Here is a 57,671-nt window from a genome sequence, read left to right as displayed (position 1 = left end):
ATCGGAGCGGCGGCCCTCGTCATCACGATCATCCTGCTTCCCTTCGCGTACCGAGGCTTCCGCAAGCATGAGGTTGCCTGATCCCGCAAGCGAAATCACAGCAGCCAGCAACCTCAAAAAGGGTCGGCCCCTGCAGAGTCCATGCTCTGCTGGAGGCCAACCCTTTTTTCATTTGAATTCATTCGAATTCAACGTCTCTTCGCATTCCTGCAGGCCGCTCTACAGCTCGACGGTTCCGTTCAAGCCGGAATCCTCGTCGCCGTGGCCGGTCACTTTCTGGAAGAAGCGCCGGATCATCTTGGTCATGCTGCCCGTCTCCCAGTATTCCGCCGCCTCCGCCTTCACCTTGATCAGGATCAGGTTGGGATCGTCGCTCGACGTCTGCAGAAATTTCTCATAAGCCGCACTCCAATATTCCCTTACCTTCGCCGGGCTTTGAATAAGCTCTGCCGTACCGCGAACGGACAGGTACGATTTGCCGACGAACGCCACGTTCACATGAGGATTGCGGACGAGGTCCTCGTATTTGCCGGTATCCTTCTTGGTGAGAAACCACAGGTCCCCGTCAAACTCCACTTCCTGGGTCTTCATGGGGCGAGACACCAATCCTTCGTCCGTCACCGTCGTGAGCATGGCGATATCGATGCCCTTCATGAGGTCGCGAACCGTCTCAACGGCTTCCTGGTGAGAATTTGCTGTTTGTGTTGCCATGATGCATCACCTCTTTCGCTTGAATGGGTCACCTTTCGGCTAGCGCGTGTGTGCAAACACGCTCTTATCGGTAGAGTACCCAATTGCTGCTTAAGGCAAACACCATTCTGCGAGTGAGGAGGCCGTCGCTCATCCTTCCTCTACAGGAGGGAAAGGCGATTTCAACTCGTCCTTCGGGTCCCAGATCGACCAGGCCGCCTCCAGGAAATGTCCTTGATCATCGCGGAAGAAGAACGATTTCGCTTCGCCATTTCCCAACTGCTGAAGCTCTCCGACATCCACGCCGTTGGCCTGAAGCTGCGCATGCGTATGCTCGATGTCCGGGCAGTTCAAAGCCAGGATCGGGAAGGGCTTCCCATTCCGCGCGATCTCCAGGCTCTGCTTGTCCGTTGTCTCGATCAGAAGCAGGGCGATGGCGTGCACATGCGGATGATGCAGCACGGCCAAGTTCGACCCCCGATCCTCAAATTTGCTCATCAGAGCAAAGCTGAGGTTCCGGGTGTACCAATCAATGGATGAATCGAGGTTCGTAGTGGGCACATAAGCATACCCAATACGGGTGAACGAGTAGGGCTGCGTCAAGGGAATGGCCTCCTTCAAGTGCGGTCTTCCAAGAAACCGACGGGGATTGAAAAAGCATGTTCTCCACCAACCTACTACAGGCCAGCGGGAACATGCTTTCAGCTTACCGAGAATCCCCAGTGGAAGGCAATCCTATCCGGAGAAAGTTAAGATTTGAAAGATTTCAACATCAGTGGCATCCTCGACCTCGAGCCTTCTCAATCTGCGCCAAATGATGGCGGTCGTGCCAGCGAAGCCGCTGGAGGGCGACTGCCAAGGTCATGGTCCCGAAGGAACTGCTGGTCAACGTCCGCTGGAATTGGTCAGGCGTCATGGTCTTCACCAGCGCCGCGAGTCTCGCGATGACGGCCTCCATCAGCCGAAGCGACACCTCCACCGGTTCCCGGTAGTCGGCCAGCTCCGCCCACTTCTCCTGTTCATAGGAGGGCATGACGGGCGTTTCTTCTGTCATAGCCCGCTTGAACCGAACATAGGCGTGCAGGTCATTGTCCGCCAAGTGGTGAACCAGCTGGCGGACGCTCCAGCCGCCTTCCCGGTAGGACATATCAAGCTGTGCATCAGTCATTCCCTCCACACAGCGACGGATCAGCTCCGGCGTCCGCTCCATGTCGGCGATCCACCGCCGAATATCGTGAGCATCGGGATCGGGGGTTTCCACGAAGGAGTCCTTCTCCGCATCTGCATTCCATCGGGTATGTCCTGACAACTCCAATTCGAAGCGTTCATAGCGGATCCCGTTTCCATCGACGCCCTGGTCAACCGCACGAAACCCGAGGCTCACAAAAAGCTTCCGGGAACGCTCATTGTACGAGTAGATTTGCCGGACGTTCAGCTTCGGCAAGCCAAGTTCCTTTGCTCGCTCGATGAAGGCCCGAACGACCTGTGCGCCGATCCCTTTGGAGCGATAATCGGGTACGCCAATGACAATGGGGAGATCCTCCTCCGACAAAGTGGCATCCCCAATCGCGCGCCAGTTCTCCCCTTCCCGCACTTCGATGAGGCAAACCTCCCCGATCGTGAGCAGGTAAGCGTACATGCGCTCCAATACTTCCAGATCGTAGGTACCGTCGGTCTTTCCCTCCGAGTAATAGAGCACTTCTTTGTCCTGATACCAGGGCAGCGCCGTGCTGCAATCCTCCGGGTAACGAAAGGGACGCAACCGCAAGCCGGAATGGATGTTGATCATGTAAGTGTCCTCCTTTTTGCAAGTTCCAACTCATGGATTCGAAGCAGCTCCCGGGAAACAGATGGCCTCGCAAAACGCCATCATCTCCGCCAGCCTCCTCTGCTCATCCGCATCCGCCCCGTCTTCCACGCACCAGGAAAAGCCCATCGCTGTCTCCACATACAGGCACTTCCGTAAAACGGGTTCCGGTACGCCAAGCCTATTTTCCAAGAGGGAGATGGCTCGGTTCATCCTCACATACACCTCATCAGACGGTTCATCCTCTAACTCGTTCAAGAGAAAGCGCGGAAGGTCCCAGATCGGGTCCCCAACGACCCCTTTGGGATCAATAATGCGATACTCACCTGCTCGATCCAGCAGCAGATTGTCGTGATGCAGGTCTCCGTGCAGCAGCAATGGACGAGAATAGCGAAGAGAGAGCTCTCGGCAGAGCTCCTCCGCACGACAAATGGCTTGCTGAAGCGGAGAACCGGCTGCTTCACGGGTCATATAGGCAGCGATACGAGTCACCCAATCCAAATAAGTGGGATAGACTTCATCCGACACGGGAGGGCGATGCAGCCCCTCATAGACCGAGCAAAATGCCTGAATACGCTCCTCCAACCGTCCCACTTCGCGCAGGGGAGTACCCGGCTGAATAGCCTCGATCAACAAGGCTCCATTTTCCAGATCGGCTTCATACAACCGACAAAACCGAGTGCCCTCGTAAGAGCGAAGCGCTTGAAGCTCTGTCCGAAGCTCGGCTGAGCGGCTCGGGGCCAGCTTCAACACCGACGGCCCGTATCGCTCCGCCTGACAACGAAGGACGAGATTTGCCGAATAAGACGGAATAAGCTCGACCTCGCTCAAGCCCCAGTCCTTCGACAACGTCTTTCCCCTCTGCTCGACCGTCGCCAAGAAGTCTTGTCCAAAGCGTTTGGCAATCTGCTCCGCTTCCTCTGGTCGAAACTGCAACTGCAGCTCACCTGCTCCCACAACTCATTCCCCCTCCGCGCCTTCGACCAAGACCCGATCCCCTCGGGTCGCCGGATGAGAAATGACCAGGAACTCCACAGACTCTTCGAAGTCGTTGCAGATATAATGGGCCGTGTCAGGAGCCACTTCCACCCCTTCGTGAGGGCCGAGCTCATGCGAGGTCCCATCAATCCAAAGCACAGCCTTACCCGCAAGCACGAAGAAGAATTGCCGCGCGGCACGATGATAATGCTTAACTTCCCGCGTTCCCGCCGGCATCCGCTCGTGGATGACACTCAGTTCTTCTCGCTGGACAAGCCTCCAGCCGTCGCAGCCTTCTCCCCATCCGTAGTGAACGGCCGTCTCCTTGCTAGTCTTCATGCCAACCACTCCTCTAACCGTTGTCGTCTATCTTTCAGTTGGTCCAATGAAAGCGGTATGACCCCTATTTTCCTCGTTCGACACGCTGTTATTCAGTGTACCACACCTGGATAAAATCGGTAGATCTACGAGATGGAAGACTCGACAATAGACGCTGTTGGATAGAAGCAGATCCCGTTGAGAAACCAAGCAAGAGGAATACAGAAGTCATTTTGACTAATATCCTGTTTGCGACCGAAGGTCGGGTTTGCAAACACGCTCTAGGTCGAAAGATGCATGCCTCTCAACAAAATTCGAATTCTTTTGTCCAGTTAGTAGGCGGAAAATTCTCACAATTCAAGATTGAGAGGGTTTTCACTGTCGTCATTAGGCGAGATAGGAGAGAAACCTGTAACCGAAAATCCCTTTAACTGATTGTAAATCCAGTAATTGGGTTCTATACCCAATCTTGCTTGTTCGTGCTATAAACGAACATAGAGCGGTATTCAGCCAGAATGCGAGCAACAGCAGGAAGACAATGACGAAAGGAGGATCGAAGGTGCGGGAGCTTGACGAAAGGCGCCCTCGCCCATCGAAACGATTTGCTCTCTGGCGAGACTTGCCGCATTCGCGCGGCTGACGGGATGAACCGCATTCCGGTTACTCGTCGAACACGGATCAGACAGCTCGGTGGTCGCCCCTTCCGGTGACAACGGGCCTAGCTTCGTTGAATGGCATTATTAATCCAAGTATAGGGAGTGGTTTAGTTTGAGTATTGGCAATAGAGGAAAACGATCTCTCCTGATCGGAGCCAAACTGCTGCTTTCGCTCACCCTCGCGGTTCCAGCCTTTGCTTCACCTTCCGGTTCTGCCGGGGACAAGCTGGAGCTTGGCTCACAGAAGCTTCAATCGGCCCAGACTGCGCCGGATGCCAAAATATCCGCGAAGCTGTCCAAGGAATTTGAAAGCTCGGACTATGTCTCCTACCTCGTTAAAATGACGGATCAAGTAAACCCAACCGAAGTTTCTCGCCAGGCCTTGCAAAAGGCTTCCTTGACCAAAGCCACTCCATCCGCTGCCAAGCTGTCCGTGCGCAACGCCGTGGTCAGCGCCCTTCGGCAGGTAACCGCCGAAACCCAAGGATCGGTGGAAAAGCTGCTGGAGAAGGAAAAGCAGAACGGCAACGTCAAAACCTTCCAAAGCTTCTTTATCGTCAACGCTCTGTCGGTGACGAGTACGAGAGCCGTCATGGAGGAAATCGCCAAGCTGCCGGAAGTGGCCAAGATTCTTCCGGATGAAGAGCGCTATTTGGATAAGGGAGTCGTGACGTCTTCCCCGCCCGCAGCTTCGGCTGCCGTTCCGGTGGAGAAGAAGGAAGCGGCGGTGGAAGCCAAAAGCGGCGCGGCTCTGACCGCCGACCCCAATGTGGAATGGAACATCGCAGCCATCGGAGTTCCCGCTGTCTGGGAGAAGGGAATCGACGGAACCGGCATCGTGGTTGCCAACCTCGACAGCGGCGTCGATTATACACATCCTGCCCTGTACAGCAAATGGCGGGCCGTCAATGCGAACGGCGAGATCGTGAACCCCGAGCTGAGCTGGTTCGATGCTCATAGCGGTGCGCGGCTTCCGGCCGACGGAGACGGCCATGGTACCCATACGATGGGCACAATGGTCGGCTCAGAAGCAAACGGCACCAATAAGATCGGGGTAGCCCCCGGCGCCAAGTGGATCGCCGTGCGGATCTTCAATCCCGAAACCACCGACAGCGTCATTCTCGCTGGAGCCCAATGGATTCTCGCTCCGGTGGATGCTCAGGGCAACCTTCATCCCGAGCTTGCACCGGACGTCGTCAACAACTCCTGGGGCGGCGGTGCCGGTCTGGATGAATGGTTCCGTCCGTCCGTACAAGCCTGGCGAGCAGCGGGGATCTTCCCCGAGTTCTCGGCCGGTAACGTGAAGCTGACGAATCCCGGCGGACCCGGGTCGGTTGCCAACCCGGCCAACTATCCGGAATCCTTCGCCACCGGCGCCACCAACATCAACGGCCAGATCGCAGACTTTTCCTTGCGCGGTCCATCTCCTTACGGAGAGATCAAGCCGGAGGTTTCGGCACCTGGCGTAAACATCCGCTCTTCCGTACCCGGCGGGTATGAAGGCGGCTGGAACGGCACCTCGATGGCCGGTCCGCATGTGACGGCTCTCGCCGCCCTGCTGCTCCAGGCCAATCATTCCCTCACGGTCGACCAATTGGAGGAAATCATCATCCAAACCGCCGACCCTAGGACCGATTCCGAATATCCGACCACGCCGAACAACGGTTACGGGCACGGGATCATCAACGCCTTGGCCGCCGTCAACGAAGTGCTTGTCGGAAGCGGCAGCGTGTCCGGGAAGGTTGTAACCGGCGGAGACGACCTGGAAGAACCGGTCATCGACCATACTCCAATCACCGCAGCCTTTAGCGGCCTCGATATCACGATCAGCGCACGCGTTCGCGATGATGTCAGCATCACAGCTGTTGAAGTTCAGGCCCGCAAGAAAGGCACCTCGCTGTTCACGAGCATTCCGGCGGCCCGCGTATCGGGCGATTATCGCGACGGTGTGTACCAGGCGGTCATTCCCGGACAGCTCGCTGCGAAACCGGGACTTGAATATCGCATTCGTGTGAACGACTACGGCAACAACGGCTACGATTCCCCGCTCTATACGGTGCAGATTTCAGACGGCGTCGTTCCGGGGTATTTTGAGGACTTCGAGACGAGCACCTACGGCTTCTCTACGGGAGGAACCGGTCCGGCTTGGCAATGGGGCAAGCCTGTCAGCGGTCCGGGAGCTGCTTATTCGGGACAGAACGTAGTGGCCACCAACTTGACCGGCACCTACGCTTCGGGCTCTAACGTCTTCCTGCTCTCCCCTCCCATTGACCTCAGCAGCAGCCCGCGAGGCGCATTCGTCACGTTCAAGCACTGGTATGACATCGAAACCAACTATGACGAAGGCACCATTTACCTGGTGAAAGCAGATGAGGAGGACGCTTTGCCTCTCGCCTCGTTCACTGGAGCAAGCGGCGGCTGGAAGACCCAAAACATCGACCTCACCGCCTATGCCGGAGAACGGGTATGGCTCGCCTTTAATTTGACGAGCGATAACACCGTCAATAAGGCTGGCTGGTACATTGATGATTTCAAGGTAGAAGCGCCGGATGAAGTACCGCCCGGAGCCCCGATCGGCCTTACCGCGGTCGCCGATACGGTTGGTCATGTTCAATTGAACTGGGCTCCGCCTGCCGATGAAGACGTGAAGCAATTCATCGTCTACCGTGCTCAGGAAGCAGGAGACTTTGCTCCGATTACCACGACGGCTGCTACATCTTATACCGACACGGTAACGGCTGGCGTCTACGGCTCTCCGAATGATGTGCTCTACACGTATAAGGTAGCGGCACAAGACTACTCCGGCAATACCGGACCGGCCTCCGATCCGGCCAGTGTTACCGTTCATTTTGCTACCGTGCTCTATTCGGACAATTTCGATGGTCCGACGGACAACGGATGGACGCACAGCGGCGTGAAGGATGAATGGGAACGCGGAATACCGAGTGGAACCGGCGGCCCTGCTTCCGCTGCATCGCTCCCGAACGTCTGGGCAACCGATCTGGATTCCACTTATGAGAACAGTGCGGACTACTCCTTGTACAGTCCCGTCATCGACTTGACCGGGCAGCCGCATGCCGCCTTGAACTTCTCGCATTGGTATGAGATCGAAACCCGCTATGACGCCGGAACCGTGGAAGCCTCCAAGGATGGCGGCGCCACATGGACCGAGCTGCTTCGCTTCAGCAGCAGCACCGACGGCAAGAAGTGGTCTTCGGTCGTCTACGACTTGAGTGCTTATGTAGGCGGACCTGTTCAATTCCGCTTCCACCTGAAGACCGATACCAGCGTCAACAAAGCCGGTTGGTACATCGATGACTTCCGCATTACGGAAGACACGGCTCCAACCTCCGTCCCCACCGCTTCCCGTGTAGAGCTTGCGGATGGAAAGGTGAAGAACGACTCTTATCTGCCTGAGCTCCAATCGAAGACCAGCCTCTTGTCGAGCGCTGCTGCCCATGGAGACATTGAGCTGGAGAGTCTGCCGGTTGGCGCCACCGTGACCGTTCTGGAGACCGGACGCTCGGTCAAGGCCGACCCGGCTACCGGACGCTACTCGCTGCGCCATGCCGCCGGTACGTACACGCTGAAGGCGGAAACCTACGGATACCGAGCCCAAACCAAGACGGTTACGATCGCTCAAGGGGCGGAAGCCAAAGTCAACTTCAGCCTGGAGCCGATCCCGCATGGAATCCTGCAAGGAGCCGTCACCGATCAGCGGACGGGAGCCCCCATTGCAGGAGCGAAAGTGAGCGTGCTGGAGGACGCTGCCATCTCACCGGCAACGACCGATGCAGACGGCCGATACTCGCTCAACGTGCTGGAAGGCACGTACACGCTGTCGGTGATCGCCGACGAGTATCACAGCGTCACCCAGTCGATTACCGTCACGGCAGCCGGGTTGGAGCAGAACATCGCACTGAAGCCGTTCGTCGGCTACTCGGCGAACATTGCTTATGATGACGGAACCGCGGAGAATGCCCGGGCCTTCAATGCAGCAAACAACGGCTGGGCCGTCCGGTTTACCCCGGCATCGGCTTCGGCTCAAGTAACCGGCGCCTCCTTCCGTTTCTGGAACACGCAATTCCCTTCACCGGGAGGAACAGCCTTCCAATATGCCGTTTATGATGCGAGCGGAACGGGCGGAGCTCCGGGACGCAAGCTCGCCGGTCCTTTTGCCGGAACGGCTCTGCGGAACGATCAATGGACGAATGTGGTGTTCCCCTCCGCCGTATCGGTGACGGGAGACTTCTACATCGTTTACATCCAACCGCAGGTGGGAACCCTGTCGCCAGGCCTTGCAACCGATGAAAACGGCCCGAATGCGGGCCGCAGCTGGCAGGTCGTCAGCGGGGTTTGGACGAAGTCGCCTGCTGACGAAGGAAACTACATGATTCGAGCAGCGGTACGGTATGATGCCGGTGTTCCCGTGCTTCTCGCACCGGAAGGCGGCACCATCACCAGCCAACCGGCAGTGACCGTAAACGGCACCTCCCCTGCCAATGGAGGCGAGATTCGGATCTACAACGGTACCGCCTTGGCCGCAACGACCACGGTTCAGAACGGCCGCTTCCAAGCCCAAGTGCAGCTTGGCGAAGGCGACAATTCGCTCACCGCTGAAGTCGTGGTGAACGGCGCCGTCTCGGACCGCAGCCTCCCGCTTGTCTACACGCTTGATTCTACGGCGCCGGTATTGGATGTCACCTCGCCGACGGATCGTCTCGTGACCAACACCGAAGTCATTCGCGTAGATGGCACTGCCCAGGATCTTCACCTGAAAGAAGTGAAGATCAACGGCAAAGCTGCTACTCTGACAAACGGAGCCTTTGCGGAACGTCTCCTCGGCAGCGAGGGAGAAAACCGCATCACGGTGGAAGCGATCGACCTGGCTGGCAATGTGACCACCATTATTCGCACGGTGACCGTTCATACGGTGCCGCCGGTTATCACCGGCGTCCTGCCGGCTGCTGATGTGCACCTTGCACCTGGCGGCAGCGTGAAGATCGCGTATGACAGCAACCCGGGACTCACGGCTTCCTTCACGATCAGCCTGCCCGCTTCTCCGACTACCTTCGTTGCTACGGAAACGGCTTTGAAGGAGACGGCTCCCGGCCATTATGAAGGAACGTTCACAGCCCCCGCTGCCCTGCGCCTTGCCGGAGGGATCATCACCGTAACCGCCCGAGATGCCGCAGGCAATACGGCGACCGCCCAAGCCGCAGGCAAGCTGTACGTGGAAGAACCGGCTGCGAAGCCTCCGGTAGCCGTCATCGTGGCTCCGACCAAGGCCAGCCTGGACTTGGCAATCCCGTACAGTGCGGCGAACTCCACCGCTCCTGCAGGGAAAATCGTCAAATACGAATGGAACTTTGGTGACGGCAGCACCGCCAGCACCGCCGAGGTGAAGCATAAGTTCCCGAAACCGGGAACCTATACGGTCACCTTGACGGTAACGGACAACACGGGAGCCACCGCAAAAGTTAGCAAGAACATTACCATCGTCTAACGGTTCAACCTCCAAACCAAAGAACCTTCCGCCCGACCGCAACCGGGTGGAAGGTTCTTTTTCGATCCGCTATTAGGACTGCGGAGGCTCCGTGTCAATTAAATGGAGCTTCCTTCATGCACAGACTCAATCATCATGAAAATCCGGGAATAGACGTCCCTGATATTCGCCTCATTTACAATATCGTTGTATAACCCGAACCCCCAGCGTTGGTATTTCTCACCCGATTGATAGTAACCTGCAGCGTACTCCATGGAAAGATCGGGAACATCCTCGTATGAAAGGTCCTCATTTATAAAAGGTGTGCATGTTTTATGCGTATCGATAAAGAAAAAAGGGATCCCCGCCTCCTGATAGACTTTGGCATATTCCTGATCCGCCGCTTCATGAAAATGACCCTTCCTGATAAAGACTGCATCAAGGTCAGAAGAAGGCGTGAGCTCCCTCATTTGATCCAAGCTCAGTTTCTTAAAGTGAATGTTGGGTTCTCTTACGCTTGGAGCATCTCCTACAACACCAATGGATAAGCTTTTCCCCGTATACAGAGCGGTTTCAACCGACTCTGGCTTGGATTCGATTTTATATACGATCAGGATTAGGCAAAGAACAAGCAGAAGCATGGAGAGCTTTTTCATCGCTCCAGTTCCCCCTTTTACAAGCAGGTTTTTTCCATAAAAAAGACACCCAGCCTCGCTGTTCTACGATGACTGAATGCCTTGTTGTACTTCTCTAGGGTATACCTCCGCATATATGCAAGCTCCACTCGATTCATCAGGACGGAGCTTGCGGGTTAGGGCATGCGGGTGTACGTCTTGTTCTCTTAATCTTCTACAAGCATTCCGATGGTCTTCTCGCCGAGTGAAGCTTGCTCCATGCCAGGCTCCGAAGCAAAGCGCACTTGTTCGAGCAGAACATTCTCGCGCAGAACGGAATCGAAGCGGGTAAGGGCCTCTTGCAGCTCGCTGTCGGCGTCGAGTACGAGGCGGATGCGCTTCTCGATCGGCAGCTCCAGCTTTTTGCGGTAATCCTGCACAGCGCGGACCACTTCCCGGACGAGGCCCTCCTGCAGGAGCGCTTCGGTCAGCTCGGTGTTCAGCGCAACCGTCATTCGGTATCCGCTGGCCGATGCAAAGCCCGGCTTCGCCTGCTTCTCGACGAGCAGCTCCTCCAGCGAGATGTGCAGCTCTTCACCGTCCAGCGTCAGATCGAGGCTTCCGCTGTCGACCACTTGCTTGGCTTCCTCCGCCGTCAGCCCCTTCAGGTGCTGTTGGATCGGGCCGACGAACTTGCCGTATTTCTTACCCGCCACCTTCAGGTTGAGCTTCATGGAGAAGTTTACGAAGCCGCTGTCGCTCGTGGCGACGCGGATTTCCTTGACGTTCACCTCGTCGCGGATGATGTCCGCGAAACGGTCCACATGGAACTCGCGATCCAGGTCGAGGGACAGGATCAGCTCGGACAGCGGCTGACGGGTCTTGAGTCCCGTTTCGTTGCGGATGTTCCGGGCCAACTCAACGATTTGACGAGCCGCCTCCATATCATTTTCCAGCTCGGTGTCGATCAACGCGGAGTTCACATTCGGGTAGTCGGCCAGGTGTACGCTGCCTTCTCCGCCCAGGTTTGCATACAGGTCTTCCGCGAGGAGCGGCATGTACGGCGCGAGCATCAGGGCGAGGGTGCGGAGCACCTCGGTCAGCGTCTGATAGGCTGTCACTTTGTCCTCGGTCCATTCTCCGCCCCAGAAACGGTCGCGGGAACGGCGGATGTACCAGTTGCTCAGCTCATCCACGAAGGTCTCAATTGCCCGAGCCGGGTTCAGGAAGTCGTAGCCGACAAGGCCCTTCTTCACGAGCTCCAGCGTGGTGTTCAGGCGAGACAGAATCCAGCGATCCAGCGGGTTCTTCGGATCAAGCACTGCATGGTCCGCCGGGTTGTAGCCGTCGATGTTGGCATAGAGCGCGAGGAATGCGTGGGTGTTGTGGATCGTATCCACCACCTTCGACTTCGCCTCCGCTACGATCTGCTTCGAGAACCGCTTGCTGTTCCACGGAGCGCTGTCCGAGAGAAGCGCCCAACGGAAGGCGTCGGTTCCGAACTCCTCGATGATCTCCCAAGGATCGATGACGTTGCCCTTGCTCTTGGACATCTTCTGCCCGTTCTCGTCCAGCACGTGACCAGTCGAGATGACAGCCTTGTATGGAGCCTTGCCCGTGGTGAGCGTCGAGACGGCGAGGAGGCTGAAGAACCAGCCGCGCGTCTGGTCGATGCCTTCGCAGATGAGATCGGCCGGGAATTGTTCCTCGAACGTCTTCTTGTCTCCGAACGGGTAATGGTATTGAGCAAACGGCATCGAGCCGCTGTCGAACCAGACGTCGATCACCTCGGAGGTGCGCTCCATGATACCGCCGCAGGAGCAGTGCACATGGACAGCATCCACATAAGGCTTATGCAGCTCCAACTCCCCTTCGATCGGCTCGATCGCCTTGTCCTGCAGCTCCTGACGGCTGCCCGGCGAGTATTCCGCTCCACAGTCTCGGCACACCCAGACATTGAGCGGCGTTCCCCAATAGCGGTTGCGGCTGATGTTCCAGTCCACGAGCTCCTCCAGAAACTTGCCGAAGCGGCCGTCGCGGAGGTGAGGCGGGTACCAGGCGATCTCACGGTTGTTCGCAAGCAGCTCTTCCTGAACCGCGGTCGTCTTGATGAACCAGCTCTCCATCGCGTAATACAGGAGCGGCGATTTGCAGCGCCAGCAGAACGGATAGCTGTGCTCGTAGCGCTCCTTGCTAAACAGAAGCCCTTGCTCCGCCAGGTATTTGACGATGTCGACGTCGCAATCCTTGACGAAGCGGCCGGCAAAGGCCGTCACCTTGTCGGTATAGCGGCCGGCAAGATCGACCACGTTCACGAAGTCGATGCCATGCTGGCGGGTCGTCTTGTAGTCGTCTTCCCCGTGTGCCGGAGCGGTGTGCACGATACCGGTTCCGCTCGTGTCGCTGACATACTCGGCGTCGACGACGATATGTCCCTTCGATACCTCAACATAACCGAAAGGCGGCGTGTACGGCGTACCGACAAGCTCCGAGCCTTTGACGACGGCCAGCACCTCGTAGCCTTCCTTCAGGACTTTGTCAGCGAGGTTCTTGGCGAGGATGTACACCTCACCGTCCTGGCGTGCCTTGATGTATTCCAGGTCCCGGTTGACGGCCAGCGCCACGTTCGCCGGAAGCGTCCACGGCGTGGTCGTCCAGGCGAGGAAGTAGGCATCCTCGTTCTTGCTCTTGAACTTGACCGTCGCACTCAGGTCCTTGACGTCCTCATATCCTTGCGCCACCTCATGCGAGCTGAGCGTCGTCTGGCAATCGGGACAATAAGGGCTTACGCGATGCCCCTTGTAGAGCAGTCCCTTGCCGTGAATGTCCGACAGCAGGTGCCAGACGGATTCGATGTAGTTGTTGTCGAGCGTGATATAGGGGTGGTCCATGTCGGTCCAGTAGCCGATCGCTTCGGTGAGGTCGCGCCACTGCTTTTCGTATTCGAAGACACTGCCCTTGCACTTCTGGATAAAGGCTTCGACGCCGTATTTCTCGATCTCGGCTTTGCCGGAGATGCCAAGCTCCTTTTGCACGCCCAGTTCGACTGGAAGTCCGTGCGTATCCCAGCCTGCCTTCCGGACGACACGATAGCCCTCCATCGTCTTGTAGCGCCCGACGAAGTCCTTGATGACGCGCCCAAGCACGTGTCCGATATGCGGCTTGCCGTTCGCGGTCGGCGGTCCTTCATAAAAGACGAAGTTCGGCTTGCCCTCGCGATTCCGGATCGAAGCGGCGAACGTGTCCTCCTGCCGCCATTTGTCGAGCACCCGAAGCTCGCGTGCGCGAGCCTTTTCTTTGACATCCACCTTTTGCAACTTGCTCATCCCTTTCTGTGAAAAATGCAAAAAATCCCGCCCCCTAAGGGACGGGATCTGTTTAACCCGCGTGACCACCCTGCTTCCGTCTTCCCTGTGCGCACAGCGACAGAAAAGAACGGCTCCTCAGCCGCACGCCCGTAACAGCGTGCGTCCCGAATAACGGCGGGGAACCGGGTTCGCTTACTTTCGCTTCGGCGAACCTTCTCGGAGAGGATCATCAACCGGGCTTGAACGTTGGCTTTCAGCGCTAAGGCCAACTCTCTGGGGATACAAGGAACCGGGGACGGCAGTCTCGTCAAGGAAGTTGCTGTCGATTCATCTTCTCCCGTTGTACAATATTGGAGGCCAAAAGTCAACCACAGGGGGCGGTTGACAGCCTGCCTATTGGAAGGATAAGTTGGGAGAAGCGAACTCGAACGACTGTTCTGCCGTCGCACTCGTGGAGGGTTACAGGGCCACGACCAGGAGAGCTAGAAACGCCAAGCAAGCTGGAAGTCCCTGCTTCACCAAAATGGAGCGGCTGGAGGTCAGTCCGCCGTAGATCGCAGCCACCAAGACGCAGCCGACGAAGAAAAGCTGCAACTGCTGACCGAAATCCGCATTGCCATGGAAGAGCCCCCACAGCAGGCCGGCGGCCAGAAAGCCGTTGTACAAGCCTTGATTGGCGGCAAGAGCCTTTGTCTGTTCGGCAAAAGCAGGTGTGGTACCGAAGGTCTTCCGTACCCTCGGGGTGTTCCACAGGAACATTTCCATCACGAGAATATACACGTGCTCCAATGCGACAAGCGCGACGAGCACCTTAGCTGCGATTTCCATTAGGGGACCTCTTTTCTGATTCGTAATTTAATTGTATACAATCAATATAGCGAACCCCCTTTGCTTTGTCAAATTCACCCGTTTCCTCTTCCTCCTCTCCATGGGCGGCAAGCGAATGAAACGAGAGAGGTTGTTGTATGGCCATCAATCGCAAACTGATCACCGATGCGGATTTTGAGGAAGCGGAAGCCAAGGAATGGCGCGTTCGGGTGTTTCAAGACGATCATCTGGTGGATGCGGGCGGCCTGATCGTCCGCTTCTCCCCCGATCTGGTCGTTATCCAGTCCGGAGTAGGCGATGTCGCTTATTATCAGCGACAGGACTGTGAGTTCTACGAAATGAGAAAGCGTTAGAGCGTGTTTAGAAAGGAAGATCGACATGACCCTCTACTACGAACAAGAAGAATATGCCGACCGTGACTTCTCCAGTCAAGATCTTCGCGATGCAGAATTTCGGCAGTGCACCTTCGTTCGCTGCCGCTTTCGGGGCGCCCGCATGGAGGACCTCCGTACGGAGCACTGTCAATTTGTAGATTGCGATATGACAGGAGTGCTAATGAACGGAGCGATTCATCGAAACAGTGCCTTCACCAACTGCCTGTTGACCGGCGCCAATCTGTTCGCCGCAGTCTTTGAGGAATGCAAGCTCGTCGGCTCCGATCTAACCGAATGTCAGATGAACGGCTTCACCATCAAAGGCGGGGATTGGTCCTACACCAACCTCCGGCACGCCAACCTCAGCCGGCAGGATCTGCGCGGCGTTCGCTTCGTGGAATCCGACCTGATGGAGTGCAACCTGGAGAAGGCGGATCTGCGCGAAGCCGATCTCACCCGCGCCATCCTCGCCAAGGCGAAGCTGGTGGGAGCAGACCTGCGTGAAGCCAGGCTGGACGGCGTCGACTTCCCATCGCTGCAAGTGAAGGGAGCGCGCATGGACTTGACCCAGGCAGTGCTGTTCCTCCGTTCCTACGGGGCGAAGGTGGAGTGAGGGCAGCAAGAACAGGTTCGGAACCTCGCCTTGAAGGAGATGTCTCTCCCTTATGCGTTCAGAAACCAAAAAAAGCTGCCGATGAGTCATCGGCAGCTTTTTGCATGGAGGGAAAGGAAACTCGCGGTTGTTCATCAACCGCGCCGATTCCGTTCCTCTCTCACCGTATGAGGAAAGCAATGAGTCCAGAGCTGTCACTTAGCGGCTTTGTCTCCTACTGTTCAAGCTTCTCCAGAAGCAGAACGAGCACCTTCGCGAGCTGCTCCCGGGTAGCAGTCGCCTTCGGCTGGAAGCGTCCATGCCCATCCCCCTCCATCAAGCCAAGCGCTTGAACGGCGCGAATGGATTCCGCAGCGTAAGGAGAGGCTTCCGAGAGATCCGTGAAGGCTGTCGGGCTGGATGCCTGACTGATGGAGACGTCCTGTTCCGAGTTCGCCGCCGCGTAGCGATAGGCCCGGTCCAGAAGTACGGCAAGCTGCTCGCGGGTGATGGCTTCATTCGGACGGAAGCTACCGTCGTCATAGCCGGTCAGAATCCCCGCTTGCCCCAATGCCGCCGCATAATCGGCGTAATAGGAAGCGGCAGGAATATCGGGGAAGAAGCCCCCCTCTCCAGGCTCCGTCGTGTCAAAGTCGGCCGCTGTCGAGAACCCTAGCGTTCGACCGAGGAAGGCAGCCAGCTCCGCCCGCGTGACGATCCCTTGCGGTCGGAAGACATCCTCTCCTATTCCACGTGCGATGTGTTTGGCCGCCAGCACCTCAATATAGGCCTTGGACCAGCCTCCCGGCACGTCACGGAAGGATTTATTGTATTGGAGAATCAGGAAATCCCCCAATTCAAGCGACTTGAACAGGAACCGACCCTCAGATAGGCGTCCACCCAGATAGGACGGTTGCCCTTCTGTTCCAATCCCATATGCCCCGGCCTTGCTCGGTTCGCTCAACATCGCAAGCTCCCTTTCGCTAAGCGCTCGACTCCATTCCAGCTTTTCCCGGAATGCTACCGGTTTGCCGTCACTCGTTGTAACGGACAAATGGAAGAGCGATCCCGCAGAGCGGTATCCCGCATCTACTCCTTGAATGCGGTTCGACACGGCGGTCGTTTCGGAATCCACAGCTGTCCCGATCTCCAGAACGAAGCGTCCCCCTCCAGCCTGCCCTGCGGTTGGCCATGCTCCGCCCGGAATTGTTATTGTCAGTTCCCCTGCCGCGATGCGAAGCGATCCCTTCCTGGCAGCATCCGATACGAGTGCCTGCGAGGGGAGCAGTACCTTCACCCTCTCTCCAGCGGCTATCCCGCTCAAGGAAAGCTCCACGGTTTTATCCGCTTTGCTCGCCGCGAGGGTAAAAGCTGCCGTCAGCTCCGATTCGGTAATCTCTACTTGCTTTCCTCCGCTTTCCGACACAATCGGAGTAACCCGAAGCTGGGTGGTAGGCGGAACGAAAACTCCATAGCCGGAGCCGCTTCCCGGCTCACTGCTCTTCTCGGCTGCCAGAACCACGGTGCCGCCCTTCAAGGAAGAAGGCAGCTTCACGGTAAGCCGGCCCTCTCCATCTGTTTGGTAGATCGTTCCGCTGTACAAATCCTTCCACGCACCAGTCCCGCCGGTGGGAACGGATACGGTCTGCTCCGCCTCTTTGATATTCAAGCCCACGTAGAGGGTTTGCCCCTTGTAGCTCCTCGCAAACACATCGTAGCCCTCATCATCGGAACCGACCACTTGTGTGCGCGTCCCTTTGGAGAACACGAGCGAGTTTTCTTTTCGGATGTTCAGCAGTTTTTTGTAATGATCATGGAGGGTGAGGTAGGTTTCCTCGGTCAGTCGGCTCCAGTCGAAGTCGTAGCGGTTCTCGCTGAACTGGCCCTTGCTCATGTCGCCTGCGTTCATGCCGGATTGCCCGATTTCTTCCCCGTAATAGATGACCGGCTGCCCCTTTGCCGTAATTTGAAGAGCTGCGGCGAGCATTTGCTTGCCTTGAACCGAGTGCAGGGTCTCCTCGTCCATGGTTCCGTTCTTGAATTTCACCCGGTCCGATTCGCTGAGAAGCTTGATCAAGAAGTTATCCTCATCGTGACTGCTGAGGAATTGCCCCATCGTTGCCGTGTTATCCAGCGTCTCGTTTCGAGCGGCCAGTTCTCTCTCCACGCTGGAGATTTTGCCGTTAACCAAGTCACTGGCAACCCCTTTGAACCGGAAGTCCAGCTGCGAATCCATCATCCCGCTCTTCAGGTATCCCCCATCGTTGTCGATGCTCGCTCCGAAGTTTTCCCCGATCAGCTTGAAGGAAGGCTCAAGCTCCGTAAGCCGGTTCTTAAAGGACATCCACGTCGTGTTGTCCACATGCTTAACCGTATCCACGCGGAAATAATCAATGGTGTTCCCGAGCTCCGTGCGTGTCTTCTCGATCCAATCCGTCTGCCACTGGATGATCTTATCCCGCACCGCCGGGTCTTCCGTGCGCAGGTCGGGCAAGCCCGCCAGGCGGTTGCGAATGACGCCGTCCTCGTCCTCCGAACGCAGCATGCCGTCAAACACCTTCCGTTCCTCATCCGTCGGGTAATGACGAATCCCTTTTGAATCGGGGACGTCCATTCCGTACCCCGTGTGATTGAGCACCACGTCCACCATCACCTTGATTCCTCGGCTGTGCGCTCCATCTAGCAGCGTCTGAAAGTCGCGGATGTCGCCAAAATGCTCTTCGGTCTCGGTGAAATTCTTGGCCCAGTACCCATGGTACGCATACTGATCTCCGCCAAAATCCAGCCCTTTGTTGAAATCGATGTTGTCGACAATGGGGGAAATCCAGATCGTGTTGATGCCGAGGTCAACCAAGTAGTCGAGCTTCTGTGTTATCCCCTGCCAATCCCCCCCGTGATAAGACTCGAGATGGGTTTTATCGTACCCCTCCCCATTCGGATCGTCGTTCGCCGGATTGCCATTAAAGAACCGGTCGGTTAGCAAAAAGTAAATGCGGGCTTCATCCCAGTCAAAATCGTTCGTGTTTTCCTGCTGCCGGGTCTTCACCGTCACGCTCGTTTCGAACCGATGCTTGTTGCCGAATCGGTCTGTCAGCGTCAGCGGAATGCTCTTGACCCCGGCGGTGACCGAATCCTTCACGGCAAGCGTTAAGGCAAGAAGGGATGCATCAATGCTCGTATCGACTTTGCCGCCCAGGGCGGTAAGGTCCGCCGAAAGGCTGCGGACATCGGCCGCTTCTCCCTCCAAACGCAAGGCCAGCACCGCGTTCTCGTTGGAGTTGATCGCTCCGGGCGCTACGGATGCGGTAAGCTCAAAGCTCGGCAAAGCGTACTCGATCACCGACTCGCCGTTCACCGTATTCATCGGATCGCTGACCTCGGTTGTGACTCCATCCTTCGTCACCCTATAGGAGTACAGATGCCGTCCCGGCGTCAGCTTCTCCAGCGTATAGGTGAATCGCTCCTCTTCTGCCGAATACGTCATCGGGTAGTCGACACCGGCAATCTGCAGCGTTACCGCGCTGATCCGGTTCATCTGATCCTCGGCAAACAGCTCGTTGTCCCGGTAATAGAAGGTCGCTCCGCCATCCGCAAGCAGAGGAGCCGTTAGAGGCGGGTAGGTCCGTATGGTTCCTTGACCTGCGGTAACACCTACCTTGGTTACCGGGTTCGTGCCGGTGATGATCTCCCGATCGTAGTCCTGATCGACGACTTGCCAATCGATCCCTTTGCGCACCTTGAAGCCGATCTTAGCGGTCGATTTGGAGATGGGAATAATAGCCACGGCATTCGTCCTGGAGATCGAGGTGAAGGACACCTCTCCATCCGAGATGCCGGTGTTCCAGACCCAGAGATTCCAGCCCTTGAAATCGCCATCCGGCTTCGTATAGGTAAACTTGATGTAGCGGTCGGGTTTGCTGTTGGTCACATCCGGCTTGCTGTAGTACACCTCTTCCTTTCCTTGCACGATCCACGCCTCTGTCGCCTGGCCGCTCTTACTCTCGACCAGCCGCGTGGAGTCCTGGGCCGACCAGTCATTTCCCTCCACGGATAGGCGGGGAATGACATTCAGCTTGGCGTCGGGAAACGAATAGGTTCCGGTAGCAAAGCCGTCTTCGTCAACCTTGGTAAAGGAATACCCCTTGCCTTCCTTGCCAGGCGGGTAAAGCCACAGGTTCCAATCTCCGGCTTTTCCATCCGGCCGGTAATAATGCAAGGTATAGCGGTTCATCGTCGAGACAACCGTAAGCGTTCGCTCCAAACGATACCCGGCAAATTCCGCCTGGACCACAATCGTCTTCACGACGGCTTCGGAAGATACCGTTAACCGATTCCCCGTCAGCGTCACGCCCTCTACCGGCTCCTTCAGGCTCCAGACCGGTGCCGCTTCCGTCTTCTCGCCGGCGGGGGACAGGAGGGACGCCTTCAGCTCCAGACTGCTGCCGACCGCTACATCGGTCGCAGACTCGAAGAGCAAGCCCGGCACAATCGCCAGTGAGTTTCCTCCCGCTGTCCGCGGGTTGAGCGGGTCGGTGAAGTCTCCTGCCCAGCTGCCGAGGGTCGGAAGGAACTTATACTCGTACTTGCCCGGTGCAAGCTTCAGGTTCAGGCGAAACACACCGTCCTGCTTCTGAAACGGAAGAGCAGTCTGTTCATTCCACCCGTTCATCTGTCCGACCAAGTAGAGGGTGTCTCCTGGATGGCTGGCATTCACGAACGTGATGCTGCCGTCCGCTTCGATTGCCGGACTCACAAGGGCCGAAGCGGCTACGGGTACCGTACGCGTCAGCGTCCAAGTGCCGTGAGTCGCTGAAACCACATAATCCCCCAGTATCGCGTCCTCTGCTACCGTGAGCTTGCTGTCCAGGATCTTTACGCCTTGATTGGCGGGGGCAACCGACCATTCGACCGGCTCCGTTTCCCCCAGCACACCGGTATAATAGACGGCGTCCAGAACCGTTGCGGTTCCACGAGCGATATTGGCCGGTTGTTTGAAGGAAATCCCGGGAACCGAAAGGCCGGGGTTGCCGTTCTTGCGGACCGGATTCAACGGGTCGGCCTTCCAATCCTGCTCACCCGCCACCAGACCGTATTCGTACCACCCGGCCGGAATCTTTCGGGTGACGGACCAGAGATCTCCGTTTCCTTTGGCAAGCGGAATCAACGTTCCCCACCCGTCAGCGGTAAACTCCCCCTTCACGATCACCTTGCTTTCCGAACCATCTCCCTGATAGGAAAAGAGTACCTCTGCTCCATCCGCCGTTCTCGTCCCGATCTGGGGGCTCGTGATGCTTCCCTCTGCTCGTGCAGCAGGCGGAAAGACCGGCAGCAGGTTGGCCAGTAAAGCGAGAAGAAGCAGCCATACCAGCGGTCGGGATGGTCGATGAACGGCTTTGCGCGTTTCAGTCAAAGTCAGTCAGCTCCTTTGGATTGTAATATGTAAGCGCTTGCGTAAAATCACAGTGAACAACAGCTTGCCTAGCCTTAGATGGCTGATTCCTTGCAGTAGCCCTCCTTCCCAGCAATCGTTGGAAAACGTTTGACTTCTCTCAGAAAGGAAAAAGGAAACCAAAAAGCTTATTCGTAAGCGTTTTCTTGCTAATTCAAGCATACTGGAAGGGAAATCCAAGTCAAATCATTTGCACAAGGATTTCGCAGTATAAATCCATCCTTATTTTCATTTCCTCTTCATTTCGCACCTTTTTCTCATTATTTCAGAACCGAATCTATTTGCACAAGAAAAATATGTTTGCACAATTTGCATGATTATGGATGCAATTAGGCATGTCCTTTCCCAATCCTCTTCCTGCACAACAAGCGATTGCCTCCCTCTTCAAAATGGCTTCCATTGACAGCTTGAAAATGCAAAAGGTACGATAAAGCCGTTGTCTTTTTAACCTAAGAATGGGGGTTCTCTATGAATTCGGAGCAAATTGGTGTCATTCTCGCCCAGATCGGGACCCCGAAAGCCCCGGAGGCCAAGGCGGTCCGCCCCTATCTGCGAAAATTCCTCTCCGACCGGAGGGTGATCGATTACCCGTCTTATCTCTGGCAGCCGCTGCTCAGGGGGATTATTCTGCGTGTACGCCCCAAACGCTCAGCCGCCCTCTATCAGAAGGTCTGGATGAAGGAGGGCTCCCCGCTTCTGGTCTTCTCCGCCAAGCAGAGAAACGGACTGCAGGAGCGGCTCGGCAGTCGGTACCGGGTCGAGCTCGGCCTCGCCTATACCGAAGCAGACATTGGAGATGCGGTGCGGCGGCTCGAAGCAGCGGGGATTCGCCGCATCGTCGTCCTGCCCATGTTCCCGCAATATTCTTCGACGACGACCGCCGTTGTCTATGACCATGCTTGCTTTTCCGCACTGGGACGTACGAAGGCGAGCGGCCCTGCCCCTAAGCGCTTCGTGCCCGAATTGCGGCTGGTCGGCAGCTATCACAGCCGGAGGGGCTACCTTCAAGCCATGCGCAAGCGAATCGAAGACCAACTGGAGCATCTCTCCGAAAGGCCAGATCGCTATATCCTCACCTTCCATGGTATTCCCAAACGGTACGTGGAAACGGGTGATCCTTATGCCGACGAGTGCCGAGAGACCGCCCGACTACTCGCTCTGGAAATGGGCTGGGCGGATGATGAATGGCAGGTCACCTACCAATCCCGCTTCGGCCCGGAAACCTGGCTCGGCCCCTCTACGGCCGAAACCTTGATCCGGCTGGCCGAAGAGGGTGTTCGCCGTCCCTTCGTCTTCTCTCCCGGCCTCGTGACCGATTGCCTGGAGACTCTGTACGAGCTCGGCATGGAGGCACGGGAGGACTATGTTCGGCATGGCGGCTCCGAAACCGGCTTTGCCTTGTGCCCTTGCCTGAACGATCAGCCGGAATGGCTTGATTTTCTGGCCGATCTGATTCGCACCGAAGCCTCCGGCTGGGAGTCGCGAGACAATGAACAGCGCTGCAGCTAGGCTGACGGGATCCCTTCAAGAATCGTAGACTGGCGTTGCGAACGCGCGTCAGTCTTGCGCTGGACGTATGAAAAAGCCCGTTTCTCGTGCCAAACACGAGAGACGGGCTTTTCGCGATTTTACTAAATCCAGTTGCCTGTATTACTCTGATGCGGGCAGAGCCGCGAATTCAGGCGGGGTAGCCAACGCGGAATCCGCCGGCCTTCCCGGTACCGGCCTGGAAGCATCGGCCGCCTTCCCCTCACTCCAGCCCCCGCTTCCGGGAAGATCCTTATCCCTGCTCGTTCCCTCCCAGGAGATCTTGGCAAGCAGGAAGCAGAGGATGACGTTCAGGAGAGACACCGCCAGCAGGACAAAGCTCGTTGAGGCGCCGTTCATGCCAGCACTGCGGCTGAAATAGATCGCGTGCGTATTGGCGTAGACGGTAGCTGTGAACGCAGCGGCGAAGCCAAGCTGCCTCTCGTCCCGCCGCATCGCGAAGGCCGCCAATGCGAGCGCAATCGCCGGATAGAGGTAGCGCTCATGCATGCTGGTCGAGAAGGTAAACACGCCGACGATCTGGATCAACCCGGCGAGATAAGCCGCGTCGGGGCTCTTCGCCCGGTGATAGATTACCCAGGAGAACAGCGTTGTTACGGCGATGAAGACAAGCCCCCAGAGGTGATAGCTGATGAGGAAGCCCACCTGCTCGCTCGGTGTGTAATTCGTGCCGATCAGGCCGAAGAAGTTGAAGGCATTTACCGAAGCATAGGGATACTCTCCTACCGTGCTCTTGTACAGGTCGATGATCCAGAGGGGGTCCTTCCCAATGGAAAAGGGGAGGAGCAAGAGGATCGCCGTTCCGAGCGCAGCACCTGCCGCCTTCACCCATTGCATGAGGCGGCGCCCTCTCACCAGCTCGAAGAAGAGAACCGGCAGGAAGATGATCCCTTGCGGCTTCATCAGAATCGCGATGGTGAACAACACCGCCGAAAGGGTCGGCCTGCGATAAGCAATGGCCGACAAAGCAAGCAGGATGAGCAGCGTAAAGAACGAATCCACCTGCCCCCAGAAGGTCGAGTTGAGAAGCACCGCCGGATTCAACAGATAGAAAGCGGCGATCAAGAGCCCCGCTACTTCCGGCAGCCGCTTGCGGGCGATCCGGTAGAGCAGCCAGGCGGTCGCGGTATCCGCAAGAAGCGCAGGCAGCTTCAGCAAAAGCACGGAATAGCCGCCTACACCCAGACTGGCGATTGCCTTCCCAATCGGGTACAAGATGTAGATGTAGACGGGCGGATAATCCGCGTTGCCATTCTGATAAAAGTCCGCTAGGCCCTGGGCTGCCGTAAGCGCCCAATTGCGGAACAGCGACAAATCATTGTGTGCCCCCACCCAAGGGGCAATCGCCATGCGAAGAAGGAAGCCTCCTCCAAGGAGTGTAGCCAGCAACAGCTTGCGGTTCTCCAGATTCAAGGAACACGTACGATTCTCTGGATTCATGGAAGACGTGCGGTTCTCCGCACTCAAGGAAAGCTTGCGCTTTTTGAGCCAAATGCCTGCCGCAACGACTATTGCGGCGAAGCCAGCAACATAGAGCAGGAGGGGCGTCTTCAGCCATTCACTCGCGCTGGTGCCGCTGAATCCGCGTCCGCCCATTCCCATGCCGCCGTCGGCGAATCCGTTGCCGCGACCTCCTCCCGCTTGACCTTGTCCGAAGCTTCGATCAGAGGAATCGGTTCCAGCCGCGCTGCCCGTGCCGGCCCCTTCTCCGCGGGTTTCTCCCGTGCCTCTGCCTTGTCCCGGCAGGCCCTCGCGAGTCGAGGTGCGATCCGGTGTGTCGTTGCCCGCACCGTCATTCGGCTGCACGGGCGTGCCGCTCCCGGGACTGGTACCCGACCCGCTCCTGCCCGTCCCCGTTCCATTGTCGCCGCCGTATCGGTCGTTCCCGAAAGCCCAGCCTCCGCCTTCACCCATGAAGCCGCGTCCAAACCCTCCGGCGGTGCTCATGCTCTTCGCATTTTCGTAGGAGGTACTCCCCTGGTACCTCCAAAGCGAATAAACAGTCGTCGCAAGGGTGATCGCCAGAATGAGCAGCATGGTGACTCTGGCACGGTTTGCTCTTTTATCCTGCATGAACGCCATCCTTCCGCCTCGATTGAGTTGCTCCGAACAAATTTGCACAAATTCGCATCCTTGCATCCAGTCTAACGACCTCACCTTAAATGAGCCTTAATCCCACCTGAAGACAAGCCAAATCCAATCAAAAAAACCCCTTCCGCCGCTGGAATCAACGGGGAAAGGGCTGGAGCGTGTTTGCAAATCCGTTCTAGGTGGATAACACAAGGGTTTGGTCCGAGGAAAAGCGAGTTTACCTGTTATTTGATACGCTCTACCTTATTTTTCATCAACCACAGGGTGGCGACAATGAACAGCACGCCGAAGGCGATTTCGTAAAGCAATGCCCCGCTCAGCCAATGGGTAATGGAAGAAGGCCCGCTCACGTTTACACCTGACATGTCGGCCGATTCGCCCCATCGAATCGACAGCATGCGAAAGATCTCGCTGCCCCCATCCTCGACTTGGAACAGGTATTCTTCCAAGCGGGAAATCCCCGTGAGCAGTAGGTTGTATCCGACAATCGCAACCAGTACGCGGTATTTAAAGTGAAAGCTGTAGATGAAGGCAATGAGCAGGTAGATCGAAATGACGGAAAAGAGGAACGCCCACGTCCCAATGGCAAGGCCAGCCAGAAAATCTTGGAAGCTAACCGGATCAACAAGCTTGGCAAGTAGATGACGGGGAAAGGCCTGCTTCAGCAAGATTCCATGAAGAAGAGCAAGAAGGGCTATCACCGCAAACCCGAGTAACCCATAGATAAGCGCAGCAAGGACATGCGAAACCGGACGCAAGGGAAGCAATCGGCGGGAGGGCAGCTTCAGCGATTGGAAAAAGCTGCGGATGCTCTCGACCGAAAATACGATGAAGGCGCCGATGTAGCCCGTCCCGCTCAGCATGATCACACCTGCTTCGGTAATCTGCCGGACGGGCGGAAAGAACAGGAGGTACAGCTCGAGCAGGACCAGTATGCCGAGCACCCCGAGCAAATGATTTCTTCGCTGCTTGAGCTGATAATAGAGGAGCATCCTCATTCCGCAAACACCTCCCGAAACGTTTCCTCGACCCCGACTCCCGACAGGCGCAGATCCTCCACCTCTTGCTGCAGGACGATTTTGCCCTCCTGGATCAAGATAACCTCGTCAAAGATCCGTTCAATGTCTCGAACCAGATGGGTGGACACGACCAGGGTGCTGTCCTCGGAGTATTGCTCAACAATGGCGTCCAGAATCTTCCCTCGGGCCACTGGATCCACCCCGCCGATCGGCTCGTCGAGCAAGTACAGCGGAACGCGGCGCGATAGCGCAAGTGTCAACTGAAGGCGTTCGCTCATCCCCTTGGAGAGGGCCGTTACGGGGTCGGATGGCAACAGCTTCATAAAGGAAAGCAGCTCTCGCGCCTTCTCCCGATCAAAATCTGCGAAGAAATCGGCGTAATAAGCAACGGCATCCTCCACCTTCATCCACGGCTCCGTGAGCGGCTGATCCGGCAGGAAGGAGACGAGGGAGCGCGTTGCAAGGCCCACCGGAACTCCTTGTACCTTGATCGTTCCGCTATCGGGATGGGCAAGGCCCGCGATGAGCGACATCAGCGTTGTTTTACCGCTTCCGTTCGGGCCGAGCAGCCCGACGATTTTTCCCGGATCAAGGCTCAAGCTGACTCCGTTCAGCCCTCGAGTGCCTTTGTACCGTTTGGTGACATTTGCTAGCTCCAGAAGGCTCATACTTCCTCCCCCTTTCCCTCTTGTTTCGTTTGGATGGCGTCGGCTACGATTGCAGTGATGTCGTCACCCGCAAAGCCGAGCTCCTTCATTCCTTCCAGAAACCGGTCGAGCAGTTCGCCGGCCATTTCCTTCTTGATCGCCATGATCTTCCCTTCCTCGCTTGTCACGTATCGGCCTAGTCCGCGGCGACTCTCAACGGTTCCGTCTCTCTCCAGCTCCTGGAGAGCACGCTGTACCGTATTGGGATTGATCTGGAGCTCTGATGCCAGCTCCCGAACCGCTGGAACCTTGTCGCCGGGCTGCAGCGCTCCCGTCACCATCTGCCGCTTGATGTGGGTCATGATCTGCAGGTAAATGGGCAGGTTGTTGTCAAATTCGATGGGCATGCGTCGTGCACCCTCCTTTCCGGATGCGAGCTCATCAGCTTACATCTCTCTTGCAGAAGAGCAAGTAAGAAATCCCGATAACCAGTCCTGCATAGATGGCCAACATGGTCGCGGAGAAACCGAGCGTCATTCCCGCCATGGGCGGATGCCCTGCCGCATAGACCGAAAGATCGGTGTTGGGAAACAGAACATACTTGAAAAAGGGCTTGGGAATGCTGAGGTCGTTCAGCATGGCAATAAAGATGCCCATCCCGATGGCTTTGCCGCCGGATCGCGTCAACACGGCGATCATTAGGGCGATCAGCACATAGATGACCAGGAAAATCCATTCGTACACGCCCGCCAGGAGCAATTGGTTCCAGGTGTCTCCCGCCGCCATCGTGAAGCCAAAGGTTGTGCCTCCCGCCAGGAAGAATGCCAGAAAAGCAAAGAGGGTAAACGTCAACGTATACAAGAGAGAGACAGCCAGCTTCGCGGTCAGAATACTCGCACGGCTGTGGGAACGAATCAAGAGGAACTTAATGGTGCCATAGCGATATTCCTGCGTGACGATCTTCACGGAGCTCGACACCGCGAGGATAAGGATTAACAACCCGCTGCCGCTCGGAGCGAGCATTCCGGTCGTGAAGTCAAACCCGGATGCAAACAGGTCTGCCTTGATGGAGTGGATGATCACCGCACTCCCACCGGCGAGAATCGCGAGCAGCAGATACGGGACGAAGAATCCCGGACGCTTCCAAAGCTTAATCCATTCGTTCCAAAGAAGAAGTCCCCAACTACGCAATGCGGTTGCCCCCTGTCCATTTCAAGAATTCGTCTTCCAGCGATACCTTGTGTTCTTCCAGGCGATGAATACGAACCCGCTCCGCCGCCAATTGCGCGATCAGCTCCGGGATGACAGCCTCTGCGGCTTGCAGGAACAGCGGTGCGCCTACTTGCACGCCGGATAGAGAGGAGAATGCCAAACCCTCGCTTCCGCCTTCCGCCTGTTCAAGCAGCTGCACATCCTTGCGCATGGCGAGCAACCCTCGAGCAAGCTCTCGATGTTCGGCGGCTACTCGCAGCTCCAGGTGAATGCCCACCGTCGTCTTCGCCTCTTGGGCGAGGGATTGGACCGTCACGAGCTTCCCTTCCTGGATCACCACGACACGGTGGCACATCAGCTCGATCTCGGCGAGCAAGTGGCTCGAAACGAGAACCGAAATGCCTTCCTCGGTGGCGATGCGCTTCAAGTATTCGCGCATTTCACGAATTCCGGCCGGGTCGAGCCCGTTCGTCGGCTCGTCAAGGATGAGAAGCTTCGGGCGATGCAGGAGAGCTTGTGCGATGCCAAGCCGCTGCCGCATCCCGAGCGAATATCCCTTCACCTTGCGTCCCATCGCATCGGTTAGACCTACCAGACGGATGACTTCGAGCATCCGCTCCTCGCTCACCCCGGGCGTCATGCGCTGGTACTGCTTCAGGTTATCGTAGCCCGACATGTACGGATAGAACTCTGGATTTTCGATGATGCCGCCAACACACTTCATGGCAGCGGCGTGATTGGCGCGTACGCTTTGTCCGGCGATATAGATATCTCCCTCGTTCATGCCGATCAGCCCGACGATCATCCGGATCGTTGTCGTCTTGCCCGCGCCGTTCGGACCGAGCAGGCCGACCACCTCGCCGCCGCCGATCTCAAAAGACAGATGATCCACGATCGCCCGGCTTCCGATTCGTTTGGTAACGCCCTCGAGCCGGAGAATCGGCGTCTGTCCTATTCCCGCCTTCGAGACCCCTTGATTAGAACCGATCATATTGTTTGCCTCCCATTGTATCGGTGTGTTAGTTACATAGTACACTAAAACAATGGATTAAGGAAGCCCTTCTTGTAAAAAAATGCACCCGGCTTCCTTCGTCATGAGGCGAGGTTTGCGTACAACCACAGGTGAAAAGGATGAGCCTCTGTTCGATTTATTCATGCTATAATCAATTCAATTGTGAACGGGAAAGGGGACCCTATGGGCCACTTCGGCTTTTCCTATATCGGACTGTTATTTCTCCTCATGCTCTTTATTCCCAATCTCCTCTGGACCAAGTTCCAACCGGAAGGCTACTCCTCGACAGGTGAGGACAAGCTGCTCTCGCTTCTGGAGAAGGTCGGCCAAGCGGGTGTCACCGGTATCGCTCTCCTTTTCTCCGACTTCAACCTTCGCCCGTGGTCTCCTTGGAGCTTCTGGCTTGTCTTCGCCTTTCTGATGATGATTCTGTACGAGCTGTGGTGGATTCGCTATTTCACCGGCAACCGCAGCCTGTCTGTGTTCTACAGCAGCTATTGGGGAGTGCCGGTCGCAGGCGCTACGTTGCCTGTCCTCGCCTTCTTCCTGCTAGGGATCTACGGGAAAGTGATCTGGATGCTGCTTGCTGTCGCCCTGCTCGGGATCGGGCATATTGGAATCCACCTTCAGCATCGGAAGGCCTTGAACCTCTAGAACGGACTCCAATCAAAAAAAGGCATTGTTCCAAGCAGGCGACGCCTGTCGGAACAATGCCTTTTCCTATTTCGAGCGGGGCGAGGTACCCGCCCTTTTAAGCTCAACGATGCGGACTCACGCTTTTCTAGCTCAACGATGCGAGTTCCCGTTTTCTAGCTCAATGGTGCGGGACCTCTGCCTTTTCAAGCTCAACGGCGTTGCTCCCACTCTTTCTAGCTCAACGTATGCAGGAAACGGGTGATGGTCAGAAGCCCTTTATCAAAGTTCTCCAGATGGAAATGCTCGTTCGGAGCATGAAGGTTTTCATCCGGCAGCCCAAAGCCCATTAGAACAACCGGTGCTTTCAGGACACGAGCCATCGCTTCGACAATCGGAATCGAGCCTCCATCCTTTGTGAACACGGGGCGAGTTCCGTAGACTTCCTCGAAGGCGTCAGCCGCCTTTTGCAGGATGGGGAGCGAGGGATCAATGGTAAACGGATTGCCCTTCTCGCGCTGGACTACGGCCAGCTTCGCTCCAGTCGGCTTGTGCGTGTTCAGGTGGCGTTCGATCTTATCGAGGATGTCCTGTGGGTTCTGGCGGCCGACGAGGCGGCAGGTAATCTTCGCATGGGCTTCGCGAGGAATGACCGTCTTCGTGCCTTCACCCTGGAAGCCGCCGTATACACCGTTCAGCTCCAGCGTCGGGCGGGCACCGGTCCGCTCCACATAGGTGTAGCCAGCTTCTCCGAACAAGTCATCCAATGCGAGCTCGCGCTTCAGCGCTTCGTCGTCAAACTCCTTGCGGGCAAGCTCTTGACGCATTTGCGGCGTCAGCTCAGGCGCATCATCATAAAAGCCGTCGACGTTGACCTTGCCGTCAGCTGTATGTAAGGAAGCAAGCAGCTCAACAAGTGCGTGGAGGGCATTGGGTACGCCGCCACCGAAGGTCCCCGAGTGCAGGTCCGTGTTTGCCGTCGTGATTTTGACATCGAGCGAGCACAGGCCGCGCAGACCGGTGCAGATCGCCGGCTTATCCGGGCCGAGCAATTCCGTATCGGAGATGAGCACTGCGTCAGCCGCCAGCTTCTCGGCATTCTTCTCGAGGAACGGGTGCAGGTTCGGACTCGTCACCTCTTCTTCTCCCTCGATGCAGAACTTGACGTTTACAGGAAGCTTGCCTTCCTGCTTCAGGATCGCTTCTACGGCTTTCACGTGCAGGAAGAGTTGACCCTTGTCGTCCGTCGCTCCGCGAGCATACAGCTTGTTGTTGCGAATCTCGGGCTCAAAAGGCGCCGAATCCCACAGGTTCAGCGGATCGACCGGCTGTACGTCATAGTGGCCGTAGACCAAGACGGTCGGTTGACCCGGTGCGTGCAGGTGATCGGCGTATACGATCGGATGCCCCGCCGTCTGATGAATTTCGACATGCTCCAGGCCTGCCTGGGTCAGCTTGTCGGCGAGCCAGGATGCCGCCCGCTGCATGTCCGGTTTGTGCTCGGATAGGGCGGAGATGCTGGGAATGCGGAGCCAGTCCTTCAGCTCGGCCAAGTGGGTTTCGCGGTGGTCCTGAAAATACGATAGATAGTCCATGTGAATCCTCCTTACGAAGTCAACCCACCGGAAGCTCGGAGCACGACGGGGGCTCTCCTCTTCCGGTGGGACGTGGTTTCCCTTATTTTACTACAAGCGGTGGGGAAAATACGAGCGAAACGGCAAGTCATGTCAAGGGGGCCTCTACACCACCATAAGCACGAGGAAATAAATGGCCATGCCGCTGAACACGAGCGTCACTCCGAGCGTTGCGATATCCAACGCCGTCATGTCGGCCGAGGGACTCGAATCCGACTGCCCCTTATGCTCAGACTGACGCCGGAAATACCCGATCGGCTTCATCAGTAAGGGACCGAGAAACCCGAGAAGTCCGATCAACAGCGTGCTGATGCTGGCCTTGTCGGCATAGCCGTCCGCCGCCATCGAACCATTGAAATGGACCGGTACCTGATCCGGCATGCTCGGGTAGAGGATGGCCAGCAAGAGGAGGGGCAGCGCCCCGATCAACCAGTTGATCCGTTGGAATCTCCTCGTACGCTTGGTGCGAGGAACTGCCTCGCCCTCACGGGAATGCCTCGTTTTCTTTAACCCCTGATTCATCGGATTGTCCTCATTTCCCGTCGTCTGTTATTCGTACCGATTCCAGACTGTGATCTCATCGATCGGAAGTCGGTAGGTTGGATGGGCCTCGCGGGCCGCTTTGCCGATGGCAATGAGCATAACCGGGACATACCGTTCCGGGACATGGAACGCGTCCTTGAACTTCACGGAATCGTACCCGCCCATCGGCACGGTGTCATAGCCGTGCGCTTTGGCGACCAGCATCAGCTGCATGGAGACAAGCCCGCCGTCCACGAGCACCACGCCGCGAGCCGCTTCGATCGGCAAGTTTTTGTAGGTCTCGATGTTGCGAGGGACCATTCGGTTCTTCGTCTCTTCGTTCATGTAGCCCATCTCGACAGCGCTCGAATAGATGCGCTCGGTGTTCTGGTAGGAATCGAGATCGCCCAATACTGCGATGACCGCGGAAGCGTCGACCACCTGCTGCTGCCCGTAAGCGATCGGCTTGAGCCGTTCTTTCTCTGCCGGGTCGGTGATGACCAGGAAGCGCCAAGGCTGAAGATTGGAGGACGAAGGTGCCAGCGCGGCTTCTTCCAGCATCTGCTTGAGTTCCGCTTCCGAAATGGTGACAGTCGGATCGTAGTAGCGAACGGAATGCCGTTCTCGAATCACATCAAAAAAAGCAGGTTCCATGGATGCAGCGCCTCCCGAATGCAAAGTTTGGAATTCGGGATCATTATACCCTTTTCATAAGTCGCTTACAAAGGATATGCGCAAAGGATTACGCCTCCGGGGTCTCCGGTCCGTCGATCAGGTCGACCACGCCGACAGCCAGGGCGCCGATAGCCGCTGCTTTGACCAGGTTTTTCGCAGCACCCTTGACGCGCTCGCGGTCGAACTCCTTGGCGCCGATCACGGCATCCTTGCCGTTCCGATATACGTAATCTGCTCCCTGAATCGTGCCGCGGATGACCCGATTCGTCGCATGGCCGAGATCAGACAGCCCCGCATCTCGCTTCGCCTCATCGGCGGAGATCAACCCGGCTCCGGTATTCCAAAGGCCGCTCGCAGCCGTTCCCAGTGTTTCTCCAGTCTTGGCCGTGACGCTCTCCACGCTGTTTCCGATCTCCTTGATCGTCGAGCTGCCCGTCACTTCTCCGATCACACGCACGCTTCCCCCGATGACAAGCCCGGTCATTCTTCCGGCGTAGCTCCCCGCTTTCTTCAAGAAATCCATTGTGTCTGCCCCTCTCCCGTACGGATTTGCTGCAGCCTGAAACAGCCGCAAGCCCTGCCTCATCATACGCGCGGCAGGGCTTGATCGTTTCGGGTTTTCGACAACTCATCGTTATTCGTTACATGTGGCAGGGGCTCGGTCGTTACATGGCAGTTAGACGGCGGCAAACTGACTGTTGTACAGGCTGGCGTACCCGCCATTAAGTCGAAGGAGTTCATCGTGTGTACCCTTTTCCACAATGTTTCCGTTCTCCATGAAGAGAATCATATCCGACTCCCGAATGGTGGAGAGCCGATGGGCAATCACGAAGCTCGTGCGCCCTTCCATCAGGCTTAGGAATGCCTGCTGAATGAGCTGCTCGGTGCGGGTATCGATGCTGCTTGTCGCTTCGTCCAGGATCAACATGGGCGGGTCCGCCAGCATGACGCGGGCGATGGTGAGCAACTGCTTTTGCCCGCCCGACAGGTTGTCTCCCGATGTCGACAAGCGTGTGTCGTAGCCCTCGGGCAGCCGTTTGATGAAGCTGTGCGCCCGCGAGGCTTTGGCGGCGGCAACGATCTCCTCGTCCGTGGCTCCCGGCTTGCCGTAGGCGATGTTCTCGCGGATCGTGCCGCCATAGAGCCACGTCTCCTGCAGAACCATCCCGAACGCTTGCCGCAGGCTGTCTCGCGTCATGCTGCGGATGTCGGTTCCGTCCACACGGATGGAGCCTTCTTCCACATCATAGAACCGCATAAGGAGGTTGACGAGGGTGGTCTTGCCCGCTCCCGTCCGGCCCACAATCGCCACCCTCGTTCCTGGAGGCACCGTCAGGCTGAAATCGGTGATGAGCGGACGGTCCGGGGTATACCGGAAAGCAACCTGATCAAATTCAATGGTCGCCTGCTTGCGAACGAGCTTACGCGCTTCGGGCGCATCCGTGCTCTCGGAGGGCTGATCGAGGATGGAAAACACCCGATTGAGCGATGCGGTGGCGGCTTGAATCTGGGTGAGCACCCCGGTTACTTCGTTGAAGGGCTTCGCAAACAGATTGGAGTAAATCAGGAAGCTGGACAGGTCCCCGACGGAAATCCCGCCATAGATGATATCCAAACTGCCGATGATGGCAACAACCGTAAAGGTGATGTTGTTGACGAGCCGCGTTGTCGGGTTCGCGAGCGAGCCGTTGAATTGGGATTTCACCCCAACCTTGTACAGGTCTTCGTTGCGGCGGCGGAACTCCTCAGCCGTATGCTCTTCGTAGTGGAAAGCTTGCACGACCTTTTGGCCGCCGATCGTCTCTTCGGCATAGCCGTTCAGGCTCCCGAGCAATTTGGCTTGCTCGCGGAACAGCTTCTGCGAGCGAGTGGTGATGAAGCGAGCCACGTAATAGGAGATCGGAGCCGAGATCAGGACGACCAGCGTCATGAGCGGACTGATGAACAGCATGAAGGCGATGGAGCCTGCAATCGTGAAGATTCCGGTAAGGAAGGTCGAGAAGCCTTGCAGCATGCCGTCCGAAACGGCGTCCATGTCATTGATGAAGCGGCTGATGGTGTCTCCATGCGGAGTCCGATCATGGAATTTCAGCGGCAGGGCATTCAGCTTGTCGAACAGGTCATCCCGCATGCGATTGACGGTCTGATACGACAGCTTGTTCGTCCAATAAGTTAGCAGCCACCCGAAGAAACTCCCGATTGCATAAACGACGGCAAGGCCGAACAAAATGCCTCCAATCGAGTGAAAATCCACCGTCCCCGGGCCTACCATATGGTCGATGGCCCGACCGATCAGAAGCGGACCGGCTACGCTGGCTGCAACGCTGATGAGAGCGGCGATTACCGAGCCGATCGCAAGACGGCGGTAGGTCTCGGCATAAGTGATGAGTCTTCTCCAAGCTTGCCAAGCGGTCATCGGTTGCTCGCCTCCTCTGCGTCAAGTTGAGATTTCGCAATGTCTCGATAAATGTCGTTCATGGCGAGCAGCTCCTCATGCTTGCCGATCCCGACAAGCCGTCCTTCCTCGAACACGAGAATCTGATCCGCATGCTGGATGGAGCTGACGCGCTGCGAAACGAGAAGCACCGTGCTTCCGCTGCTTTGTTCCCGAATCGCCTTGCGCAGCGCAGCATCGGTTGCGTAATCGAGCGCGCTCGACGAATCATCGAGGATGAGGATGTCAGGCCGTGAGATCACGGCTCGCGCGATGGTCAGCCGCTGCTTTTGCCCGCCCGATAGGCTGAGACCCCCACGAGCTACAGGGGAATTGTACTTTTCCGGCATGGTCTGAACAAAATCATCCGCCTGGGCGATGCGAGCGGCTTGCAGGACTTCCTCGTCCGTCGCATCCTCCTTGCCCCAGCGAATGTTCTCGGCGATGGTTCCGGTGAACAGCACCGCCCTCTGCGGCACGAGACCCACCTTTTTGCGCAACTCAAGGAGGGAATAATCCTGCACCGGGATGCCTTCCACCTTCACAGTCCCGTTCGTTGCTTCATAAAAGCGGGGAATCAGATTGATGAAGGTGGTTTTACCGGAGCCGGTTCCCCCGATGAGGCCGACGGTCTGCCCCTTTTGAATCGTCACATTGATTTTCGACAAGGCTTGTTCCCCGGTGGTGTTGTAACCAAACGAGACATTTTCGAATTCGATCGCGGGAACAGCGGAGGACTGCGAGTCGGTTGCTGCTGCCCGTTTAACGGCGTTATGGTCTTCCGTCGTTGCAAAGTCTTTAATCGAGGATTCTGCCGCCAGCACCTCGTTTACCCGAGCTGCGGAGGAGAACGCCTTTGTGAAAATAACGACGAGATTGGAGACGACGATGAGCGCCAGAAGAATCTGCGTAACGTAATTGATGAAGGCGATGATTTCCCCTTGCGACAAGCTGCCGCCTTCGATTCTCCATCCACCTACCCAGAGAATTGCGATAATCGCAGCGTTCACCACCAATGTGGTGATCGGGTTCATCAGCGCGGACAGCCGCCCGACGCGAATGGCCGTTGCGGTCAGATCGTCCGAAGCCTCGCGGAACCGGGCTTTCTCTTCTCGGGACTTGGCAAAGGCGCGGATGACCCGCACACCGGACAGGTTCTCGCTCAGAATGACGGCCAGCCGGTCCAACTTCCGCTGATAGCTGCGGTACAAGGGAGACGTCCGGCTAATGATCCAATAGAGCAACAGCCCGAAGATCGGAGTTGCCGCGAGAAGCACGAGTGATAGCCGAAAATCAAGGATCATCGCCATGATGATGGCCCCAATGCAGATAAAGGGAGCTCGAATGACGAGGCGAATGAGCATCGCAACTGCGAATTGCAGTTGGTTGACGTCATTGGTCAGCCGATTGGTCAGCGTCGAGGTTCCGAAGCGATCCAGCTCGGCATAGGAAAATCGCGAGATGTGGCGGAACAGAGCATTGCGCAGCGAGGTCCCGAAGCCTTGCGATGCTCGCGCGGCATAATATTGGCAAACCAGTGCACTCGCGTAGCCGCATATCGTCATCACCAACATGATGCCGCCCAGCTTCAGCACATAGGGACGGTCCTGGTTGCCCACACCGTGATTGATGATCAAGGCCACGAGCGTTGGGAGCAGAAGCTCCAGGATCGCCTCAATCAGCTTGAAAAGGGGACCCAGAATCAGTTCTTTGCGGTACGGCTTCAAATGCGGGGAAAGCTTCGATTTTTGCACAAAACCAACACCTTCTGTAAGAGTAAAAAAGCTTATGTCCTTCAAGTGTCCCATCCGATTGGCTTGGTCGATGGGGTAGAATATATGGGGTACACCCGTCATTGGGTCCACGGGATTGACGGGAAGCTTCTACCGGTTATGATTATGACATACCCACAATCATATGAAAACTATTCATATCGTATCTCTTCCATACGTTTTTCATATATCATACTTTCCCCTAAAGGAGGCTCACTCACCCGCATGGATATTCGCCAACTGACTTATTTTCTCGCGATCGCTGAAGAAGGACAGATTACCGCGGCCGCCAAGAGGCTCCAAATGGCGCAGCCTCCCCTCAGCCAGCAATTGCGACTGCTGGAGGAGGAGCTTGGTGTTAAGCTTGTGGAGCGAGGAGCGCGCAGCCTCCGGCTTACGCCCGCCGGGGAGTTGCTCCGGGAGCGCGCCGAGCAAATTCTCGCCCTCACCGACGCTGCTGTGAGGGAGATCGAGGACTATGCCAAAGGCCTAACGGGAACGCTCTCCATCGGAACCGTATCCTCCTCGGGTGCCGCCCTGCTTGAAGTCAGACTGTCCGAATTCCACCAGGCTTATGCAGGGGTAAAGTTCGAGCTGCACGAAGGCAACACGTTCGCCGTCCTGGACATGCTGCACAAAGGGATTGTCGAGGTGGGCATCGTGCGCACCCCCTTCCCCTCGGCCCCTTACGAATGCCTGTTTGTGGAGCCCGAGCCGATGAGCGCGGTCATGACCCGCGCGTTTACCATCGACGACAACACTGGCCCCATTCGGATTGAAGAACTGGCCAATCGGCCGCTCATCTATTACCGTCGCTTCGAACCGCTGATTCGGGAAGCCTGCGGCTTGGCCGGGTTTGAGCCGGAGGTGTTCTGCCTCAACGATGATGCCCGCACCACGCTCATGTGGGCCAATGCCAGCTTCGGCATTGGACTTGTCCCGGAATCGGCCGTTCGTCTCGCGGCAAGCGATAACCTGATCGTTCGCGAGGTGGCCTGCGACAGCTTGAAAACGCGCATCGCCGCCATCTGGCTGAAGGACCGCTATTTGTCTGCCCCCGCCAGCAAATTCCTCGAAGTGTTCGCCCGTTCGGCCAGCCCTCGCTGAGGAGGGCGTTAGGTTGTTGGGGTGACGTGATGATCCCCGTTCGAAAACTTGGGTAAGGAAAACACGCGTCAGGTTCGCACAAGCTGCTCACATGAAAAGAAGACTTCCCCTTAGCGAATTTCCTTTGCAGGGGAAGTCTTCTTTTGGGTTATCCTTTGTTGCGCAGACCGCACACGGCCAATCGAAGGGGTAATCCTGTCAAACGGGATGGAGCCCTGTGACAGGCGCAACGGATTCAAGGGGTATCAAGCTTCCAAGCAAAGGCACTGCAGACACCACGCGGCAAAAAGACGATCTGGCAGATCGCTATTACCTTACAGTCACCTTGTTTCGGGCCATTGCAAATAGCGATCTGGCAGATCGTTATTCCCCTCCATCTCGTCTCTTTCGTAGAAATAACGATCTGGTAGATACTTATCGCGCTCCAGTTGTCTGGTTTCGGGCCATTTCAAGCAAATAACGATCTGGCAGATCGTTATTTCCCTCCTTCTCGTCTCTTTCAGCGAAATAACGATCTGGTAAATACTTATCGCGCTCCAGTTGTCTGGTTTCGGGCCATTTCGAGCAAATAACGATCTGGCAGATCGTTATTTCTCTTCATCTCGCCTCTTTCGCCAAAATAACGATCTGGCAAATACTTATCGTGCTCCAGTTGACTGGTATCAATCAGGCCCCACCCAACCCCCCCGGCGACGTTGAGGAATCCTGCACATGTCACCTTTTCCAGCCCAACGCCCCGCAGCCTACCCCTGGCCGAACACGGGCACTGTCCCGATGGGCACGATCTGCACCCAGGTTTTGCCCGGAACAAGCGGCAGCTCCGCACCGTCTGCATAGACGCGGATGACTCCATCCTCTCGGTTCCAAGTGATGGCTCGCTCTTTCCCTTGCTGAATCAAATAGCCGTTGCCGCCACTGTTCACATCGACGGCCCGTCGCCCTTCGTTGTCAAGAATCTTATGGCTCGCCTCGAGGATCAGCAGATTGGCTGCCGTGAGCTGCTTCCCCGTCTCCTTGTCCAAGTGAGAGGCACCCGCCATGGAGCGCAGGTAGAGCCCCTGCTTGGCATCATACTCATAGCTGACCTTATAGCCGCTTATGTAGGGAATGGAAACCGTCGGAGCCGGCAACCACTCCGCGCCTCCCGTCAGCTCCGCTTCCGGTTCACCAAAACGCAGAATCGGGTCCGTCCACTCGGAGGAGAAGTTATGCCGAGCCGCGCCCTGCTGAATCTTTTCCCAAGAGGTGTAGAGGTTGTGAGGGGCCTTGCGATCCTTGGAGCGCCAAAAGGTTGCGCCGTCGGCATACACGCCATCCAAGTGGTCCGCCCTCAGCTTGACCATCATGTTCATGCCGTCCTGGCTCCAGCCCGCGTGTACGAGCATCGCGCCAAGACCGACGCCGATCTCGGCAAAATAAGGACGCATGCTTCGCACCGGTCCGATGACCTCCGGGTGTTCACTCTGGTAGATCGCCAGAAACCGCGTAATCTCGCCCTCCGCCAGCACCTCGTACACAAGATCGGCTTGATCGAGGCCGGTTTGAGGTCGGGCGGCCGGCGAATTCTCTACTGTGACGAGCACGGCGCGCGCCAAGCTCTTATCCGCAGCAGGAAGTCCGGTGAGCGACTGGCGGAAGGGCAGGAGCACCGTCGGTTCGGCGCTGGACGTGGCGGTGGCAACGGGGGACGTCAGGGGCGGAATGGAAGCCGTGGCTTCGGTCAGCGGCTTTTTCCCGCAGCCTGCACTCAGCAGGAGGGTGAAGCAAACCCCGGAGAGCAAGACAGCTCGACCCGGCTTGCGGTTAAGACGACTCATGGGCATCTCCTTCTCTGCGATCCTGACAAACGGACACGCACGTATCAAAGCTTCTGATACTAGCAGTTCGAGAACCGGATGCCAAAACCCTGCCGCATGAAAAAAGATCGGCCGTTCGGCCCCTCCCCAAGGAGAAGCCAAACGCCGATCTTCCGCCCGTCGACAGAGACCTGCTCCGCTCGACGCGTTTATCCGAATTGCAGCAGTTCCTTGAGCAGGCGGATCTGCTTGCGCTCTCCCGCGATGACGATGGTCGCGCCCGCAACGAGGCGATCCTCCGGGCCCGGATTGATCTTTTGCCCGTTTTTGCCGATAATGGCCAGCACCGTTGCGCCGGTCTTCGCCCGAACGTCGAGCTCGGCAATCGTTTTGTCTACGCTTTTGAAGGAGGCCTCCAGCTTGAACCAATCGATGACCAGCTCTTCGAGCGTCACTTCAATGTTCTCCAGCGCCTTCGGCTTGTAGGTCATGCCGCCGATGATGGCCGCCACCTGACGAGCCTCCTGATCCTCCAGCGTGACGAGCGAGATGCTCTCCTCCGGATCATGGTCGTCGTAATGGAACAGCTCGCGCCGTCCGTCGTCATGGATGACGATGACCAATTTATCACCGGAGCGGGCTTCGAGTTGATATTTTTTCCCCAAGCCCGGCAGTTCGGACTCACGAATAATTCCCATAGTGATTTTCCTCCATTATCAGATAGTGGGGTTGGCTTCGTCCTGCTCTCACGGTTGAGAAGCGGGAGAATCCTGCGATTTCCGTTTGGTCCATTTGAAGATGCGGTCGAGGAAACGGTATACGTGCTTCGATTCCTTCGTAAGCAAAGGACCGAGGATCGCGAGGATCAGCACGTAGAGCGCCGACAACGGACGTAGAATGGGCATCAGTCCCGCCGAGATGCCGAGGTTCGCCACGATGATCGTGAACTCTCCTCTGGCCATGACCGTGAGGCCGATGTTTGTCGACGCCTTATGCGACAAGCCCGCATTGCGCCCGGAAAGCATGCCGGAAACCACGTTGCCGATGATCGTCAACACAACGGCGATCAGGGCGAGGCCAACCGCACTGCCCAATGTTCTTGGATCGATGCCGAGCCCGAAGCTGAAGAAGAAGACAGCTCCGAAGAAGTCGCGGAACGGCACCACAAGATGCTCAATCCGCTTGCTGTGCTCGGTTTCGGATAACGCCAGCCCGAAGAGGAGCGCCCCGATGGCTTCCGCGACGTGCAGGGTCTCGGAAAAACCAGCGACGAAGAACAAGAGTGCAAAGACCACGATGATGAAGATCTCGTTCGACGTGATGTTAAGCAGGCGGTTTAGCACCGGCGGCCCAAAGCGGGCGATCACGAAGAACAGCAGCATGTATCCAACGGAGATGGCAACCGAGACGAGCACGCCTCCGACGGAGGTCGCTCCCCCGAGCAGAAGCCCGGACATCACCGAAAGGAATACCGCAAGAAAGATATCATCGAACAAAATCATGCCCAGGATCAATTCCGTCTCCGCGTTGCCGGTACGCCTAAGATCGACGAGAACCTTGGCCACGATCGCGGTGGACGAGACTGACATCATCCCGGCGATGATCAGCATTTCGTTAAACGGGAATCCGGCAAGATAGGCAAACCCGATGCCGAGACCAAAGTTGAGCAGCACGTACACACTGCCGCCAAACACGATGTTACGTCCTGATTTTATCAGCTTCGACACAGAGAATTCCAGCCCCAAATAAAACAGCAGGAACAATACTCCGATTCGGCCTAGAAATTCGATGAACGGCTGGCTCTCGATAAACCGAAAGTCAAAGATCCCGATCTTGGGCGCATGCGGCCCAACCACCATTCCAAGGACGATCAAAAATGGAATAATGGAAAATTTCAGTTTGTTGGCTAGCAAGGAAGCAAGCGCGACCAGGAGCAGGGCCGTTCCTACTTCAAACACCAAGTGATCCATAGAATCCCTCCCTCTTCTCTTTGTTTTATACATCTATTATACAGATAAATAAGCAAAAAACAAAACATTAACGAGAAAATGTTTGATTCTACGATTTTTTTTGCTCATTTTATTCATTTTTCCCGGTATACCACGAAAAATCGGGATGATCTCGCTTGATTCGGGATTCGTTCTCCAAGAGGAAATTGGAAACGGAAACTTTACAAAGGAAAAAGATGTGTTATAGTGGGGCTAACATCACTAGGGGGGCCAATAGGCTGAGATGGAGCAATGGAGCTCCGGACCCTTGGAACCTGAACTGGATCATACCAGCGGAGGGAAGTGAGTGGACCGGATCTGTCGCCTGTCTAACCTTTTATGATTCTATGGCGAATTCCCGACCCGTTCGTTTCCCTCTTGGGACCGAACGGGTCTTTTTTGTGCTCAAAGCTCCATCCTCATCGCGGCTGTTCCCCTCTTTGGAGAAAGGAGTCATCTTGTTGTCTCAAATGCTTGACGTCCATCGGATTTCCTATTCCTTTCAACCCGGAACAATACCGCCCGTTCTGTCGGAGCTATCCTTCTCCCTGCAGGCCGGGGATTTTGTCTCCTTGATCGGCCCGAGCGGAGCGGGCAAGAGCACCTTGTTCAAGCTTATTGCCGGACTGTTGGAGCCGGATGCGGGTGAGCTTTCCCTGTACGAAGCAGGCCCGGTTCCAGCAAAAGAGAGGCTCCGACATATCGGCTACATGCCGCAGAAGGATCTGCTGCTGCCTTGGAGAACCATCCTCGCCAACTGCCTGCTTCCCGGGGAGCTGGAGGCCAATCACGCATCCGCTTACTCTCCCGACCGCGTCCTGGCTCTGCTGGAGCGGTTTGGGCTCGGGACCGAGCGGGACTCCTACCCGGAGGAGCTGTCCGGCGGGATGCGGCAGCGCGCAGCCTTCCTGCGAACGGTCGCCACCGGTCGGCCTCTGCTCCTCCTCGACGAGCCATTCGGCGCACTCGATGCCTTGACCAAACAGGACATGCACCGCTGGCTGCTCTCCCTCTGGTCAGAGCTTGGGGTGACCGTGCTCTTCATCACGCACGACCTGGAGGAGGCACTTCTGCTCAGCGACCGTATCCTGATCCTAAACGGGAACGAGGGAGGGCTTAGCGAGACGGAGGTTCCGCTCGCTCGTCCCCGTTCCCCCGATGACCGGTTCACACCGGAATTCGTGAAGCTGCGGGAAGAGCTGGAGAGGCGGTTGCGTCCATGAGAACTCGACTGACACGAGGCACACGGACGACTCGACCTGTTCGACCAGCGCGAACATCCTGCTCTCCTCACCCATCCGGCCTTCGGAAAAGCGGCATGCGCATGCGCGTTGAAGCATACGGCCCCTTTCTAATCCTGGCAGCCTTGCTTGCCGCCGTGTGGGAGCTCGCAGCGCACCTGAATGCCGTGCCCGCTTACATCCTGCCCTCACCGTCCGCCATTCTTCGAGCACTCTTTGAGAACCGCCGCCTGCTGCTCGCCACCCACCTTCCGGTTACGGTGAACGAGGTGGTGATCGGGCTCGCACTCTCCACCGTCGGCGGAACCTTGCTTGCAGCCGGCATGAAGGCATGGCGGCCGCTGGAGCGTGCGCTCTACCCGATGCTCGTCATCAGCCAGACGCTGCCGCTCATCACCCTTGCCCCGGTCTTCATCCTCTGGTTCGGCTACTCGCTTGCAGGCAAGGTAGCGATTGCGGTCCTTACCGCCTTCTTCCCCATCGTCGTAGGAGCGTACGACGGGCTGTCGCGGGATTGCTCCGCCTACGTCGAGCTTCTGCGCGCCATGGGGGCGACTCGCCGTGAAATTTTCCTTAAGGTCCGCGTTCCATTCGCCTTGCCCGCGTACTTCTCCGGACTGAAGCTAGCCGCCGTCTATTCGGTAGTTGGCGCGACCATCGGGGAATGGCTCGGGGGCAGTGCCGGACTCGGGTATTACAGCCGCCGCATGTCGGCCAACCTGCACACCGCAGAGATGTTCGCTGCTGTCCTGCTGCTGTCCGTCCTCGGCATTCTCGGCTTTTCGCTCATTGCCCGCTTGGAAACCAAATTCGTCAACAGGAGGAACCTGAAATGATTCGTCGCACTCATCCTTTTTTCCCAAGAGCACTCGTGATCGCCCTTGTGCTGGTGTTCATCACCGGCTGTTCCATGGGCAATAGCAAGAAAGACGCGGCATCCAAAGCCGATGAACTCACGCTCATGCTGGACTGGTACCCGAACGCCGTGCATTCTTTCCTCTATGTAGCAGAGGAGAAGGGTATTTTCGCCAAGCACAACTTGAAGGTCAAACTGGAGATGCCCTCCGACACGAACGATGCCCTCAAGCTCGCAGCCGCAGGAAAAATCGATCTTGCCCTGAGCTACCAGCCGCAGGTGCTTCTGGCACGGGCGGAAGGCATCTCCGTCAAAGCCATCGCATCCGTTGTCCGCCATCCGCTGAACCACCTGATGGTGCTTGAAAACAGCGGCATCACCCGCCCTCGGGAGCTGGAAGGCAAGACCGTCGGTTTCTCCTCCATCCCACTCTATGAAGCGATGGTGAAGACGATGGTCAAAGCCGATGGGGGCGATCCCGGCAAGGTTACCCTTACGGACGTCGGCTTCAGCCTCATTCCGGCGCTCGCCACCAAGCAGACGGATGCCATCATGGGGGGCTTTGTCAATCACGAGAAGCTTCTTCTGGAAAAGGAAGGCCACCCGGTGAGCGCAATCGACCCGACGCAGTACGGGGTCCCCGATTACAGCGAGCTCGTGCTTCTGGCGAGCGATAACACCGTAACCAGCAAAAAGGATGCCCTCACTCGCCTTCTCGCCGCGCTGCAGGAAGCCCAGAAGGAAGTAGAGAGCAACCCTGGGGCTGCGCTCGATATCCTGCTGAAGCACGAAGACCAATCCTCTCCCCTGGACAAAGAGATCGAGGAAAAGAGCTTGGAGCTCCTTCTTCCGCTTATGACGGAGAAAAGCGCCCCCTTCGGCGCCCAGGATCCAGCCTCCTGGGAAGCCGTCCACCGCTGGCTCAGCGAGAACCAGCTCATCCCCGACAGCCTGCAAGCGAAGGATGCTTATACCCAGCTCTAACCAGAGCGTGTTTGCAGACACGCTCCAACTCACATCCCAAGGAGGAATCATCCATGAGTTATCTTGCCAAAATCCGCCAGGTTCATCCGCTCGTTCACAACATTACCAATATCGTCGTAGCGAACTTCTCCGCCAACGGTCTGCTCGCGCTTGGGGCCTCGCCGTTCATGGCGAGCGCAGTCGAGGAGGTCGCCGACGTCGCCCGCATCGCAGGGACCGTCGTGCTCAACATGGGCACGCTGGACAAAGCCTCCGTCGAGGCGATGCAGATCGCCGGACGTTCTGCCAATGAGCATGGCGTGCCCGTTGTCTTCGACCCGGTGGGAGCCGGCGCAACGCCGTACCGCACCGAGGTCGCCCGCACGCTGGCGCGCTCCATGAAGCTGGCCGCCATCCGCGGCAATGTCGCGGAGATCGCCAATGTCATCGGCGAGCCGTGGGAGATCAAGGGCGTCGATGCCGGCTCAGGCAGCGGGGATGTGCGGGCATTGGCGGCACGCGCTGCCAAGGAGTTGGGCACGGTCGTGGTCATTACCGGAGCAGAGGATGTCGTCTCCGATGGAGATCGAATCGTCGTCGCCGTGAACGGCCATCCGATCCTCACCCGCGTCACCGGGACCGGCTGCCTGATCAGCGCCGTCGTCGGGGCCTTCCTCGCGGTCGGACAGGACGACCCCGTTGAAGCAGCGCTGGAGGCGGTTACTTATTATGGCGTAGCGGCAGAGCAAGCTTACGCGAGCTTGGCAGAAGACGCGCCGGGCAGCTTCCAGATCGAATTCCTGAACCAGCTCGCGCAGGTCACCCCGGAACAGGTGCAAGAGCAGGGGAGGATCCTCCGATGAGGCCGGTCAAGGCCCTCACCATCGCCGGATCAGACAGCGGGGGCGGCGCCGGCATCCAGGCCGACTTGAAGACCTTTCAAGAGCTCGGCGTCTACGGCATGAGCGCCCTCACGGCGGTCACAGCCCAGAACACATTAGGCGTTCAGGGGGTTTACCCGCTGGATGCGGGGGCTGTCGCCCAGCAGCTCGATTCGATCGGGGAAGACCTGACGCCGGATGCCCTCAAAACCGGCATGCTCTTTAGCAGCGAGCTCATCCGTGTTGTGGCAGCCAAGATCCGTCACTACGGGTGGACGAATCTCGTCATCGACCCTGTGATGGTGGCGAAGGGCGGCTCTCCCCTTCTCCTCGAAGAAGCGGTCGCCGCTCTCCGGTCCGAGCTGCTGCCACTGGCCGAGGTTGTCACGCCGAACCTGCCGGAAGCCGAGATCTTGACCGGCCTTCCCATCCGTTCTCTGGCCGACAAAGAGGAGGCTGCTCGGCAACTGATCGGCCTCGGGGCACACTGCGCCGTCATCAAGGGCGGTCACGATCAGGCGGGGGATCGGACCGTCGACCTTCTCTACGACGGCCGCTCCTTCGACTACCTGGAGGCGCCGCGCATTTTAACCCCGCACACGCACGGAACCGGCTGTACCTTCTCCGCTGCCATCACCTCCGGGCTCGCATGCGGCATGCCGTTATCTTCCGCTGTTCGGCAGGCGAAAGCGTTCATCCAAGCTGCGATTGAGGATGGCTTGGGCATTGGAGGGGGCCACGGCCCCACCAACCACTTCGCCTACCAGCGAAGGCTTCGAAGGGAAATGGGCGGATTGAAAGTGGATCCCGATAAGATGCGCCGCTTGCTCGGTGTCTACTTCATCATGGGGAGCCCCAACACCGGCGGCCGGTCACCCGAGGAGGTTCTGCGAGAAGCCATCGCAGGAGGGGCCACGCTCTTTCAATTCCGCGAGAAGGGTCCAGGCGCGCTAGTGGGAAGCGACAAGCGCGATCTTGCCGCCCGCCTCCAAGGGATCTGCCGTGAAGCGGGCGTGCCCTTTCTCGTGAACGACGATGTGCCCCTCGCAGCCGAGCTTGGCGCCGACGGGGTCCATGTCGGCCAAAGCGACGAGCCGGCCGCCGCCATCCGCGCCGTCCTCGGCCTGGACAAAATCATCGGCGTATCGGCGCATACGCTTGCCGAAGCAAGACAAGCCATCCGGGACGGCGCGGATTACATCGGCGTCGGGCCGGTCTTCCCGACGTCATCCAAGGACGACGCCGAGGAAGCTTGCGGACCCGAAAGGATCGCGGAGCTGCGCGCCGCCGGTATCCGCCTGCCCCTCGTGGCGATCGGCGGCTTGACGCACGAGAACGGGGCCCGCGTCCTGGCGGCCGGCGCCGACGGCCTGTCCGTCATCTCCGCCATCGCCGGTGCGGCGGATGTGCGCGCCTCCGCTGCTGCCTTCGCCGCACTTCTCCGCTGATACAACAAAACTCCAGCCCTCTTTAGGGACTGGAGTTTTGTTCTTTATGACGGCGGGAGTGAGGAACGCACCCTGTATCATGCTGTGCAGCAGACTTCAGGCACCGTACCGCCATCCCGCTCCTTAAGCATCCGGCTCAATGTGCGTATGCACATGCTCGATCTGATGCGTGTCGTACAGGCGCCTTTCCACCACTTCCGTGATGTCGTGACTTTCCCCAACAGTCAGCTCCCGGGATACTTCCAGCGTCACATCCACCAGCGTGCTGTTGCCGTGAATCCGTGCCTTCAAGTCCTTGACGGAGAGGACACCGGGCGTTTCTTGAATCGTGGTGCGAATGCGAGACAGCTCGCGCTCGTCAAATCCGTCGGTCAAGCTGTGCGTTGCATCTCGGAAAATGTCCCAAGCCGTCTTGCAGATGACGACAGCGACGACAATGGCGGCGACCGGGTCCAGCCAGGGCAGTCCGAATCGAGAGCCGACGATACCGACGAATGCTCCGATGCTGACCAGCGCATCGGATCGATTGTCCTGCGCCGCCGCCCGAAGCGCATTGCTGTTCAACCTGCGGGCAAGGGCAATGTTGTACCGATATACGGCGTAGATAACAGCGGCGGCGAAAAGAGCCGTCCAAGCTGCAATCCAGTTGGGGGAAGCCGTCACTCCGTCGCGCAGCTTGCCAATGGCTTCCACCATAACCTGCAGGCCAACCGCCACCATGATCAACGAAGCGATGAGGGCCGCAACGGTCTCGGCTCGGCTGTGTCCGTAGCGGTGATCGCTGTCCGGGGGCTTGCGGGAGATCTTCAGCCCGATGAGGACAGCGAGGGATGCCGCGATATCCGTTGTATTGTTGAGACCATCGGCCGTGAGGGCTTCCGATCCGCTTAGGTTCCCTACAATTAACTTCAGCGCAGACAAAAAGAGATAAGCCGCAATGCTCAAGACGGCCCCTTTGTCCGCTTCATTGATTTTCCATTTCATTGTGTGTCCGGCTCCTATCCTCGGTCATTTCCTCGTTCGGTAACCAGCATACACGACGGTGTTCGGGTGGGTCTACAGAAACAGTTTTATCCGGCCGCTTAAGATTCATGCGAACGAAACAATATTGCCCGGCTCCAAAAAGACTGGTTGGAGACAGTCCAACCTGCATCAGGGGAGGGACAAACTGCGCTTCACACAAAAAAGCGCAGCCGCCCTCCACTGATTCTCTTCAGCAGGTGGAAGCTGCGCTGATTTCTCCTCAATGGATGAGAGCTGCGCTAATTCTCTAAACCGTAATCTCCTGAATGCGAAGTCCCGCAGCCTGGTTCAAATCAATGAACTCTTCCTCCACCTTGATGAGAGGCAGTTCGGGCCGATGCGGGTGGATGAGCACGACTTCTCCGCTTCGTCCATCGGTCAGAAGCACCTGATGCCCCACCGTGCGATGCATCACCTGTTCGAGAAACACGGAGGTGATGCGCGAATCGAGCTCCCCAAACAGCCCGGAGCGCATCTGGCTGATGATCTCATGGAAAGCGATCGGCTCGTGATAAGGACGCGTCGAGGACATGGCGTGGAAGATATCCGCCACGGCAACAATCTTGCTCAGCGGGTCCAGCTTGTCTTCTCGGATTCCAAACGGATACCCCCTGCCGTCAAGCCTCTCATGATGCTGGAGAGCGACCAGCGCAACACGATGACTAAGCCCCGGCGTGTCCCGTAAGATTTGGTACCCGTGAATCGTATGCTTCTTGATAAGCTCATATTCCTCATCGGTCAGCTTACCGGGCTTGGTTAAGATTTCTGCCGGAATCATCACCTTGCCGACGTCATGCAGGGTCGCGGCGATGGACAGCAGCCCGAGCTCCGTCTCGCTCAGATTCATCCAGCGCCCGATCAGTGTAGACAGAATGCCGACCCCGATATTGTGCGTGTAGGTATATTCATCCGTCGCTCGAACGGTATTGAACAGAGCGAATACGTCAGGATGCTTGGACAGCTCTTGAACCATCGGCAGGACATCCTGCCGGAAGGCCATCACCGGAACCTTGCGGGTCGTCTGGATGTTTTCGATTAAAGAACGAGAGGTGTTCACTAACACCGAGACCCTCTCTCGAGGAGAAGGGGGATTTTCCCCGGGTTCGCTTTCAAAGGTCAGCTCGCCCATGGATATTCGATGATTTCGGAGCAAGAGGAGATGCTCTTCCCGAAACACCGTTCCGGCCGCCAGCACGACCACCCCGAGGGCATTGTGAATATCTCGTTTGATGCGTTTTCCGATTTCCTGTTCCACCTTCATGGTAGGTCCTCCTCTGCGACTAGGGACATCAGGTACTCGATCACATCATTTGAAGCTTTTGTCAAATTTTCGGGCTTTGGGTTAAGAATACATGAAAAAAGGGACCACGAGTATGGTCCCTTTTTCCTAGACAAACCCTTTTCAAGAATGACAAGTGCAGGAATAGAAGCAACGTGTGATGCATGATATTGCCATTACTTTTGTTTACTATTATTTTCTAAGACGAACCACCGGTAATTTCTATGATGAGCGGGAGGAAAAACAGTGATCAGATCCATGCTGCAAATGTATCTCAAGAATAGTGTTGAAGCAGTCGAAATGTATCAAAAGGCTTTTGACGCCAAGGTATTAAATGAGAGTAAGAATGATGATGGAAGCTACCTTCATGCTGAATTAGAGGCTTTTGGGCAAGTGTTGGCAATATCAGAAGCACTTGATGAGAGAAAGATTGGGAATACGATGCAATTTTGCTTCCACTTGGGCGAAGGGAACGAAGAAGTTGTAAAGAGAGCCTATGACGTTTTAAAAGATGGTGCAAAGATTGATTTTCCGTTGGGACCCTGCTTTTTTAGTTCTTGTATGTTTGGCGTTGTCGATAAATTTGGAGTGAATTGGTGTATTTTTGTGTAATGATCCTCCACAAGATAAGCTTTGGGTAAGATACGTGAAAAAGGGACCCGAATGGGATCCCTTTTTCCTAGACGATTGAATGATTCGAGTAGGTTACACCATGATCTTGCAGATGGCGTTGGTGAAGTCCACCGGGTCCTCGACCGGGAGTCCTTCAATGAGAAGCGCTTGATTGTACAGCAGATTCGTGTACAGGGAGAGCTTCTCCTTGTCCTTCTCCGCCGCTTCCTTCAAGGAGCGGAACACCTCGTGGTTTACGTTGATTTCCAGCACCTTGTCCGCCTGGATGTCCTGGCCGTTCGGCATGGCGCGCAGCACCTTTTCCATCTCGATGCTGAGCTCGCCTTCGCTCGTCAGGCAAACCGGATGCGATTTGAGGCGCTTGGAGGCACGGACTTCCTTGATCTTGCCGCCGAGCAGTCCCTTCATTTCCTCGAAGAGACCGGCGTTCGCCCGATCCTCTTCCTCCGACTTCGGTTCATCCGACTCGATGCCGAGGTCGCCGGAGGACACATTGCGGAACTCCTTGTCCTTGTAATTCATAATCATCTTGAGGGCGAATTCATCGATATCGTCGGTCAGGTACAGAATCTCGAAGCCCTTGTCGGCAACCAGCTCGGTCTGCGGCAGCTTCTCGATGCGTTCGACGGATTGGCCGGTAGCGTAGTAGATGTATTTTTGGTCCTCGGGCATGCGGGAGACGTACTCGTCCAGGGTAACCTGCTTCTTCTCCTTGGAGGAGGTGAACAGCAGCAGATCCTGCAGCGTCTCTTTGTTCATCCCATAATCGCTGTAGACCCCGTATTTGAGCTGACGGCCGAACGATTCGAAGAACTTCTCGTACTTGTCGCGCTCGTCCTTTAGCAGGCTTTGCAGGGCGCTCTTGATCTTGTTCTGAATGTTCTTCGCAATCAGCTTGAGCTGGCGGTCATGCTGCAGCATCTCGCGGGAGATATTGAGCGACAGGTCCTCAGAGTCGACCATCCCTTTGACGAAGCTGAAATAGTCCGGCAGAAGATCCGCACACTTGTTCATGATGAGAACGCCGCTGGAGTAGAGCTCAAGCCCTTTTTCATATTCCTTGGTGTAGTAGTCAAACGGTGTGCTCTCCGGAATGTAGAGGATGGCATTGTACACGATGTTGCCGTCCACCTTCAGGTGAAGGTGCTTGAGCGGCTTGTCAAAGCCATACCGCTTCTCGGCATAAAAGGCTTCGTAATCCTCATCCGTCAGTTCGCTCTTGTTCTTGCGCCAGATCGGGACCATGCTGTTGACGGTCTCTTCCTCGCTAAGTTCCGTGTAAGTCGGTTCTTCTCCATCCTGGCTCTCGACCGGAACGCTCTTCGTGACGTCCATCTTGATCGGGTAGCGAATGAAGTCGGAGTATTTCTTGACGAGGGAGCGCAGGCGGTATTCCTGCAGGTACTCGTCGTAGCTTTCGTCCTCGGTGTTGGCCTTGAGATACAGCGTAATCACGGATCCGGCAGAGTCTTTGGCAGTTGGTTCAATGGTGTACCCGTCCGCACCGGTGGATTCCCACACATACGCCTCTTCGGAGCCGAATGCCTTGGTTGCCACGGTCACCTTGTCCGCCACCATGAACGCCGAGTAGAAGCCGACGCCGAATTGACCGATGATCGTGTGGTCGTCCTTCGTCTCATTCTCGCTCTTGAAGGCGAGGGAGCCGCTCTTCGCAATCGTGCCGAGGTTTTCCTCCAGCTCGTCCTTCGTCATCCCGATCCCGGTATCGGTGATCGTCAGCGTCCGGGCGTCCTTGTCCACGGTCAGCTTGATGAAGTAATCCTCTTTGTTGAAGACGAGCTTCTCGTCGGTCAGTGCTTTGTAATACATCTTGTCGATGGCATCGCTGGCGTTGGAGATGAGCTCCCGCAGGAAAATTTCCTTTTGCGTGTAGATGGAGTTGATCATCATCTCGAGAAGACGTTTCGATTCTGCTTTGAACTCTTGTTTGGCCATGAATCCAAAATCCCCTTTGCGTGATAGGTAGTTGGAATTAAACCGGGTGCAAAAAAGGTGCGCCGAAGACGGGAGTTCCCGGCAACAGCTCCTGATGCTTGGCCTCCTGTACCCGGATAAGAAGCGGGTGCTGTTAGCACTCCGAATAGTAGAGTGCTAATTCTTATTTAACACGTTTGAATTTGCGCTGTCAAGGTATGGGAAGGACTTCGGGAGGCGGGATGAATGAAGCGGGACAATACTTGGTCCGGCGGGAGGGGGAGATTGTCGGGAGCAGGGGGGGCTCAGGATAGACTGGGCGAGGGAAGGGGAGGGCTCCAAATAGCTATCTGGAGGATCGCTATTTGAACTGTGCCCGCCTCTTTCGGCGAATTAGTGATCTGGCGTATATCTAATTCATTGCGGTCGCACGTTTTCGTGTAATTTCAAGCAAATAGGTATCTGGGAGATCGCTATTTGGGGCGCTCCCACCTTTTTCGGCGAATTAGTGATCTGGCGATTATCTAATTCATTGCGGTCGCGCATTTTCGTGTCATTTCAGGCAAATAGGTATCTGGGGGATCGCTATTTGGACCGTGCCCGCCTCTTTCGGCGAATTAGTGATCTGGCGTATATCTAATTCATTGCGGTCGCACGTTTTCGTGTCATTTCAAGCAAATAGGTATCTGGGAGATCGCTATTTGAACTGCTCCCGCCTTTTTCGGCGAATTAGTGATCTGGCGTATATCTAATTCGATGAAACCGCATGGTCTACTATCGCTTTTGAGTAAATGGTGATACTGAGCTTCATTTTCTCTACACCCGGTCCCGCTCCGCTTCATCCGTCCTCCGTTACGCCAGTAGCCAACGGAGCTTCCACTGCAATCGGAGCACACCCGCAAAGCAAAAGACAGGAGTCTCTCCACCCGAGAGCCTCCTGTCGTATACGATGCATTCCTGCGAAGCTTAATGGGGATGCTGCCCCTTACACGACGAGATCGAACAGCAGGAACAGGTTGAGCGAAACGACGATAGCCGCAACTCCCCAGCCGAGGATCGTCGTGATCCTTCGGTTGACCAGCTCGCCCATGATCGCCCGGCTCGACGTAAACCGAATGAGCGGGATGAGGGCGAAGGCGATGCCGAAGGAGAGGACAACCTGACTCATCACGAGCGCTTTCGTCGGGTCCACGCCGGAGATGATGATGGCGAGCGGCGGCAGAACGGTGATAGCGCGGCGCAGGTACAGGTTGATGTGCTTGTTGATAAAGCCCTGCATGACCACATCCCCGGTCATCGTGCCCACAGACGAGCTGGCGAGGCCTGCGATCAGGAGAGCCAGACCGAAGGAGACCGCACCCATCGGACCAACCAGCCGGTCAAGTTCGGTGTAAGCGAGCGACAGGTCCTCGACGAGAAGGCCGTTCTTGTGGAACAGCGCCGCAGCGATGACGACCATCGACATGTTGACCGCCCCGGCCACCAGCATGGCGATGACGATGTCGATTAGCTCCATGCGGAAGATGCGCTTCTTCTCGCCAGGCGTTCGGCCGACGATGCGGTTTTGGGTAAGTGACGAATGAAGATAGATCGCATGCGGCATTACCGTTGCCCCGAGAATACCGGCGGCAAGCAGCACGCTATCGGTTCCCTGAAAAGCCGGGGTGATGATCCCTCGTGCGACCGCTCCCGCATCGGGTGCCGCAACGAAGACCTGAAAGGCGAAGGCCAAAACGACCATTAGGATCATCGCGGATATTCCCGCTTCGAGTGAGCGGTACCCGCGGCGCTGCAGCTCCAGAATAAGGAAGGAAGCAACCGCCGTGATGATCGCGGCGGGCAGCATGGGTATACCGAACAGCAAGTACAAGCCCAGCGCCGCTCCGATAAATTCAGCCAAGTCGGTCGCCATGATGACGAGTTCGCTTTGAATCCACAGCAAGATCGAGGAACGCTTCGAGAAGCGATCGCGGGCCACCTCCGGCAGATTCTTGCCGGTAGCAATGCCAAGCTTGGCAGATAACGATTGAATGAGCACCGCCATCAGGTTGGAGAAGGCGATGACCCAGAGCAGCAGATAGCCGTATTTGGAGCCCGCGGTAATATTCGTCGCAAAATTACCGGGATCGAGATAAGCTACAGCAGCAATAAAGGCGGGGCCCAGGAAGGGCAAAACCTTCTTCCACCCCTTGCTTTCTCCGCGAAGCACGGACTGTGCTGCCGCTTCCGTTTTGATTCGGCTTGCCGTTTGTTCCATCATGGCCATCCACCCCTTTCTCTTCTATGTTCTCTAGATGCATAATTGTTTGCCATGTGCAACTCTTGATGTCATTATAGTCCTCCACTACATAATTGTAAATAGATTCACTTTGGAATTAATATAATTTTCATGGAAGTGCTGTATTGTCACTTCGCTCATCTTTCGTTTCTATATGCAACAAAGCTTCACAATGTTAACGAATACCCAGTTGCTCATCAACTCAAGCATGGATTCAACGAAGCGATTAGCTGCCTGTGATCCCCCGCTTTGAAATCACCTGATAAGAGTTGACGAAATGAAAAGTGGGATGAACAGCCGAATGAACGGTTACAAATCGGTGGCTCCGGTAAAAGCAAAACGCAAAAAACTCCTCGCTCAAACCGCTGCAAATGCGGAAGTACGAGGAGTTCTGCCATCAGTCACTGGTCAAAAGGGAAGGCTTATTTCCACTCTGCGACCGTTTCGATCGGCAGGCGCACAGACGTGTAGCCTTCTTCGGCGGCTTTCCCGATGGAGAGCAGCATAACCGGTACATACCGGTCCTTGTCGAGACCGAACGCTTCAGCGATCTGATCCTTTTCGTAGCCCCCGATCGGGTTCGTGTCATACCCGTGTGCCCGAGCAACCAGCATGAGCTGCATGGATGCGAGAGCTCCGTCGATCACGACCGTTTCCCGGTTGATGGCTGCGGGCAGGTTGGCGAAGTGATTCGTCAAAGCGGCCATTTGGCGCTCCTTCACTTCTTGCGGCATGTAGCCGCGTTCTACTGCGGTGCTGTAAATTTGCTCCCCGTAGGAGAAGTTGTCCAGATCACCGAAGATGGCGATCACAGCGGCCGAGGTTTCCACTTGCAGTTGGTTGAACTTGGCCAGCGGAGCCAGCTTCGCCTTGCCTTCCGGGCTTTCAATGACCAGGAAGCGCCACGGCTGCATGTTCACCGAAGATGGAGCCAGTGTGGTTTCCTGAAGGATCTCCGTCATTTCTTCCTTGGAAATCTTGATGCTCGGGTCATACTTGCGGATGGAACGGCGGCCTTTTACAATCTCCGAAAAATTGTTGCTCTTGGTTACGGTGCTCATGAACTAACACTCTCCTTGGATAGGGTTATGGATTTAGATTTAGATTCGTTTCACATTCTCGCATAAGCGCTCCAGCATTAAAGCGAAGGCAGCGGCTTCCTCATCGGAAAAGCCGGACAGAAGCTCCTTCAGAAACTTCTTCTTATCCAAGCGGCAGCTCTCCATCCCGGCACGCCCCTTCTCCGTCAATGAGACGAGGGTTACTCTGCCGTCTGACGGGTCGGTTCGCCTTGCCACCAGGTCGCTCTCTTCCAGCCCCTTGAGATGGCGGGTTACCGCAGCAGCATCGATGCCCACCTGCTTCTGCAGAGCATTTTGACTGATGGGCCCAAGCTTGAACAGCAGTTGAAGCAAACGAAGTCGTGTCGGGCTGAGGCCCGCGTGCTTCTCAAATTTGGGACTGAGTCGCTGATTCAACTCCTGCAACAGCTCGAAGATGGTGTCATGGGCTTGCACGCTTCCTTCAGGAGGACCTTCTTGCTCCGTCAAATTGCACCTCCCTGCCGGCAAATGCCGGGGTGTTCCTCACTACCCCGTTATCATACGCTCATTTATTTGACCCGTCAACTAATTGAGTCCATGTTAATTTTGCGCAATATGGATATATCGCTCCAACAAGTCATCCAGAACGCCTGCGGAATGCCTGCCAGGCAAGAAAAAAAGCCTGTCAGGAGCACCGGCCTTTGACGGCGGCCCCATACAGGCGGTCTCATTGTTAGAATCTCCAATGCGAGCTTCTTTCTTGCTTCCATTACGAAACGCCAACGAATGCCATAGGCGAGGAGGATAAGGGTAGGCTTAGCTTGTTGCAGGTGGCGACAACTACAGGATCTATAGCGTCCTTTTAACGCAGGTATGGCTTGTTCCCGTACTCCTCTTCCTCCTGTTGCAGCACCTTTGGAACATCTGCCACATTCTTTGAGTTCCGCAGGTAGGAAATGAGGGCGAATGCCCCAGTGATGATGAGCGGGTAAACAATGGCTCGCCCCACGAATGGAAAGACGGCAAGCGAGCAAAAGCAAGACAGGGCGCAGATGCGGGTCTGCCAGGCCTTTCCCTTAAGCAGGCGCACACCGGCCGCTGTTCCGCTGATGTAAGTCAGAATAAAGGTGGCGTTGGGATACCGGATCAGCTCCTCCAGCGTCACCCATCCCCGTCCATAGGCGGTCATCACCACGAGGAAGCAGACCGCCAGGAAGGAAAGGCCGCCGATCGGCGTTGAGGTGCGGCGGGTCAGATGCGCCATTAAGCGAGGGGCTTCCCCGCGCTTGGCAAGCGAGTAGGCGAGCCGGGAAGCAGCCGATGTGTAAGCGATGATCGTGGCGGTACAGATGAACACGGCCACGATCCCGGTCGCCACCTCGCCGGCGCTGCCAAGCTTCGCGCCGATCATACGGCTGAGCGAGGCATCGGCATGGCCGTCGTGGTAGCTGGCCGTTCCGACCGTCGCCAGAGCGGTCAGCAGATACAAGGCGCCCAGCAGCAGGGCGGCGAGGGTTACCCCTTGAACCCCGGCCTTCTCGGGGTTCTTGAACTCGCCCGACAGGTGCGAGACGGCTTCCCAGCCGATGAAGCACCAGAACAAGAGCGCTGCCGCTTGCCCTACGCTCCCCCAGCCATGCGGCAGAAAAGGAGTGAACGAGGCGGCAGACAGATCCGGCAGCGAGACAGCGATGGCGGCGAGGAGTACGACGATGATGCCGATGACCACCGCCAGCTGCACCCCGCCTACCAGCTTCATCCCCGCCGCGTTCAAGAGAAGAGCAGCCGCCAGCATGGAGACGGCGATGCCGATGCGGTACGGCTCGCTAAGGCCCAGCGAGGCGGTCAAGTAACCGGCGCCGGTGAGCGCGGCCACCGGGGCTCCGATCGGAACCGAAGCGAGGAAGAACCAGCCGGTCAGCGCTCCCGCCTTCGGGCCGAAGGCCATTTCGGCGTAATGGGAGACGCCGCCCGCATCCGGGTATCGAGCGGATAGCAAGCCCATTGACAAGGCCATCGGCAGGATGAGCAGCACCATCAAGCCCCAGGCAAGCAAAGAGGCGGGACCCGCAATCTCGGCAGCGAGCCCCGGGACGATCAGAATCCCCGAGCCGAGCACGGAGCCGATATAAAGGGCCACCGCCTGCGGCAGCCCGATGGTTCTCTTGATCGTTCCACGTTCCACTGAATTCTCCATGATCTCGCTCCTTATTTCAATTGCTTTTCTCTTCATGCTAGCCGATACTGGAGCTATCAGTAAAACGGAACTTTTCGATGCAATCGATCGGCTCATCCGATAGAAGGAGGAACAAGTATGGAGCTTCGCCATTTGCAGACCTTCCTGGTCGTCGCGGAGGAGGACGGCTTTACCCGAGCTGCCGCTCGGATGGGCTATGCCCAGTCGAGCATCACCGCCCAGATTCAATCGTTGGAGGCCGAGCTCGGGGTTCCCTTGTTCGATCGACTCGGCAAGCGGATCGTATTGACGGAGGCGGGCCGCCGCCTTCTGCCTCATGCCAAGGATATGGTGCGCATGCACGGGGCGATCCGGGAAACAGTGGTGCTGGAGGAAGAACCAGCCGGCTGCTTGACCATCGGCGCTCCCGAATCGCTCGCCGCCTTTCGACTCCCTGCTGTGATTCGCGAATACAAGCGGCGGTTTCCGCAGGTGAAGCTCATCCTGAAGCCGGGAAAATGCACCGAGCTGAAGGAAATGGCGCGAACAGGCGAGACAGACCTCTCCATCCTTTTGCAGCCCAAGCTGGTGGACCCCGACCTCATTATCGAAAATCTGGTGGAGGAGCGGATGGCCCTGATCGCCTGCCCGGAGCACCCGTTGGTAAAGGCGAGCGTGGTCACGCCGGAGGAGCTGCGCAATGAGGTGCTGCTATACACCGAGACC

45 protein-coding genes, 1 pseudogene and 1 riboswitch (2 of these 47 only partly in view) are annotated in these 57,671 nt (G+C 56.8%); of the genes and pseudogenes, 15 read left to right on the top strand and 31 right to left on the bottom strand.

Going from position 1 to position 57,671, the window contains the following annotated elements:
* Positions 1–81, top strand: partial view of an ABC transporter permease subunit gene (locus AAFN83_RS13475; RefSeq protein WP_347770171.1) — the 3' portion only. Its footprint begins 1,176 nt before the window's first position; the window shows 81 of its 1,257 coding nt (coding positions 1,177–1,257); its start codon lies off the left edge, out of view; the stop codon is at positions 79–81.
* A 138-nt stretch (positions 82–219) separates the two neighbouring features.
* On the opposite strand, the gene AAFN83_RS13470 is transcribed toward AAFN83_RS13475, so the two are convergent.
* The 5 genes from AAFN83_RS13470 to AAFN83_RS13450 form a co-directional block, all read right to left on the bottom strand.
* A complete protein-coding gene (locus tag AAFN83_RS13470; protein ID WP_347770169.1) occupies positions 220–711 on the bottom strand; it encodes a pyridoxamine 5'-phosphate oxidase family protein in 492 nt (163 codons plus the stop codon).
* 129 nt (positions 712–840) lie between these two features.
* Positions 841–1,293, bottom strand: coding sequence for a VOC family protein (locus AAFN83_RS13465; RefSeq protein ID WP_347770167.1), 453 nt, complete (start codon positions 1,291–1,293; stop codon positions 841–843).
* A gap of 169 nt (positions 1,294–1,462) precedes the next feature.
* Positions 1,463–2,479 carry a YfiT family bacillithiol transferase gene (locus AAFN83_RS13460; RefSeq protein WP_347770165.1) on the bottom strand — a complete coding sequence of 339 codons (1,017 nt, stop codon included), beginning with the start codon at positions 2,477–2,479 and terminating at the stop codon, positions 1,463–1,465.
* A gap of 30 nt (positions 2,480–2,509) precedes the next feature.
* Complete coding sequence (locus AAFN83_RS13455; protein ID WP_347770163.1) at positions 2,510–3,454, bottom strand: aminoglycoside phosphotransferase family protein; 945 nt, start codon at positions 3,452–3,454, stop codon at positions 2,510–2,512.
* 3 nt (positions 3,455–3,457) lie between these two features.
* Positions 3,458–3,814, bottom strand: coding sequence for a cupin domain-containing protein (locus AAFN83_RS13450; RefSeq protein ID WP_347770161.1), 357 nt, complete (start codon positions 3,812–3,814; stop codon positions 3,458–3,460).
* A 747-nt stretch (positions 3,815–4,561) separates the two neighbouring features.
* Between AAFN83_RS13450 and AAFN83_RS13445 the strand changes: the two genes are divergently transcribed.
* The gene (locus tag AAFN83_RS13445; RefSeq protein WP_347770159.1) at positions 4,562–9,955 is read left to right on the top strand and encodes a S8 family serine peptidase; all 5,394 of its coding nucleotides are present in this window, start codon (positions 4,562–4,564) and stop codon (positions 9,953–9,955) included.
* Between the two features lie 98 nt (positions 9,956–10,053).
* Here AAFN83_RS13445 and AAFN83_RS13440 read toward each other — a convergent pair whose 3' ends face one another.
* The 3 genes from AAFN83_RS13440 to AAFN83_RS13430 all read right to left on the bottom strand — a co-directional run bounded on the left by AAFN83_RS13440 (position 10,054) and on the right by AAFN83_RS13430 (position 14,684).
* Positions 10,054–10,590: a hypothetical protein gene (locus AAFN83_RS13440; protein ID WP_347770157.1), complete on the bottom strand. Its 537-nt coding sequence runs from the start codon at positions 10,588–10,590 to the stop codon at positions 10,054–10,056.
* A gap of 185 nt (positions 10,591–10,775) precedes the next feature.
* On the bottom strand, positions 10,776–13,865 hold the full coding sequence (ileS, locus tag AAFN83_RS13435; protein ID WP_347770220.1) for an isoleucine--tRNA ligase: 3,090 nt from the start codon (positions 13,863–13,865) through the stop codon (positions 10,776–10,778).
* A gap of 450 nt (positions 13,866–14,315) precedes the next feature.
* Complete coding sequence (locus AAFN83_RS13430; RefSeq protein ID WP_347770155.1) at positions 14,316–14,684, bottom strand: DUF1304 domain-containing protein; 369 nt, start codon at positions 14,682–14,684, stop codon at positions 14,316–14,318.
* 137 nt (positions 14,685–14,821) lie between these two features.
* Between AAFN83_RS13430 and AAFN83_RS13425 the strand changes: the two genes are divergently transcribed.
* Positions 14,822–15,037, top strand: coding sequence for a hypothetical protein (locus AAFN83_RS13425; RefSeq protein ID WP_347770153.1), 216 nt, complete (start codon positions 14,822–14,824; stop codon positions 15,035–15,037).
* 25 nt (positions 15,038–15,062) lie between these two features.
* Positions 15,063–15,671: a pentapeptide repeat-containing protein gene (locus AAFN83_RS13420; protein WP_347770151.1), complete on the top strand. Its 609-nt coding sequence runs from the start codon at positions 15,063–15,065 to the stop codon at positions 15,669–15,671.
* A 214-nt stretch (positions 15,672–15,885) separates the two neighbouring features.
* On the opposite strand, the gene AAFN83_RS13415 is transcribed toward AAFN83_RS13420, so the two are convergent.
* The gene (locus AAFN83_RS13415) at positions 15,886–21,060 is read right to left on the bottom strand and encodes an alpha-amylase family glycosyl hydrolase (protein WP_347770149.1); all 5,175 of its coding nucleotides are present in this window, start codon (positions 21,058–21,060) and stop codon (positions 15,886–15,888) included.
* A 507-nt stretch (positions 21,061–21,567) separates the two neighbouring features.
* On the opposite strand from AAFN83_RS13415, the gene hemH reads away from it, so the two are divergent.
* Positions 21,568–22,608, top strand: a complete 1,041-nt coding sequence (gene hemH / locus AAFN83_RS13410; RefSeq protein WP_347770147.1) for a ferrochelatase — start codon at positions 21,568–21,570, stop codon at positions 22,606–22,608.
* Between the two features lie 141 nt (positions 22,609–22,749).
* Here hemH and AAFN83_RS13405 read toward each other — a convergent pair whose 3' ends face one another.
* From AAFN83_RS13405 to AAFN83_RS13380, 6 genes are all read right to left on the bottom strand, one after another.
* Positions 22,750–24,720 (bottom strand): glycosyltransferase 87 family protein, encoded by a 1,971-nt coding sequence (locus tag AAFN83_RS13405; protein ID WP_347770145.1) that lies wholly within the window; start codon positions 24,718–24,720, stop codon positions 22,750–22,752.
* Positions 24,721–24,962: 242 nt separating this feature from the next.
* Positions 24,963–25,736 (bottom strand): hypothetical protein, encoded by a 774-nt coding sequence (locus AAFN83_RS13400; RefSeq protein WP_347770143.1) that lies wholly within the window; start codon positions 25,734–25,736, stop codon positions 24,963–24,965.
* Positions 25,733–26,425, bottom strand: a complete 693-nt coding sequence (locus AAFN83_RS13395) for an ABC transporter ATP-binding protein (RefSeq protein WP_347770141.1) — start codon at positions 26,423–26,425, stop codon at positions 25,733–25,735. Before AAFN83_RS13395 ends, AAFN83_RS13400 begins: the two co-directional genes overlap by 4 nt.
* Positions 26,422–26,811 (bottom strand): GntR family transcriptional regulator, encoded by a 390-nt coding sequence (locus tag AAFN83_RS13390; protein WP_347770139.1) that lies wholly within the window; start codon positions 26,809–26,811, stop codon positions 26,422–26,424. Before AAFN83_RS13390 ends, AAFN83_RS13395 begins: the two co-directional genes overlap by 4 nt.
* A gap of 34 nt (positions 26,812–26,845) precedes the next feature.
* Positions 26,846–27,595, bottom strand: coding sequence for an ABC transporter permease (locus AAFN83_RS13385; protein WP_347770136.1), 750 nt, complete (start codon positions 27,593–27,595; stop codon positions 26,846–26,848).
* Positions 27,588–28,607 (bottom strand): ABC transporter ATP-binding protein, encoded by a 1,020-nt coding sequence (locus AAFN83_RS13380; RefSeq protein ID WP_347770134.1) that lies wholly within the window; start codon positions 28,605–28,607, stop codon positions 27,588–27,590. The genes AAFN83_RS13385 and AAFN83_RS13380 overlap by 8 nt, the downstream gene beginning before the upstream one ends.
* A gap of 204 nt (positions 28,608–28,811) precedes the next feature.
* Between AAFN83_RS13380 and AAFN83_RS13375 the strand changes: the two genes are divergently transcribed.
* The gene (locus AAFN83_RS13375; protein WP_347770132.1) at positions 28,812–29,282 is read left to right on the top strand and encodes a hypothetical protein; all 471 of its coding nucleotides are present in this window, start codon (positions 28,812–28,814) and stop codon (positions 29,280–29,282) included.
* A 215-nt stretch (positions 29,283–29,497) separates the two neighbouring features.
* On the opposite strand, the gene AAFN83_RS13370 is transcribed toward AAFN83_RS13375, so the two are convergent.
* From AAFN83_RS13370 to AAFN83_RS13345, 6 genes are all read right to left on the bottom strand, one after another.
* Positions 29,498–30,856, bottom strand: coding sequence for a dipeptidase (locus tag AAFN83_RS13370; protein WP_347770130.1), 1,359 nt, complete (start codon positions 30,854–30,856; stop codon positions 29,498–29,500).
* A 144-nt stretch (positions 30,857–31,000) separates the two neighbouring features.
* The gene (locus AAFN83_RS13365; RefSeq protein ID WP_347770128.1) at positions 31,001–31,417 is read right to left on the bottom strand and encodes a DUF1648 domain-containing protein; all 417 of its coding nucleotides are present in this window, start codon (positions 31,415–31,417) and stop codon (positions 31,001–31,003) included.
* Between the two features lie 27 nt (positions 31,418–31,444).
* Positions 31,445–32,071 (bottom strand): nitroreductase family protein, encoded by a 627-nt coding sequence (locus AAFN83_RS13360; RefSeq protein WP_347770126.1) that lies wholly within the window; start codon positions 32,069–32,071, stop codon positions 31,445–31,447.
* A gap of 88 nt (positions 32,072–32,159) precedes the next feature.
* A complete protein-coding gene (locus AAFN83_RS13355) occupies positions 32,160–32,615 on the bottom strand; it encodes a hypothetical protein (protein ID WP_347770124.1) in 456 nt (151 codons plus the stop codon).
* Between the two features lie 153 nt (positions 32,616–32,768).
* On the bottom strand, positions 32,769–34,508 hold the full coding sequence (locus AAFN83_RS13350; RefSeq protein WP_347770122.1) for an ABC transporter ATP-binding protein: 1,740 nt from the start codon (positions 34,506–34,508) through the stop codon (positions 32,769–32,771).
* Entirely contained in the window at positions 34,505–36,280 is a 1,776-nt protein-coding gene (locus AAFN83_RS13345; RefSeq protein ID WP_347770120.1) for an ABC transporter ATP-binding protein, read from the bottom strand. Before AAFN83_RS13345 ends, AAFN83_RS13350 begins: the two co-directional genes overlap by 4 nt.
* A gap of 243 nt (positions 36,281–36,523) precedes the next feature.
* Here AAFN83_RS13345 and AAFN83_RS13340 point away from each other — a divergent pair, with 243 nt between their 5' ends.
* Positions 36,524–37,405, top strand: coding sequence for a LysR family transcriptional regulator (locus tag AAFN83_RS13340; protein ID WP_347770118.1), 882 nt, complete (start codon positions 36,524–36,526; stop codon positions 37,403–37,405).
* Between the two features lie 743 nt (positions 37,406–38,148).
* Here the strand turns inward: AAFN83_RS13340 and AAFN83_RS13335 are convergent.
* The 3 genes from AAFN83_RS13335 to AAFN83_RS13325 form a co-directional block, all read right to left on the bottom strand.
* A complete protein-coding gene (locus AAFN83_RS13335; RefSeq protein ID WP_347770116.1) occupies positions 38,149–39,222 on the bottom strand; it encodes a DUF3048 domain-containing protein in 1,074 nt (357 codons plus the stop codon).
* 188 nt (positions 39,223–39,410) lie between these two features.
* A complete protein-coding gene (locus AAFN83_RS13330; RefSeq protein ID WP_347770114.1) occupies positions 39,411–39,899 on the bottom strand; it encodes a cation:proton antiporter regulatory subunit in 489 nt (162 codons plus the stop codon).
* A 48-nt stretch (positions 39,900–39,947) separates the two neighbouring features.
* Positions 39,948–41,171, bottom strand: coding sequence for a cation:proton antiporter (locus tag AAFN83_RS13325; RefSeq protein WP_347770112.1), 1,224 nt, complete (start codon positions 41,169–41,171; stop codon positions 39,948–39,950).
* A 232-nt stretch (positions 41,172–41,403) separates the two neighbouring features.
* Positions 41,404–41,508: riboswitch (TPP riboswitch) on the top strand.
* 151 nt (positions 41,509–41,659) lie between these two features.
* Between AAFN83_RS13325 and AAFN83_RS13320 the strand changes: the two genes are divergently transcribed.
* The 6 genes and pseudogenes from AAFN83_RS13320 to thiE all read left to right on the top strand — a co-directional run bounded on the left by AAFN83_RS13320 (position 41,660) and on the right by thiE (position 46,578).
* Entirely contained in the window at positions 41,660–42,412 is a 753-nt protein-coding gene (locus tag AAFN83_RS13320; protein WP_347770218.1) for an ABC transporter ATP-binding protein, read from the top strand.
* A gap of 101 nt (positions 42,413–42,513) precedes the next feature.
* On the top strand, positions 42,514–43,266 hold the full coding sequence (locus tag AAFN83_RS13315) for an ABC transporter permease (protein ID WP_347770110.1): 753 nt from the start codon (positions 42,514–42,516) through the stop codon (positions 43,264–43,266).
* Positions 43,263–44,270 (top strand): ABC transporter substrate-binding protein, encoded by a 1,008-nt coding sequence (locus AAFN83_RS13310; protein WP_347770108.1) that lies wholly within the window; start codon positions 43,263–43,265, stop codon positions 44,268–44,270. Before AAFN83_RS13315 ends, AAFN83_RS13310 begins: the two co-directional genes overlap by 4 nt.
* A gap of 53 nt (positions 44,271–44,323) precedes the next feature.
* Positions 44,324–45,112: a hydroxyethylthiazole kinase gene (thiM, locus tag AAFN83_RS13305; RefSeq protein WP_347770106.1), complete on the top strand. Its 789-nt coding sequence runs from the start codon at positions 44,324–44,326 to the stop codon at positions 45,110–45,112.
* A pseudogene (gene thiD / locus AAFN83_RS13300) lies at positions 45,109–45,909 on the top strand (bifunctional hydroxymethylpyrimidine kinase/phosphomethylpyrimidine kinase); the annotation flags it as partial. The gene thiM and the pseudogene thiD, both read left to right, overlap by 4 nt.
* A 6-nt stretch (positions 45,910–45,915) precedes the next feature.
* On the top strand, positions 45,916–46,578 hold the full coding sequence (gene thiE, locus AAFN83_RS13295) for a thiamine phosphate synthase (RefSeq protein WP_347770216.1): 663 nt from the start codon (positions 45,916–45,918) through the stop codon (positions 46,576–46,578).
* 123 nt (positions 46,579–46,701) lie between these two features.
* Here thiE and AAFN83_RS13290 read toward each other — a convergent pair whose 3' ends face one another.
* A complete protein-coding gene (locus AAFN83_RS13290; RefSeq protein WP_347770104.1) occupies positions 46,702–47,562 on the bottom strand; it encodes a cation diffusion facilitator family transporter in 861 nt (286 codons plus the stop codon).
* A gap of 286 nt (positions 47,563–47,848) precedes the next feature.
* A complete protein-coding gene (locus tag AAFN83_RS13285; protein WP_347770102.1) occupies positions 47,849–48,862 on the bottom strand; it encodes an HD-GYP domain-containing protein in 1,014 nt (337 codons plus the stop codon).
* 264 nt (positions 48,863–49,126) lie between these two features.
* On the opposite strand from AAFN83_RS13285, the gene AAFN83_RS13280 reads away from it, so the two are divergent.
* Positions 49,127–49,492, top strand: a complete 366-nt coding sequence (locus AAFN83_RS13280) for a VOC family protein (protein WP_347770100.1) — start codon at positions 49,127–49,129, stop codon at positions 49,490–49,492.
* Positions 49,493–49,585: 93 nt separating this feature from the next.
* Here AAFN83_RS13280 and htpG read toward each other — a convergent pair whose 3' ends face one another.
* The 5 genes from htpG to AAFN83_RS13255 all read right to left on the bottom strand — a co-directional run bounded on the left by htpG (position 49,586) and on the right by AAFN83_RS13255 (position 56,966).
* On the bottom strand, positions 49,586–51,469 hold the full coding sequence (htpG, locus tag AAFN83_RS13275) for a molecular chaperone HtpG (RefSeq protein ID WP_347770098.1): 1,884 nt from the start codon (positions 51,467–51,469) through the stop codon (positions 49,586–49,588).
* Positions 51,470–52,433: 964 nt separating this feature from the next.
* Positions 52,434–53,708 (bottom strand): Nramp family divalent metal transporter, encoded by a 1,275-nt coding sequence (locus AAFN83_RS13270; RefSeq protein WP_347770096.1) that lies wholly within the window; start codon positions 53,706–53,708, stop codon positions 52,434–52,436.
* 440 nt (positions 53,709–54,148) lie between these two features.
* Entirely contained in the window at positions 54,149–54,787 is a 639-nt protein-coding gene (locus AAFN83_RS13265) for a nitroreductase family protein (RefSeq protein WP_347770094.1), read from the bottom strand.
* Positions 54,788–54,826: 39 nt separating this feature from the next.
* Entirely contained in the window at positions 54,827–55,276 is a 450-nt protein-coding gene (locus tag AAFN83_RS13260) for a MarR family winged helix-turn-helix transcriptional regulator (protein WP_347770092.1), read from the bottom strand.
* Between the two features lie 355 nt (positions 55,277–55,631).
* Positions 55,632–56,966, bottom strand: coding sequence for an amino acid permease (locus AAFN83_RS13255; protein ID WP_347770090.1), 1,335 nt, complete (start codon positions 56,964–56,966; stop codon positions 55,632–55,634).
* Positions 56,967–57,083: 117 nt separating this feature from the next.
* On the opposite strand from AAFN83_RS13255, the gene AAFN83_RS13250 reads away from it, so the two are divergent.
* Positions 57,084–57,671 carry the 5' portion of a LysR family transcriptional regulator gene (locus tag AAFN83_RS13250; RefSeq protein ID WP_347770088.1) on the top strand. Its footprint extends 372 nt past the window's final position, so 588 of the gene's 960 nt are visible here — the first part of the coding sequence; the start codon lies at positions 57,084–57,086; its stop codon lies beyond the right edge, outside the window.

The organism is Gorillibacterium sp. CAU 1737 (genome assembly GCF_039888655.1).
In the GTDB taxonomy this organism is placed as follows: domain Bacteria; phylum Bacillota; class Bacilli; order Paenibacillales; family NBRC-103111; genus Gorillibacterium.
This window is presented reverse-complemented; position numbering and strand designations above follow the sequence as displayed.

Bases quoted from the DNA above. Each gene is read 5' to 3' on its own strand.
- AAFN83_RS13470 (WP_347770169.1), bottom strand. From the start codon at position 711: ATGGCAACACAAACAGCAAATTCTCACCAGGAAGCCGTTGAGACGGTT.
- AAFN83_RS13460 (WP_347770165.1), bottom strand. From the start codon at position 2,479: ATGATCAACATCCATTCCGGCTTGCGGTTGCGTCCCTTTCGTTACCCG.
- AAFN83_RS13450 (WP_347770161.1), bottom strand. From the start codon at position 3,814: ATGAAGACTAGCAAGGAGACGGCCGTTCACTACGGATGGGGAGAAGGC.
- AAFN83_RS13440 (WP_347770157.1), bottom strand. From the start codon at position 10,590: ATGAAAAAGCTCTCCATGCTTCTGCTTGTTCTTTGCCTAATCCTGATC.
- AAFN83_RS13430 (WP_347770155.1), bottom strand. From the start codon at position 14,684: ATGGAAATCGCAGCTAAGGTGCTCGTCGCGCTTGTCGCATTGGAGCAC.
- AAFN83_RS13425 (WP_347770153.1), top strand. From the start codon at position 14,822: ATGGCCATCAATCGCAAACTGATCACCGATGCGGATTTTGAGGAAGCG.
- AAFN83_RS13420 (WP_347770151.1), top strand. From the start codon at position 15,063: ATGACCCTCTACTACGAACAAGAAGAATATGCCGACCGTGACTTCTCC.
- hemH (WP_347770147.1), top strand. From the start codon at position 21,568: ATGAATTCGGAGCAAATTGGTGTCATTCTCGCCCAGATCGGGACCCCG.
- AAFN83_RS13405 (WP_347770145.1), bottom strand. From the start codon at position 24,720: ATGCAGGATAAAAGAGCAAACCGTGCCAGAGTCACCATGCTGCTCATT.
- AAFN83_RS13400 (WP_347770143.1), bottom strand. From the start codon at position 25,736: ATGAGGATGCTCCTCTATTATCAGCTCAAGCAGCGAAGAAATCATTTG.
- AAFN83_RS13395 (WP_347770141.1), bottom strand. From the start codon at position 26,425: ATGAGCCTTCTGGAGCTAGCAAATGTCACCAAACGGTACAAAGGCACT.
- AAFN83_RS13390 (WP_347770139.1), bottom strand. From the start codon at position 26,811: ATGCCCATCGAATTTGACAACAACCTGCCCATTTACCTGCAGATCATG.
- AAFN83_RS13380 (WP_347770134.1), bottom strand. From the start codon at position 28,607: ATGATCGGTTCTAATCAAGGGGTCTCGAAGGCGGGAATAGGACAGACG.
- AAFN83_RS13375 (WP_347770132.1), top strand. From the start codon at position 28,812: ATGGGCCACTTCGGCTTTTCCTATATCGGACTGTTATTTCTCCTCATG.
- AAFN83_RS13370 (WP_347770130.1), bottom strand. From the start codon at position 30,856: ATGGACTATCTATCGTATTTTCAGGACCACCGCGAAACCCACTTGGCC.
- AAFN83_RS13365 (WP_347770128.1), bottom strand. From the start codon at position 31,417: ATGAATCAGGGGTTAAAGAAAACGAGGCATTCCCGTGAGGGCGAGGCA.
- AAFN83_RS13360 (WP_347770126.1), bottom strand. From the start codon at position 32,071: ATGGAACCTGCTTTTTTTGATGTGATTCGAGAACGGCATTCCGTTCGC.
- AAFN83_RS13355 (WP_347770124.1), bottom strand. From the start codon at position 32,615: ATGGATTTCTTGAAGAAAGCGGGGAGCTACGCCGGAAGAATGACCGGG.
- AAFN83_RS13350 (WP_347770122.1), bottom strand. From the start codon at position 34,508: ATGACCGCTTGGCAAGCTTGGAGAAGACTCATCACTTATGCCGAGACC.
- AAFN83_RS13340 (WP_347770118.1), top strand. From the start codon at position 36,524: ATGGATATTCGCCAACTGACTTATTTTCTCGCGATCGCTGAAGAAGGA.
- AAFN83_RS13335 (WP_347770116.1), bottom strand. From the start codon at position 39,222: ATGAGTCGTCTTAACCGCAAGCCGGGTCGAGCTGTCTTGCTCTCCGGG.
- AAFN83_RS13330 (WP_347770114.1), bottom strand. From the start codon at position 39,899: ATGGGAATTATTCGTGAGTCCGAACTGCCGGGCTTGGGGAAAAAATAT.
- AAFN83_RS13325 (WP_347770112.1), bottom strand. From the start codon at position 41,171: ATGGATCACTTGGTGTTTGAAGTAGGAACGGCCCTGCTCCTGGTCGCG.
- AAFN83_RS13320 (WP_347770218.1), top strand. From the start codon at position 41,660: ATGCTTGACGTCCATCGGATTTCCTATTCCTTTCAACCCGGAACAATA.
- AAFN83_RS13315 (WP_347770110.1), top strand. From the start codon at position 42,514: ATGCGCGTTGAAGCATACGGCCCCTTTCTAATCCTGGCAGCCTTGCTT.
- AAFN83_RS13310 (WP_347770108.1), top strand. From the start codon at position 43,263: ATGATTCGTCGCACTCATCCTTTTTTCCCAAGAGCACTCGTGATCGCC.
- thiM (WP_347770106.1), top strand. From the start codon at position 44,324: ATGAGTTATCTTGCCAAAATCCGCCAGGTTCATCCGCTCGTTCACAAC.
- thiE (WP_347770216.1), top strand. From the start codon at position 45,916: ATGGGCGGATTGAAAGTGGATCCCGATAAGATGCGCCGCTTGCTCGGT.
- AAFN83_RS13290 (WP_347770104.1), bottom strand. From the start codon at position 47,562: ATGAAATGGAAAATCAATGAAGCGGACAAAGGGGCCGTCTTGAGCATT.
- AAFN83_RS13285 (WP_347770102.1), bottom strand. From the start codon at position 48,862: ATGAAGGTGGAACAGGAAATCGGAAAACGCATCAAACGAGATATTCAC.
- htpG (WP_347770098.1), bottom strand. From the start codon at position 51,469: ATGGCCAAACAAGAGTTCAAAGCAGAATCGAAACGTCTTCTCGAGATG.
- AAFN83_RS13270 (WP_347770096.1), bottom strand. From the start codon at position 53,708: ATGATGGAACAAACGGCAAGCCGAATCAAAACGGAAGCGGCAGCACAG.
- AAFN83_RS13265 (WP_347770094.1), bottom strand. From the start codon at position 54,787: ATGAGCACCGTAACCAAGAGCAACAATTTTTCGGAGATTGTAAAAGGC.
- AAFN83_RS13255 (WP_347770090.1), bottom strand. From the start codon at position 56,966: ATGGAGAATTCAGTGGAACGTGGAACGATCAAGAGAACCATCGGGCTG.